The 57,201-nt window shown below is 56.5% G+C and carries 53 protein-coding genes (1 of these 53 only partly in view); 21 read left to right on the top strand and 32 right to left on the bottom strand.

Annotation, left to right across the window (positions count from 1 at the left end; all coding sequences use genetic code 11):
• From WEB64_RS03880 to WEB64_RS03855, 6 genes are all read left to right on the top strand, one after another.
• On the top strand, positions 1 to 1,082 hold the 3' portion of the coding sequence (locus WEB64_RS03880) for an ABC transporter ATP-binding protein (RefSeq protein ID WP_368061731.1). It extends 703 nt beyond the left edge of the window; the window shows 1,082 of its 1,785 coding nt (coding positions 704–1,785); its start codon lies off the left edge, out of view; its stop codon occupies positions 1,080 to 1,082.
• 186 nt (positions 1,083 to 1,268) lie between these two features.
• Positions 1,269 to 4,031, top strand: a complete 2,763-nt coding sequence (gene acnA, locus WEB64_RS03875; protein WP_368061672.1) for an aconitate hydratase AcnA — start codon at positions 1,269 to 1,271, stop codon at positions 4,029 to 4,031.
• A 75-nt stretch (positions 4,032 to 4,106) separates the two neighbouring features.
• The gene (locus WEB64_RS03870) at positions 4,107 to 4,646 is read left to right on the top strand and encodes a bacterioferritin (RefSeq protein WP_368061673.1); all 540 of its coding nucleotides are present in this window, start codon (positions 4,107 to 4,109) and stop codon (positions 4,644 to 4,646) included.
• A gap of 117 nt (positions 4,647 to 4,763) precedes the next feature.
• Complete coding sequence (locus WEB64_RS03865) at positions 4,764 to 5,084, top strand: DUF2288 domain-containing protein (protein WP_368061674.1); 321 nt, start codon at positions 4,764 to 4,766, stop codon at positions 5,082 to 5,084.
• Between the two features lie 21 nt (positions 5,085 to 5,105).
• The gene (locus WEB64_RS03860; protein ID WP_368061675.1) at positions 5,106 to 5,477 is read left to right on the top strand and encodes a hypothetical protein; all 372 of its coding nucleotides are present in this window, start codon (positions 5,106 to 5,108) and stop codon (positions 5,475 to 5,477) included.
• 42 nt (positions 5,478 to 5,519) lie between these two features.
• Positions 5,520 to 6,428 carry a lysine exporter LysO family protein gene (locus tag WEB64_RS03855; RefSeq protein WP_368061676.1) on the top strand — a complete coding sequence of 303 codons (909 nt, stop codon included), beginning with the start codon at positions 5,520 to 5,522 and terminating at the stop codon, positions 6,426 to 6,428.
• Between the two features lie 98 nt (positions 6,429 to 6,526).
• Here WEB64_RS03855 and nfsA read toward each other — a convergent pair whose 3' ends face one another.
• Complete coding sequence (gene nfsA / locus WEB64_RS03850) at positions 6,527 to 7,264, bottom strand: oxygen-insensitive NADPH nitroreductase (RefSeq protein ID WP_368061677.1); 738 nt, start codon at positions 7,262 to 7,264, stop codon at positions 6,527 to 6,529.
• 355 nt (positions 7,265 to 7,619) lie between these two features.
• On the opposite strand from nfsA, the gene WEB64_RS03845 reads away from it, so the two are divergent.
• Both WEB64_RS03845 and WEB64_RS03840 read left to right on the top strand, forming a co-directional pair.
• Complete coding sequence (locus WEB64_RS03845; protein ID WP_368061678.1) at positions 7,620 to 7,976, top strand: hypothetical protein; 357 nt, start codon at positions 7,620 to 7,622, stop codon at positions 7,974 to 7,976.
• Positions 7,977 to 7,996: 20 nt separating this feature from the next.
• On the top strand, positions 7,997 to 9,412 hold the full coding sequence (locus tag WEB64_RS03840) for an amidohydrolase family protein (protein WP_368061679.1): 1,416 nt from the start codon (positions 7,997 to 7,999) through the stop codon (positions 9,410 to 9,412).
• Here the strand turns inward: WEB64_RS03840 and WEB64_RS03835 are convergent.
• Positions 9,384 to 9,653 (bottom strand): hypothetical protein, encoded by a 270-nt coding sequence (locus tag WEB64_RS03835; RefSeq protein ID WP_368061680.1) that lies wholly within the window; start codon positions 9,651 to 9,653, stop codon positions 9,384 to 9,386. The genes WEB64_RS03840 and WEB64_RS03835 overlap by 29 nt on opposite strands.
• Before the next feature lie 164 nt (positions 9,654 to 9,817).
• Here WEB64_RS03835 and WEB64_RS03830 point away from each other — a divergent pair, with 164 nt between their 5' ends.
• The gene (locus tag WEB64_RS03830) at positions 9,818 to 10,378 is read left to right on the top strand and encodes a TIGR00730 family Rossman fold protein (RefSeq protein ID WP_368061681.1); all 561 of its coding nucleotides are present in this window, start codon (positions 9,818 to 9,820) and stop codon (positions 10,376 to 10,378) included.
• On the opposite strand, the gene WEB64_RS03825 is transcribed toward WEB64_RS03830, so the two are convergent.
• Entirely contained in the window at positions 10,375 to 11,088 is a 714-nt protein-coding gene (locus tag WEB64_RS03825) for a dienelactone hydrolase family protein (protein WP_368061682.1), read from the bottom strand. The two genes, WEB64_RS03830 and WEB64_RS03825, sit on opposite strands and share 4 nt — an antisense overlap.
• Before the next feature lie 275 nt (positions 11,089 to 11,363).
• Here WEB64_RS03825 and WEB64_RS03820 point away from each other — a divergent pair, with 275 nt between their 5' ends.
• Together WEB64_RS03820 and WEB64_RS03815 are read left to right on the top strand one after the other, a co-directional pair.
• Complete coding sequence (locus tag WEB64_RS03820) at positions 11,364 to 11,570, top strand: cold-shock protein (protein WP_027831301.1); 207 nt, start codon at positions 11,364 to 11,366, stop codon at positions 11,568 to 11,570.
• 175 nt (positions 11,571 to 11,745) lie between these two features.
• Positions 11,746 to 12,441, top strand: coding sequence for a hypothetical protein (locus WEB64_RS03815; RefSeq protein ID WP_368061683.1), 696 nt, complete (start codon positions 11,746 to 11,748; stop codon positions 12,439 to 12,441).
• Between the two features lie 29 nt (positions 12,442 to 12,470).
• On the opposite strand, the gene WEB64_RS03810 is transcribed toward WEB64_RS03815, so the two are convergent.
• The 8 genes from WEB64_RS03810 to WEB64_RS03775 all read right to left on the bottom strand — a co-directional run bounded on the left by WEB64_RS03810 (position 12,471) and on the right by WEB64_RS03775 (position 20,544).
• Positions 12,471 to 13,514 carry a cyclase family protein gene (locus WEB64_RS03810; RefSeq protein ID WP_368061684.1) on the bottom strand — a complete coding sequence of 348 codons (1,044 nt, stop codon included), beginning with the start codon at positions 13,512 to 13,514 and terminating at the stop codon, positions 12,471 to 12,473.
• Between the two features lie 92 nt (positions 13,515 to 13,606).
• A complete protein-coding gene (locus WEB64_RS03805; protein WP_368061685.1) occupies positions 13,607 to 14,737 on the bottom strand; it encodes a zinc-dependent alcohol dehydrogenase family protein in 1,131 nt (376 codons plus the stop codon).
• Positions 14,738 to 14,758: 21 nt separating this feature from the next.
• Positions 14,759 to 15,451 (bottom strand): ATP-binding cassette domain-containing protein, encoded by a 693-nt coding sequence (locus tag WEB64_RS03800; RefSeq protein ID WP_368061686.1) that lies wholly within the window; start codon positions 15,449 to 15,451, stop codon positions 14,759 to 14,761.
• Position 15,452: 1 nt separating this feature from the next.
• Positions 15,453 to 16,244 carry an ABC transporter ATP-binding protein gene (locus WEB64_RS03795; protein WP_368061687.1) on the bottom strand — a complete coding sequence of 264 codons (792 nt, stop codon included), beginning with the start codon at positions 16,242 to 16,244 and terminating at the stop codon, positions 15,453 to 15,455.
• Positions 16,241 to 17,182 (bottom strand): branched-chain amino acid ABC transporter permease, encoded by a 942-nt coding sequence (locus tag WEB64_RS03790; RefSeq protein ID WP_368061688.1) that lies wholly within the window; start codon positions 17,180 to 17,182, stop codon positions 16,241 to 16,243. The genes WEB64_RS03795 and WEB64_RS03790 overlap by 4 nt, the downstream gene beginning before the upstream one ends.
• On the bottom strand, positions 17,182 to 18,081 hold the full coding sequence (locus tag WEB64_RS03785; RefSeq protein ID WP_368061689.1) for a branched-chain amino acid ABC transporter permease: 900 nt from the start codon (positions 18,079 to 18,081) through the stop codon (positions 17,182 to 17,184). Before WEB64_RS03785 ends, WEB64_RS03790 begins: the two co-directional genes overlap by 1 nt.
• Positions 18,082 to 18,144: 63 nt before the next feature.
• Complete coding sequence (locus WEB64_RS03780; RefSeq protein WP_368061690.1) at positions 18,145 to 19,467, bottom strand: ABC transporter substrate-binding protein; 1,323 nt, start codon at positions 19,465 to 19,467, stop codon at positions 18,145 to 18,147.
• A 264-nt stretch (positions 19,468 to 19,731) separates the two neighbouring features.
• Positions 19,732 to 20,544, bottom strand: coding sequence for a gamma-glutamyl-gamma-aminobutyrate hydrolase family protein (locus WEB64_RS03775; RefSeq protein WP_368061691.1), 813 nt, complete (start codon positions 20,542 to 20,544; stop codon positions 19,732 to 19,734).
• Positions 20,545 to 20,806: 262 nt separating this feature from the next.
• Between WEB64_RS03775 and WEB64_RS03770 the strand changes: the two genes are divergently transcribed.
• On the top strand, positions 20,807 to 22,171 hold the full coding sequence (locus WEB64_RS03770; RefSeq protein WP_368061692.1) for a glutamine synthetase family protein: 1,365 nt from the start codon (positions 20,807 to 20,809) through the stop codon (positions 22,169 to 22,171).
• A 21-nt stretch (positions 22,172 to 22,192) separates the two neighbouring features.
• Entirely contained in the window at positions 22,193 to 23,476 is a 1,284-nt protein-coding gene (locus WEB64_RS03765) for an NAD(P)/FAD-dependent oxidoreductase (protein WP_368061693.1), read from the top strand.
• 11 nt (positions 23,477 to 23,487) lie between these two features.
• On the opposite strand, the gene WEB64_RS03760 is transcribed toward WEB64_RS03765, so the two are convergent.
• Positions 23,488 to 23,892, bottom strand: coding sequence for a DUF2721 domain-containing protein (locus WEB64_RS03760; protein WP_368061694.1), 405 nt, complete (start codon positions 23,890 to 23,892; stop codon positions 23,488 to 23,490).
• Between the two features lie 99 nt (positions 23,893 to 23,991).
• A complete protein-coding gene (locus WEB64_RS03755; protein ID WP_368061695.1) occupies positions 23,992 to 24,807 on the bottom strand; it encodes a TatD family hydrolase in 816 nt (271 codons plus the stop codon).
• A 260-nt stretch (positions 24,808 to 25,067) separates the two neighbouring features.
• Between WEB64_RS03755 and WEB64_RS03750 the strand changes: the two genes are divergently transcribed.
• Complete coding sequence (locus WEB64_RS03750) at positions 25,068 to 27,386, top strand: methyl-accepting chemotaxis protein (protein WP_368061696.1); 2,319 nt, start codon at positions 25,068 to 25,070, stop codon at positions 27,384 to 27,386.
• Between the two features lie 8 nt (positions 27,387 to 27,394).
• Here WEB64_RS03750 and WEB64_RS03745 read toward each other — a convergent pair whose 3' ends face one another.
• The 13 genes from WEB64_RS03745 to WEB64_RS03685 form a co-directional block, all read right to left on the bottom strand.
• The gene (locus tag WEB64_RS03745) at positions 27,395 to 28,039 is read right to left on the bottom strand and encodes a TetR/AcrR family transcriptional regulator (RefSeq protein WP_368061697.1); all 645 of its coding nucleotides are present in this window, start codon (positions 28,037 to 28,039) and stop codon (positions 27,395 to 27,397) included.
• 80 nt (positions 28,040 to 28,119) lie between these two features.
• The gene (locus tag WEB64_RS03740; RefSeq protein WP_368061698.1) at positions 28,120 to 28,473 is read right to left on the bottom strand and encodes a hypothetical protein; all 354 of its coding nucleotides are present in this window, start codon (positions 28,471 to 28,473) and stop codon (positions 28,120 to 28,122) included.
• 35 nt (positions 28,474 to 28,508) lie between these two features.
• Positions 28,509 to 29,852: an acyclic terpene utilization AtuA family protein gene (locus WEB64_RS03735; protein ID WP_368061699.1), complete on the bottom strand. Its 1,344-nt coding sequence runs from the start codon at positions 29,850 to 29,852 to the stop codon at positions 28,509 to 28,511.
• Positions 29,853 to 29,900: 48 nt separating this feature from the next.
• Positions 29,901 to 30,605, bottom strand: coding sequence for an ABC transporter ATP-binding protein (locus WEB64_RS03730; RefSeq protein ID WP_368061700.1), 705 nt, complete (start codon positions 30,603 to 30,605; stop codon positions 29,901 to 29,903).
• Positions 30,602 to 31,384: an ABC transporter ATP-binding protein gene (locus tag WEB64_RS03725; protein ID WP_368061701.1), complete on the bottom strand. Its 783-nt coding sequence runs from the start codon at positions 31,382 to 31,384 to the stop codon at positions 30,602 to 30,604. The genes WEB64_RS03730 and WEB64_RS03725 overlap by 4 nt, the downstream gene beginning before the upstream one ends.
• Positions 31,381 to 32,325, bottom strand: a complete 945-nt coding sequence (locus WEB64_RS03720; protein ID WP_368061702.1) for a branched-chain amino acid ABC transporter permease — start codon at positions 32,323 to 32,325, stop codon at positions 31,381 to 31,383. The genes WEB64_RS03725 and WEB64_RS03720 overlap by 4 nt, the downstream gene beginning before the upstream one ends.
• Entirely contained in the window at positions 32,322 to 33,194 is an 873-nt protein-coding gene (locus WEB64_RS03715; RefSeq protein WP_368061703.1) for a branched-chain amino acid ABC transporter permease, read from the bottom strand. The genes WEB64_RS03720 and WEB64_RS03715 overlap by 4 nt, the downstream gene beginning before the upstream one ends.
• Positions 33,195 to 33,276: 82 nt before the next feature.
• Complete coding sequence (locus WEB64_RS03710) at positions 33,277 to 34,506, bottom strand: ABC transporter substrate-binding protein (protein WP_368061704.1); 1,230 nt, start codon at positions 34,504 to 34,506, stop codon at positions 33,277 to 33,279.
• Between the two features lie 72 nt (positions 34,507 to 34,578).
• A complete protein-coding gene (locus WEB64_RS03705; RefSeq protein WP_368061705.1) occupies positions 34,579 to 36,228 on the bottom strand; it encodes an AMP-binding protein in 1,650 nt (549 codons plus the stop codon).
• 49 nt (positions 36,229 to 36,277) lie between these two features.
• Positions 36,278 to 36,646 (bottom strand): DUF6285 domain-containing protein, encoded by a 369-nt coding sequence (locus WEB64_RS03700; protein ID WP_368061706.1) that lies wholly within the window; start codon positions 36,644 to 36,646, stop codon positions 36,278 to 36,280.
• Positions 36,643 to 37,689: a phosphotransferase family protein gene (locus WEB64_RS03695; RefSeq protein WP_368061707.1), complete on the bottom strand. Its 1,047-nt coding sequence runs from the start codon at positions 37,687 to 37,689 to the stop codon at positions 36,643 to 36,645. The genes WEB64_RS03700 and WEB64_RS03695 overlap by 4 nt, the downstream gene beginning before the upstream one ends.
• Before the next feature lie 3 nt (positions 37,690 to 37,692).
• On the bottom strand, positions 37,693 to 38,889 hold the full coding sequence (locus WEB64_RS03690) for an acyl-CoA dehydrogenase family protein (protein WP_368061708.1): 1,197 nt from the start codon (positions 38,887 to 38,889) through the stop codon (positions 37,693 to 37,695).
• A 13-nt stretch (positions 38,890 to 38,902) separates the two neighbouring features.
• Complete coding sequence (locus WEB64_RS03685) at positions 38,903 to 39,682, bottom strand: SDR family NAD(P)-dependent oxidoreductase (RefSeq protein ID WP_368061709.1); 780 nt, start codon at positions 39,680 to 39,682, stop codon at positions 38,903 to 38,905.
• 193 nt (positions 39,683 to 39,875) lie between these two features.
• Between WEB64_RS03685 and WEB64_RS03680 the strand changes: the two genes are divergently transcribed.
• From WEB64_RS03680 to WEB64_RS03665, 4 genes are all read left to right on the top strand, one after another.
• Entirely contained in the window at positions 39,876 to 40,910 is a 1,035-nt protein-coding gene (locus WEB64_RS03680) for a DUF2235 domain-containing protein (RefSeq protein ID WP_368061710.1), read from the top strand.
• 74 nt (positions 40,911 to 40,984) lie between these two features.
• Entirely contained in the window at positions 40,985 to 42,721 is a 1,737-nt protein-coding gene (locus tag WEB64_RS03675) for a PAS domain-containing sensor histidine kinase (RefSeq protein ID WP_368061711.1), read from the top strand.
• Positions 42,696 to 44,042, top strand: coding sequence for a sigma-54-dependent transcriptional regulator (locus WEB64_RS03670; protein WP_368061712.1), 1,347 nt, complete (start codon positions 42,696 to 42,698; stop codon positions 44,040 to 44,042). Before WEB64_RS03675 ends, WEB64_RS03670 begins: the two co-directional genes overlap by 26 nt.
• On the top strand, positions 44,039 to 45,337 hold the full coding sequence (locus WEB64_RS03665) for an ABC transporter substrate-binding protein (protein ID WP_368061713.1): 1,299 nt from the start codon (positions 44,039 to 44,041) through the stop codon (positions 45,335 to 45,337). The genes WEB64_RS03670 and WEB64_RS03665 overlap by 4 nt, the downstream gene beginning before the upstream one ends.
• A 26-nt stretch (positions 45,338 to 45,363) precedes the next feature.
• Here WEB64_RS03665 and WEB64_RS03660 read toward each other — a convergent pair whose 3' ends face one another.
• A complete protein-coding gene (locus tag WEB64_RS03660; RefSeq protein WP_368061714.1) occupies positions 45,364 to 45,798 on the bottom strand; it encodes an acyl-CoA thioesterase in 435 nt (144 codons plus the stop codon).
• A gap of 185 nt (positions 45,799 to 45,983) precedes the next feature.
• Between WEB64_RS03660 and WEB64_RS03655 the strand changes: the two genes are divergently transcribed.
• On the top strand, positions 45,984 to 47,255 hold the full coding sequence (locus WEB64_RS03655; protein ID WP_368061715.1) for a D-amino acid dehydrogenase: 1,272 nt from the start codon (positions 45,984 to 45,986) through the stop codon (positions 47,253 to 47,255).
• Positions 47,256 to 47,264: 9 nt separating this feature from the next.
• Here the strand turns inward: WEB64_RS03655 and WEB64_RS03650 are convergent, their stop codons facing one another.
• The 4 genes from WEB64_RS03650 to WEB64_RS03635 form a co-directional block, all read right to left on the bottom strand.
• Positions 47,265 to 48,755, bottom strand: coding sequence for a flavin-containing monooxygenase (locus tag WEB64_RS03650; protein WP_368061716.1), 1,491 nt, complete (start codon positions 48,753 to 48,755; stop codon positions 47,265 to 47,267).
• Positions 48,756 to 48,918: 163 nt separating this feature from the next.
• Entirely contained in the window at positions 48,919 to 49,368 is a 450-nt protein-coding gene (gene bamE / locus WEB64_RS03645) for an outer membrane protein assembly factor BamE (protein WP_368061717.1), read from the bottom strand.
• 143 nt (positions 49,369 to 49,511) lie between these two features.
• The gene (locus WEB64_RS03640) at positions 49,512 to 50,711 is read right to left on the bottom strand and encodes an OmpA family protein (RefSeq protein WP_368061718.1); all 1,200 of its coding nucleotides are present in this window, start codon (positions 50,709 to 50,711) and stop codon (positions 49,512 to 49,514) included.
• A gap of 169 nt (positions 50,712 to 50,880) precedes the next feature.
• Positions 50,881 to 53,154 (bottom strand): ATP-dependent helicase, encoded by a 2,274-nt coding sequence (locus WEB64_RS03635; RefSeq protein ID WP_368061719.1) that lies wholly within the window; start codon positions 53,152 to 53,154, stop codon positions 50,881 to 50,883.
• Positions 53,155 to 53,251: 97 nt separating this feature from the next.
• Here WEB64_RS03635 and WEB64_RS03630 point away from each other — a divergent pair, with 97 nt between their 5' ends.
• Together WEB64_RS03630 and WEB64_RS03625 are read left to right on the top strand one after the other, a co-directional pair.
• Entirely contained in the window at positions 53,252 to 53,635 is a 384-nt protein-coding gene (locus WEB64_RS03630) for a DUF2237 family protein (RefSeq protein WP_368061720.1), read from the top strand.
• Positions 53,636 to 53,640: 5 nt separating this feature from the next.
• Positions 53,641 to 55,773 (top strand): tRNA(Met) cytidine acetyltransferase TmcA, encoded by a 2,133-nt coding sequence (locus WEB64_RS03625; RefSeq protein ID WP_368061721.1) that lies wholly within the window; start codon positions 53,641 to 53,643, stop codon positions 55,771 to 55,773.
• A 25-nt stretch (positions 55,774 to 55,798) separates the two neighbouring features.
• On the opposite strand, the gene WEB64_RS03620 is transcribed toward WEB64_RS03625, so the two are convergent.
• Positions 55,799 to 56,902: an enoyl-CoA hydratase/isomerase family protein gene (locus tag WEB64_RS03620; RefSeq protein ID WP_368061722.1), complete on the bottom strand. Its 1,104-nt coding sequence runs from the start codon at positions 56,900 to 56,902 to the stop codon at positions 55,799 to 55,801.
• Positions 56,903 to 57,201: the final 299 nt, after the last annotated feature.

Here is a 57,201-nt window from a genome sequence, read left to right as displayed (position 1 = left end):
GGGAGGGGCATTATCTGCAGCATCTGATTGGCCGGGCACGGAACGTAAGGGACCACGCGGTGCAATTTGAATGGCGCAGCGATGCCGCCACTCGGGCGAGTTTCTCTTTGTTCCAGTTTGGCGTCGACGCTTTCCGGGCGGCTGCCATGGTGGCGGTGTTGATGAGTGATCTTAGCATCGGGATGATGTTTGCGGTATTTGGTTATCTCTGGTTCATGCTGACCCCGGTCCAGGAAATGCTCAACATGCAGTATGCATTTTACGCAGCCAATGCCGCACTGGCGCGAATCAACCGATTACTGGCGCTCAAACAGGAGCCCCGTTACCCGGCCATGGAAAATCCGTTTCGGGATCACCATACCGTCAGCGTCACCTTGAGGGACATCCATTTCCGGTACAGTGAAGATGAAGACATCCTGCGGGGTATCAACCTGCACATAGAACCGGGGGAAAAAGTCGCCGTGGTCGGTGCCAGTGGTGGTGGTAAATCGACTCTGGTGCAGGTGCTCCTAGGTATGTACACCCCGGATCGGGGCGACATTCTGATTGCCGGCGTGCCGGTACAGCGCATCGGCTTGCCGTGCTTGCGGGAGCATATCGCCACCGTTCTGCAACATCCGGCATTGTTCAACGACACGCTACGTCAGAACCTCACCCTTGGCCGGGAGGTGTCCGAGGCCAGCATGTGGGAAGCATTGCAAATTGCGCAGCTGGACCAGACGGTGGCTGCGATGCCTGATGGCCTGGATACCATGGTTGGCCGGCAGGGTGTGAGACTGTCCGGGGGGCAACGCCAGCGTCTAGCCATTGCCCGAATGGTGCTTTCGGACCCCTCGGTAGTGATCCTGGATGAGGCCACATCGGCGTTGGATGCGGAGACGGAATTCCAGCTTCATAAGGCGATGGAGGCATTTCTGGAAAAACGGACCACCCTGATTATTGCTCACCGACTCAGCGCCGTTAAACGGGCCGACAGGGCGGTGGTGTTTGAGGATGGCCGTATTATCGAAGAGGGCCATCACGATGAATTACTGGCCAAGGCAGGGCTTTATGCCCAGCTCTACGGGGACCGTCAAAGCTAGTCTCCCGCCTGGCTCATTCATGCAATCAATAAAGAACATTCATCGAGCAACGGTTGAAGTCCTGTGAATAGGTGCGATAGTTAAGACAGGCTTCACATCAGGGAACCTCTCAACCCGTCTGTCTCCATTACTGGCATCCGGCAATGCCCTGAGATTCCCATGAATCACATGACACAGGAGGCGAATATGCCTAATGACACGCTCAGCAACGATAGCTACAAGACGCTGAAAACCCTGGATGTAAACGGCAAGACCTTCCATTACTACAGTCTGCCGGAGTCCGCAAAGCACCTGGGTAACATTGACAAGCTGCCGTTTTCCCTCAAGGTCCTGCTGGAAAACCTGCTACGCAATGAAGATGGTACTACCGTTGATGAGTCTCATCTGAAAGCGATGGAGCAGTGGCTGGAAAAACGGCACTCCGATACCGAGATTCAGTACCGTCCGGCCCGGGTGCTGATGCAGGATTTCACCGGGGTGCCGGGTGTGGTGGATCTGGCTGCGATGCGGAATGCCATGAAGGAAGCTGGCAAAGACCCGGCCCTGATCAAGCCTTTGACAGCGGTGGATCTGGTGATTGACCACTCGGTCATGGTGGATCATTTTGGCGATGCGTCAGCGTTCAGGGACAACGTCGTAATTGAGATGGAGCGTAACCAGGAGCGGTACGAATTTCTCCGTTGGGGCCAGCAGGCTTTTGACAACTTCCGTGTAGTCCCGCCGGGCACGGGTATCTGCCACCAGGTCAATCTGGAGTACCTGGGCCAGACGGTCTGGACCAAGGAGCAGCAAGGTAAGACCTTTGCGTTCCCGGACACTCTGGTAGGCACCGATTCTCACACCACCATGATCAACGGCCTGGGCATTCTTGGCTGGGGTGTCGGGGGTATAGAAGCGGAAGCCGCGATGCTGGGGCAGCCGGTCTCGATGCTGATCCCGGAAGTCGTGGGTTTCAAGATTAGCGGCAAACTCCGTGAAGGCATTACCGCCACCGACCTGGTGCTTACCGTCACCGAAATGTTGCGCAAGAAGGGCGTGGTCGGCAAATTCGTCGAATTTTACGGTGACGGCCTGAAAGATATGCCGGTAGCCGACCGGGCAACCATCGCCAATATGGCACCGGAATACGGGGCCACTTGTGGCTTCTTCCCGGTTGACGAGCAGACCCTCAGTTACCTGCGTCTGACGGGTCGGAAGGATGAGCAGATTGCCTTGGTCGAAGCTTATGCCAAGGCTCAGGGCCTGTGGCGGGAGCCTGGTCAGGAGCCCTCCTATACTGAGACGCTGTCGTTGGATATGGGCGAGGTGGAGGCCAGCCTGGCGGGTCCCAAGCGCCCCCAGGACCGGGTGGCACTCAAGAACATGAAATCTACCTTCGAGCTGTTGATGAGTCAGACGGACCAGCAGCCAAATCCTGAGCGGGACGCCAATATGGTGGCAGAAGGCGGCCAGGCGGCAGTGGGTATATCGGAAAGCTATGAGCACCACACGAGCCAGGATATTGAACTGGAGGGCAACAAGCTGCGCCTGAATCCCGGCGCTGTGGTTATCGCGGCGATCACCTCCTGTACCAATACCTCCAACCCCAGCGTCATGATGGCCGCCGGTCTGGTGGCCCGCAAGGCGTTGGAGAAAGGGCTCGATGTCAAACCATGGGTGAAGACTTCGCTGGCGCCGGGCTCGAAAGTGGTGACGGAATATCTCAAGGCCGGTGGCTTCCAGGAGGATCTGGATAAACTGGGCTTCAACCTCGTAGGCTACGGCTGCACCACCTGTATCGGTAACTCCGGGCCTTTGGCCGACCCGATCGAGAAAGCCATTAACGAGGGCGATCTGGCCGTTGCGTCGGTGTTGTCCGGTAACCGGAATTTTGAGGGCCGCGTACATCCACTGGTCAAGACCAACTGGTTGGCGTCGCCTCCGCTGGTGGTGGCCTACGCGCTGGCGGGTAATGTGCGTCTTGATCTGAGCAACGAACCCTTGGGTGAGGGCAAGGATGGCAAGCCGGTCTATCTCAAGGATATCTGGCCTTCTCAGCAGGAAATCGCAGAGGCGGTTGAAAAAGTCAAAACTGATATGTTCCGCACCGAATATGCCGCGGTGTTTGACGGTGATGAAACTTGGCAAGCGATTAAGGTGCCCGAGAGCAAAGTGTACGAATGGTCCAAGACCTCCACTTATATCCAGCATCCACCGTTCTTTGAAGGTATGGGAGCCGAGCCTGAGCCAGTAGAGGACGTCAAGGATGCGCACATTCTGGCTATGCTGGGTGATTCCGTGACCACAGACCACATTTCACCAGCAGGTTCGATCAAAGCCGACAGCCCAGCGGGCAAGTATCTGCAGGAGCACGGGGTCGAGCCGAAGGACTTCAACTCCTACGGCTCACGCCGGGGCAACCACGAAGTGATGATGCGTGGCACTTTCGCCAACGTGCGTATCCGGAACGAAATGCTGGATGGCGTGGAGGGTGGTTTTACCAAATTCGTGCCTACCGGCGAGCAGATGGCAATTTATGACGCCGCCATGAAGTATCAGGAACAGGGCACACCGCTGGTGATTATTGCGGGCAAGGAATACGGCACCGGCTCCAGCCGCGACTGGGCTGCCAAGGGCACCCGTCTTTTAGGCGTGAGAGCAGTGGTAGCCGAGTCCTACGAGCGGATTCACCGCTCCAACCTGATCGGTATGGGTGTGATGCCGCTGCAATTCCCGGAAGGTACGGACCGCAAGAGCCTGAAGCTGAACGGAGAGCAAACCGTCAGCATCGAAGGACTTTCCGGCGAGATCAAACCGGGCCAGACCCTGACCATGACAGTGAAATACAAAGACGGCTCCACTGAAAGCTGTGAGCTGAAATCTCGCATCGACACGGCTAACGAGGCGGTCTACTTCAAGCATGGCGGTATCCTGCACTATGTAGTGAGGGAAATGATCCGGACGGCCTGAGCGAGGGTTAAATGCAAAGGCCTGCAATATACAAAGCGTAGCAGCGCTGAATTCAAAAAATTAAAGAGAGAGACTATGACCGATCAACCGTTTCTGACAGACGTAAAAACCCTCCGCGAGAGGGCACGCAAACACATTGAACAAGGTGCCGTCACTGAGGGTTACGGTGCTAACCGGGACAACGTGATTAAAATCCTCAACGAAGCTCTGGCGACAGAGATTGTCTGTACATTGCGCTACAAAAGCCATTATTTCCGGGCCGAAGGCATCAACGCCAATGTCGCTGCCAAAGAGTTTCTGGAGCACGCGGATCAGGAACAGCAGCACGCCGATTGGCTTGCCGAGCGTATCGTCCAGTTGGGAGGCAAACCCAACTTTTCACCGGAAGGCCTCCTGACGCGATCTCATGCCGAGTTTGTCGAGGGTGATACCCTCCGGGAAATGGTGGTGGAAGATCTGGTGGCGGAACGCATCGCCATTGACAGCTACCGGGAAATTGCTCGCTATCTGGGCGATCAGGATCCGACCTCACGACGCATTATCGAGGACATTCTGGCTCAGGAAGAAGAGCATGCTGACGATATGGCTGGTCTGCTGGAAGGGTTGGACGCCTGACCTAGCGGCCACTGGTATTCATGACGGCCAAAGTGCAAACTGAAGAAGTAGCGTTCTACTCGACCCCATGACGCTGGCGGATCAGATACATAAAATATGGTTGTCTAAGGTTTGAATATGCCTACTCGCGAATCACCGGAAGAACTCAAGAAAAAACTGAATCTGGAAACCTCTAGCATCTGTTGGCGGGATCTACAGACTTATTATGCACGTGGCCATGTGGTACGGGTGTCGCCGGAACTCGATTTGCTGGATGTTGCGCTGGAGCTCACCGCTGACAACAAAGGTCAGTTTGAGCAGTGGATGGCCGGTGACCAGGTCGGGGATGTATCACCCCCGCTGGCGCAGGCCTGGTACGATCGCAATACTGAGCTCTGGGCAGTGGTCGTTGCCCCCTGGGTGTTGGTTCAGGACAGAACCAGCGCCGCCTTGCACTAATCCCGAACCCAAGAAGTCCTGATGAAGCTGCATTATTTTCACGGGCGTGGCCCGCTACGAGAATTGGTATTGACCCGGCGGGACCGGCGGGTAGAACTGCACATAAAAAACGTGGGTGATGAGATCTGGGCGTTGGTCGCCATGAGCGGCTCAGATGAGCACCAGCCTGAGCATCATCGTTGTCAGGGCCCCTATCACAGTGCTGGCCAGGCCGAGGCCGCGTTGCGCGGTGTGGCTGGCGCATTGCTGGGCCAGAGCTACGAAGCGCAGCCCGGCGAGCATGCGGTTTGGTCGGTCGCAGCCCAGCGTCTTGCCCGAACCATACGGAAAGACCGGGATGCCAACGCCGGCGATTACGAGTTTGACCCGGACCAGCACGAGCCCATCGGTTAAGCGTTCTCCCTTTCAGACACCTACTATTAATCCGAGGTTTTAATGCTGACCGGTGCCTTGCTGATTCTTGTGCCTTTGTTTGTGGGCTTTGCTATCGCCCTTGAGAACCGCAAGACCATGACCGTGATACATCATAGTGTGGACGGCCTGGTCTACTTCATCCTCGGCCTGCTCGGCCTCGGGCTCGGCCAGATGGAGGGGTTATGGCAGCAGCTCGGTGGTATGGCGGTACAGGTGTTGGTACTGACCTCCGGCTTGCTGGCAGCGAATATGGCGGGGCTCTGGCTCTGGCACCGCTGGCAACCGATGGCCGTGGAACAGCCGGACGTCACAGGCAAGGCCAGCTATCACCGCCTGTTTCTCGCAGCATTGAAGCCTCTGGCCGCAGTAGTGGTTGGCTTATTGTTGGGGTACTTTCTGTTGCCTGAACTGCCCTTGGTAGACGAGGTGGCTACTTGGGCGCTGATGTTGCTGCTGTTCCTGATTGGTCTCCAGTTGCGTAATGCTGGCCTATCATTGCGACACCTGCTGCTGAACCGCCAAGGTATGGGGATTGCTTTGAGCATGGCGCTCAGTTCCCTTGTAGGTGGGGTGCTGGTCATGCCGCTGTTGGCATTGCCTTGGCACGACACTCTTGCGCTTGCCTCGGGGTTTGGCTGGTATTCGTTATCCGGAATTGTGGTCGGTGACGCTTTGGGGCCAACCTGGGGTGGGGTCGCCTTTTTGAATGATATGTTACGCGAAATTATCGCACTGGCGATTATCCCCCTGATCATCAGTCAGCGACCCGCTATGGCGATAGGCTATGGCGGCGCCACTGCAATGGATTTCACCTTGCCGATCATCCGCAGCAGCGGCGGGCTTACCTGTGTGCCAGTCGCCATCGCCTCGGGTTTCGTGCTGTCGTTTATCTCGCCGGTGTTGATGGGGCTGTTTCTGTCTCTTGGCTAGAAGGCCTTGTACGGAGCCTTCAGGCGCCAGTCGATTAGTGGCCTGGCTCAATTTCAGTTCGGGGCAAGCTTGCCCCGAAAACCCCGACTTCCGGTGTCTCATTTCATCTTGAAACCCTTGCCCTCCAGAAACGCCTTCATATGAGGGCGCAGTTTGGTGGTGAACAGGGGCTTCAGCTGTTCTGACCAGTTGGTTTCCTTGTTGCCGCCCGTGCGCGCCAGGTAGTAGCTGCGCATGGTGTCGTCGAACTCGGCGACCAGCGCTTCGTCCTCGTCGGCCTGGTAGACGTCTTCCTTGAGAATGGACGCCAGCGGGAGCCGCGGTTTGACTTCCGGATTCTGGTCGGGGTAGCCGAGACACATACCAAACACCGGGTATACATGCTCCGGTAGCTTGAGAACCTCACTGACCTCAGCGGGGTTGTTACGAATGCCGCCGATATAACACAATCCCAAGCCTTCAGATTCCGCTGCTATGGCAATATTCTGGGCCAGCAGAGCCGTGTCTACGCTCGCCACCAGCAGGTGCTCTGTCATGCCATGCACTACGTCTGCGCCAGCTCTCTCAGCAGCCTCTGTGGAGCGCTTCATGTCGGCGCAGAACACCAGAAAGTCAGAACTCTCGGCAATATATGGCTGTCCCCCAGCGAGCTCTGCCAGCTTGGCCCGGTTTTCCGGGTTAACGACATGAATGATCGAATAGGCCTGAACGTGACTTGATGTGGCCGCGCCCTGGCCAGCGCGGATCAGTTCCTCGAACAGCTCGCGAGGAATTTTCTGGTCAGTGAATTTCCGGATCGAGCGGTGGGATTTGAGTAATTCGATAGTCGGATTCATGGTGCCTCTTAATGTCGTGTAGAAGTGCAGTCATTCTGCCCGTTTGTAAGACCGCGAGCGAGTTCTTGATTGCCGGTTGAGCGCGCGCGAAAAAGTGCAAATATGAACTATAATAGAAATTCCCATTCTCCAAGATACTTTTACGGAACCCACGAACTAACAGGTTAAGACGATGAAAAAGTCTGGATGTCGAGTCTTTGTTCTTGGTTGTGTCGCAGCAATGGGCGCCGGATGTTCGAGTTTTTCGGGTACGCCATCGATTGTAAATGATCCCTGTACCGCGCTCTCGGATGTAATAGCGGATTACCCATCGGGATTCGAAAGTATACGGGGCAGCCGAAGTGATTTCAGTTCAATGTCCTTATATCGCGCCAAAAAGGACCTCATTAAAGGCCATTGTGAGATTTGGGAGTGGGCGGCCGGGGAGACCGCGTATGTCTGCTCTGTGAATGCCCCAAACCAACAGATTGCTGAGCATCGCTATGAAAAAGCGGTTGATGATATTTCTGGCTGTCTTGGTTCCTCCTGGGCGGGTGAAGAAAGCGAGCGCGTGAGGGACGGTTCGCCCGCTGGAGTGGTGACCCGTTTCCGGAACTCGGATCAGACCGGGCTCGTTATTTCCATTCACAACGTGGCCATTGCCGGCGGTAAGGGGTCAGCGCGCTCCAATTATTTGTTCATCGGTGGTGTCGGTAAAGCTAACGAACTTTAACCTTAGGGCAGGTATCAGCAATGTTTGGAATTACGAGGCTTTTCCGCTTCGGGGTTACCCGCTTTTCAGTCACTCTGATCTTGGCCTGTTCCGGCGTTGCTGCCTTCTTTCCCGCTAGCGCCCACGCAGACGACCGGGCTGTTGTTCCAGTCACCCTTTTCGAGAATGTCAGGGTATTCGACGGTGTCAGTGATGGGCTGTCTCAAACGAGTTATGTGCTTGTTCGTGGCAATATAATTGAAGAGATATCTGAGCGCCCGATCCCATTGACCGATAACCCAAGCATAACAATTATACCAGGTGAAGGCAGGGTGCTGATGCCCGGTCTGATCGATGCGCATTGGCACACCATGATGGTTGCGGTGTCGATGAATACTCTGCTGACTGCCGACATTGGCTATCTTGTCCTGATCGCAGGTGCCGAAGCTGAACGTACGCTCATGCGGGGATTCACCAGTGTGAGAGATCTTGCGGGCCCGAGTTTCGCCCTCAAACGAGCCATTGATGAGGGCGTCGTTGTTGGGCCCCGTATATGGCCTTCAGGCGCTATGATCTCGCAAACCAGTGGTCATGGCGACTTCCGGATGCGTTACGAAATTCCAAGAGGACCCGATGCCGAGCTGAGTCGCGGCGAGATTGTCGGTGGTGGGGCAATTGCCGATGGTGTCGATGAAGTTTTGCGCAGAACGCGTGAGCAACTGATGTTGGGTGCTTCCCAGATTAAACTGGCGGCTGGGGGCGGGGTATCGTCGATGTACGATCCACTGGATGTCAGCCAGTATACCGCGGAAGAGTTTAAAGCCGCCGTTGAAGCGGCGGACAACTGGGGTACTTACGTAACGATTCACGCATACACGCCCAAGGCGATTCAAACAGCGATTCAGGCGGGTGTGAAAGTGGTCGATCACGGCCAGTTGATTGATGAAGAAACGGCCATAATGATGTCGGAAAACGGTACCTGGCTCAGTATCCAGCCGTTTCTGGACGACGAAGACTCGACGCCTTTTCCGGAGGGTTCCTACAATCGGGCCAAACAGCTTCAGGTAGCCAAGGGAACCGAGCGGGCAATTGAGCTTGGAATAAAGTATAAGCTGAACATCGCCTGGGGCACCGACACACTGTTTGATGCGGCTCGGGCCACTCGTCAGGGTGCGCAACTGGCAAAGATGGTGCGGTGGTTCAGCCCGGGAGACGTTTTAAAGATGGCGACCGCCAAGAACGCAGAGCTCCTGGCACTCTCAGGACTACGTTCGCCATACCAGGGCAAACTGGGTGTGGTCGAGAAAGGCGCCATGGCGGACTTGCTGCTGGTTAACGGCAATCCTCTGGATAACATCGGTCTGTTGGCAGATCCTCAGCGCAACTTGACCGTCATTATGAAAAACGGCGTTATTTATAAGAATCTGGTCACTGTTGCTTCTTCAGCCACAGAATAATGGCCGCGGGAATATGTACTACGCCAAACGCGTAGAGAAAGATAAACCAGGCGCCTCCCTCCTCGTTTTCGGTATACACCGAACCCATTGCCCAGCCGAATGCGATAGCGACGGTCAGCAATAAGGCATGCAACAACAGGCGCTGGCTATTCTTGGCGATCTGCAGGTGAATCCGCCAATGCGCAAAGCCAGTGATCAGAAGTAGCGCAAGGATCATCAGCACTCCCAAAAGGAATTTCACTGTTGGCTCCTTTTATACGTCATTTCGGTGTGTGAAATCGTCGACACGCTGGTAGAAGTTTACGCGATGTTGCGAAGATCGTCTTTTATTCGTTGGGCTTTCGAGACAACGGAGGGCTCTCCTGGTTTATTATGGTGTGATATTTATTGAATCGAGGGGCGTGGATGAAAGTCGCCATTTTTTGTGGTTCCAGATCCGGTAACGATCCAATGTTTGCGAAGCAGGCACGGGAGCTCGGGGAGTTTCTGGGTCAGCACCAGGTGGACGTGGTTTTCGGTGGTGGTCATGTCGGCCTGATGGGCGTAGTGGCCGATTCGGTGCTGGCTAGCGGCGGAAAAGTGTACGGAATCATCCCGGAACACCTGCGGGACCGGGAGCTGGCCCATCCAGGGTTGACGAAACTGTACGTGGTCAAGAACATGCACGAACGCAAAGCCAAAATGGCAGAGTTGGCAGATGCCTTCGTGGCTCTGCCCGGTGGTATTGGCACCCTGGAGGAAATCTTTGAAGTCTGGACCTGGGCGCAGCTTGGTTTTCACCAAAAGCCCTGCGCGTTCTATAACGTCGCGGGCTTTTTTGACCACTTGCTCACTATGGTGAAAACCATGCAGGGCGAGGGCTTCCTGAGCCAGGAATACGTCGACATGCTGGTAGTCGAAAATACCCCTGACGAGTTATTGGACGGCCTGAAAAGGTATCGGCCACCTCAGGAAAAATGGCGTTAACTGATGCTTTTTTCGAGAAAGTTCAATACCCGCCCGTGAGATAATGCGGCAGCGTGGCGCTGGTAACTGCCGCGAGCCCAGCAGTTGAAGCCGTGGTCGGCGCCCTCGTAGGTGTGAATGATAACGTCTTCGCGTCCGGTAAATGCCTCCCGGGTCTGCTCGACGTGATCAGCGGTGATGTGTTTGTCGTCATCAGCAAAATGAAATTGTACCGGCACCTGCAAGTGCTCGGCCTTGTCGAGATGCCCTGCGATACCCCCCGGATAGAAACAGGCGGCGCGGTCAACGCCCGCCTCTAATGCAGACAGATAGGCGAGAATGCCTCCCATACAGTATCCGATGGCGGCGATTTCCCCGTCACATTCAGGGCGCTGGCGCAGCGTTTTGGTAGCACTGGTCAAGTCTCTGGTGGCCACCTGGAAGTCAATCTCATTGACCAATCGAAAAGCCTTCTGCATGTCCTCGCCGTCATACGCCAGTTCTACCCCTGGCTCCTGACGCCAGAAAACATCCGGTGCCAATACCACATAACCATCCATCGCATACTGTTCCGCCACCGTGCGAATATGATGATTGACGCCGAAGATCTCCTGAATCAGGAGGATTCCCGGGCCCTTACCGGCCGGGGGCAGAGCGAGGTAGCCATTGAAAGTTTCGCCGCTATTGCTTGTGATATCGACCCGTTGGGTGGTAACAGGCGGTTGGAACATAGGAATCTCCTTGTCAGAAGTCAGCATTACTGGCCCGGATAATACGAGGTTTTTGTAAATAAGCCTTGGCATTCATCGGTGGTTGACGTAGTGTGACCGCCGTAGGAAAGATTTAGCAAAGCATTTCACGAATAAGACGCTTCTCTGTTGTTGTTTGATAGTAGTGCACCGTCCTGTTTTTGATTCCGCGTGTTTTTTGTTTCCGCACAACGCTGATCAGGCATCGTTTCGATGGTCTGGCGGCACATTAAATAATCGATTTCAGGATTTTAATTATGTCTACTACTACCGGTACTGTTAAGTTCTTCAACGAAGCAAAAGGCTTTGGCTTTATCACTCGTGAAAGCGGCCCTGACGTTTTTGTTCACTACAGCGCTATTCAAGGTGGCGGTTTCAAGACTCTGGCTGAAGGCCAGCAAGTCGACTTCACCGTTACCGAAGGCCAGAAAGGCCCTCAGGCAGAAAATGTTGTTGCTGTTTAAATAGCACGCAACACGCTTAAAAAAGACAGCTTCGGCTGTCTTTTTTTGTGGGCGTTTGTCAGACCCCCGGGCAGCGGCCTTGCTCCGCACTTTGTTACTCTGACGTTCCCGGATACGGTGCAATTGAAGCAGGGTCCGTTTATGATTCGGGGTTTATTCATTAACAGGTTTTGCCATGCTTGGTAAGTCGTTGTCGGACAGTTGGGCGTTTTTCAGAACCCATGGTGTTGCGCTTGCCATGATTGTGCTGCCCATCGTGGCGCCAATCGAGATACTGATCTCGCTGTATCAGAGCTTTATGGTAAGTAATGAGTTTGTTCTTGCGGAACAGGCCATCCCGATGATCGCCAGCTTTATGGTGTATCCGGTGTATTCTGTGGCGGTGGTGTACTACATTGCCTCGATTATTTCCGGTCGCCCCCGCAATACCCGCGAACTTTGGTCCCTGGGTCTCCGTTACTGGCAGCCGTTTATTATCCTCAGCCTGTTGGTGACTGTTGCGGTGATGTTTGGCTTGTTCCTGTTGATCCTGCCAGGGGTGATCATTGCGGTGCGAGTCGCTTTCGCCGAGTTCGAGCTGCTGCTGAATGATCGGAAGCCGATGGAGGCAATCAAGATCGGCTGGGCGGGTACCAGGGAATACATGTGGGTGATCCTGGGCGGCTATGCCGTTATTACCGCGAGCATCTATATTCCGCTGTATTTTCTGGGGGCTGCGTTTGATGAGACCAGCGGTATTCATGGGCTCATGACGACGGTGATCAATATTGCTTATCAGTTTCTGGCGGTGTTCTACACCATATTTGCCTTTCGGGTGTATGACATTGCCCGTACGGAAGTCAATCGCCCGACAGGTCCCGATACGCCTTAAGCGGCGCACCGGGTTCTGGAGGGTCCTTATTACTTGATAGCGACCGGATTGACAGGTGAACCGGTGCCTTCCTCCATCTTCAGGGGCGCCGCTACCAGCATGAAGGTGTACTGGCCGTCTTCGACACTGTCGGCGGCGAGGTCATCCAGCCACCAGATCTCACTCAGTACTACGCCCATATCCCGCATCAGTGCGCCGTGCAGAGGAATGATCATCTGCTCGCCGTCGACTTCCTGGGCGACCTTTTCAATGGCGATGTTGTCAGCAGCAATCATCGGAATTTCCATTTCGTCGATCCAGTCCAGCAGTTCATGGCTGTAACACAGGCCTGGCTCGGTCATGGCGCTCCACTCGGCATCCGGTTCATCTTCATAGAAGCGGGCGATTGAACCGGTGCGAAGCACCAGGATATCGCGTTTCCTGATCTCGACATTCTGGGCTTCGGCCGTGGCCTTCAAATCCTCCAGGTTGACGCAGGTATTCGGTGCCAGGCGGTGCTTGTCGCCGCCACCCATATGACGGCCAACATCCAGCAAGACTCCGCGTCCGGTGATGCCTTTTTTGCCAATAGCCGCCACATCACCGTGAGCATGGCCATGTACGGTGCTGTCAGCGCTCTTGCCCCCATAGACCTGATCGCCATACCAGGCGTGGGCGAGGCCATCCACGTGGGTGGTGCCCTGCAGGTACATGAACGCCACATCATCCGAGAATTTGACGCCGCCAGCCAGTGCCTCGGATTTGCCAGATGAGTAAATGCTCTCGTCCTGTGCCATGAAGTGCATGGTAGGAACCCGGCCCGGGAATACCGGACCCTTGCCGTGAGTCATGGGGATTTGCAGGGTAAAGGTTTTGCCGCTCTGGATTGCTTTGGCAGCCTGCAGAACCTGCTCATTCCCCAACAGATTCAGGGCTCCGACTTCATCATTCTCGCCCCACTTACCCCAGTTGTTGGGGGCGTTTTTCTGCACCCGTTCCATACCGGTTTCAGCCAGTGCCGGAGCCGAGGCCAGCAGGGCTGATCCGGCGATCAGTGCCGGAATAATGCGTTTACAGCTGGTGTTAAGGACCATAAGTTTTCTCCTGTCGTCATTGTCGTTGTTGGTACAGGTCCGCACTCCGTGCGGGGATGGTGCCCTTATGTCTCTGAATAGCTCCTGAATCCTCAGTTGAATTCAATCACCTGACGCACCGCTTCGCCAGCGGCCAGGCGCTCAAAACCCTCGTTGATCTGGTCCAGGGTCAGGGTGTGGGTCAGCAGTTTGTCTACCGGTAATTTGCCCTGCTGGAACAGCGATACATAACGGGCGACATCGCGTACCGGCACACAACTGCCGACATAGCTGCCTTTGAGCGTGCGCTCCTCGGCGACCAGGCTGACTTGCTGAATGGCCACTTTCTTTTCCGGGTGAGCAAGCCCACCGGTCACCGTTGTACCGCCGCGACGAGTGATCAGATAGGCAAATTCCAAGGCCTTTTCCGAGCCCGCCATCTCGATGGCGCAGTCAACTCCCCCATTGGTGAGGGCTTTGATCTTCTCGACGCAGTCCGGGTCTTTACTGTTGAAGGCATGGGAAGCGCCCAACTCCGTTGCGAGCGCGAGCTTACCGTCATCCAGATCGATGGCGATAACTTCGCTGGCGCCAGCGACCATGGCGCCAAGTACGCTGTTCAGACCCACGCCCCCGAGTCCAATAACCGCGACTGTCTGGCCGGCCTTGATATTGGCGGAATTAATCACCGCACCCACGCCAGTCAGTACCGCACAACCAAACAGGGCGGCATGATGGAAAGGCAGCGCCGAATCAATCTTAACCAGGGAGTCTCGGGAAACCACGGCATGATCGGCGAATGCCGAGACCCCGAGATGATGGTTTACTGCCGTACCGTCGGCGCGATGCAGGCGATGTTCGCCACTCACCAGGGTGCCAGCATTATTGGTCTTGGCCGCTGGCTCACACAGCGCAGGCCGACCCTCGGCGCAGGGCGAGCAATGTCCACAGCTGGGCACGAAAACCGCCACCACATGATCACCTTCCTTGAGATCACGAACGCCGCTACCGACTGCTTTGACGATGCCTGCCGCTTCGTGTCCCAGAGCCATCGGCACCGGCCGGGGTCGATTGCCATCAATCACGGAAAGGTCCGAATGACAAAGCCCGGCGGCTTTGATCTGGACAAGTACTTCGTTGTCGCCAGGCGGGTCCAGTTCCAACTCTTCAATAATAAGAGGGCGAGTATCCTGGAAAGGCCGCTCTGCCCCGATTGACTGTAAAACCGCTGCACGAATCTTCATTATGATTCTCCTGTTTTAAGGTCAGACGGGGTGGGCGTCTTGAACGGTTTCTGACGAGCCCTTGTGATGGCCAGCGGTTATCTCACCGCGTTCGATACGCCAGGTATTGTCTATCAGTTCCGACGAATGGGTATCATCGGACTCGGCGATAAGAACGGTCAGGCCCTCGCCCCTGAGATCGCCGATGACCGAAGACAACCGCTGGGCCAGCACCGGTGCCACCCCCTCGAAGGGCTCGTCGAGCAAGATCAGTTGCCGCCCCGGAATCAATGCCCGGCCCAGAGCCACCAGTTTTTGCTGGCCGCCAGACAGCTGCAAGGCTTTGCGCTCGCCGAAGTCAGCAATTTCCGGCATCAGGGAATAGATCCATTGCAGGCGTTTGTCGCCATCCTTGATGCCGTTGGCCCAAGCCGGCATTAGCATGTTTTCGGTCACTGTCAGCTCGGGAATGAGCCGGCGATCTTCCGGCATATAGCTGATGCCCAGTTTTGCCCGATGATGCGATGGCTTTTTGGTCAGGTCCTCACCTTTGAACTCAATAGAGCCAGAGCTCGCTGGGAGAAGGCCCATAATGGCCCGGATAAGCGTGGTTTTTCCAGCGCCGTTATGGCCAATCAGACCGGCCATTTTGCCGGTCGCGATGTCCATATTCACCTGCCGCAGTATACCGATGCGCTCGATCGAGACGTCCAGATTAGCAATCTTAAGGCTCATATCAGGCGCCCCCTTCGTGGGTTTCGGTATTTTTTCCGCGACTTCCGCGCCGTTTGCCGGTCACCAGTTCCTGCACTTTCTCATCGGCGAGTACTTCCTCCACCGGCCCGTCCTTAATGACGATGCCGCTGGCGAAGGCCATTACCCGGGTAACGTATTTCTGCACAATCTCCATGTCGTGTTCCACAAACAATACCGTCAGGCCACGTCGCTTTACCACCTCCATCACGGTATCCATGAGGGTGTGTTTTTCATCGGTGCTGACGCCACTGGTGGGTTCGTCCAGTAACAGCATGCGCGGGTTGGCCAACATGGCAATGGCAATGTCCAGGAGTTTACGGGCGCCCTGGGGCATGGCGGTAACCATCTCGTCCCGGTACTGGGTGATGCCCATTTGAGTCAGGATTTCATCTGCCGCCGCGATCCGCTCCGGTGTGCGCACCGGTCGTAACATCTCCAGGTGGCGGGACTCCGAGGCCGACAACGCCATCGACAGGTTGTCCAGTACCGACAAATCCAGGAACAGTTGCGGAATCTGGAACGAGCGCGATAGCCCCTTGCGCATCAGTTTGCGTGGCCCCAGACCTTTGATCGAGCTGCCATCAAAGGCTATGGTGCCAGCCGATGGCGGCAGGTAGCCGGTCACCATGTTGATGAAGGTGGTTTTGCCCGCCCCGTTAGAGCCAATGACGCCGACGATTTCCCCTTCGGTAATCGTCACATTGATATCTTCCGCCGCAACCACCGCACCAAAATATCTGGATAAACCCTCCGTTTTAAGAATCTCGGTCATGATGCGACCCTCCGCTTACGGGTGAACAGGCTCCAGATGCCCTTGGGCAGGAACAGTATGATAAGCAGCAACACAATGCCGAGGATCATCTGCCAGGAATTGGGAAACAGCTCGACCGCGTAAGTCCTCACCATAATAAAGATCATCGCTGCGATGAATGCCGCCGCCACATGACCGGTGCCGCCTAACAGGGCGATAAAGATAAACTCTCCAGAGATCGTCCAGTACGCCATGGTGGGGTCAACATGGCCAGCGGCCAGGGAGGTCAGGGAACCACCAATGGAGCCTATAGCCGCGGCAATGATGTAGTTAATGTAGAGGATCTGGCGCCGGGACATGCCCATGTATTCCACCCGAACCTCGTTCTCTCGAATCGCTTCGCAGGCCAGGCCAATGGCCGAACCGAAATAACGATTGAGAAACAGCGCCACCGCAAGCCCTACCGCGGTGGCCAGCCACAGCACCGTCTTGCTACCTTTGCCACCTTCGGGATCAAACCATAGCAGGGTCCAGTTACCGACACCGAAGCCATCGGTGCTGCCCAGGTTGTGGCTTTTGACCAGAACGCCGTAAAGAATCATCGAAAAAGCCAAAGTCAGCATGGCAAAGAAGATTTCCCGGTAGCGGGTCAGCAGCAAGCCCAGTAGCATAGCCAGCGCGACCGTTGCAACGACCCCCATACCAATCAGTAATAGAGCGTCGGTGACGCCAAGAAAACGGCCACCCATACCCACAGCATAACCACCGATGCAGTAGTACAGGCCCTGGCCAAATGACACCAGCCCCGCCCGCATCAGCATCACGACACCCAGCACTACCATTGCGCTGGCAATGGCGAGCGTGGTGGTGAAAGCCAGCCAATCCGGAATGACAAACGACAAAAGCCCGATCGCAGCGGCTGCGACGACCAACATGATTTCTGATTTTTGCAGACCCATCAGATTTTCCTCGCTACGGCCTGGCCGAACAGTCCATGGGGCCGGAAGATCAGCACGGCGGCCATCACGGCATAGACAATGAACAGTTCCAGTTCGGGCATGGTGTGGATAGATACTGCGCGCGCGAGGCCAACAATGAGCGCACCAACGGCTGCACCGGTAATGCTCCCCAGGCCACCGGTTACCACCACCGCAAAGGCCACGACAATGACTTCAACGCCGACGCCGGGAACCACAGAAATGATGGGCGCTGTAACGCCGCCAGCAATGGCTCCCAGGACGGCACCGATCATAAAGGTGATGGTAAACATCCGCTTGACATTGACGCCCATGGCTTCAGACACTTCGCGGTCATGGATGATGGAGCGCAGAATCTTGCCAATTTTGGTACGCTCTAGCCAAAACCATAGCGCCAGACCCACCGCAATCGATATGCCAACCACCATCAGTTGATAGCCGGATACTGTAAGTACACCGATATTGAAACGTCCCATCGCCGCATAAGGCTGGTAGGCAAAGTAGGGCGTGGTGCCCCAGATAATCTTCATCACATCTTCGAGGATTAATAGCATGGCAAAGGTGACGATCACCATCAGGACTTCGTCCCGACCGTACATCAGCCGTAACACACCGCGCTCCATGATCAGCCCGGCCAGAGCACCGATCGCAATCGCGCAGGCTGCGATCATGGCCAGGGCAATCCAGAGCTGATCACCGCCACCGTTGTAATACCAGCCAATCGCAGAGGCGGCTGCATAGGCGCCCAGGGCATATAGGCTGCCATGGGCCATATTCAGAATTCGCATTACGCCATATATGACGGTCAACCCCGCGGCTACCAGAAACAACCACGAGGCGTAGATAAGTCCGTCAATAAGAATCGCCCAGACGGTTAACATCTGTGTGTACTCCTGTCATCGGTAATACCGGCAACCCGAAGGTTGCCGGACCGGTTTAACGGATCAGTTGCAATCGGCTCCGGGGAACCCTGCCTTGATCCATTCCTGAGCGTTCTGACCGTCAGGTGGAGAGACACATGCGCCTTTGTAGGACCGGACATTTCGCAGTTCCGGGCCGGTGTCAGCGGAGTAGTGGTACTCGCCGTAGAGCATTGGCTGCAGGGCCTGGTGGCCGCCTGCCAGACCCATATCAACGGTCCCGCTGACGGATTCAAAGGAGGCACCTTTCAGAGCGGCGGCGAGTTGCTCGCTGGTGGGAAGGCCTTCGGCGCCGGAATTGTCAGCGGCGTATTTCAGCCCCAGCAGAGCCTGGGCCATTTTTGATGCCGGGTAGCTCGGCGGGGTGCCGTGTTCGGCTTCATAGGCTTTGGAGAACCATTCGCTCAGATCGTTCTCGGGCATGAACCCACCGAAGGGGCCACGACCACCCAGGATGGTGCCATTAGGCGCCTGATCCTTGAATCGATGAAGGCCGGACTCGCCGGTGGTCAGAATCGCCGTTCCCTGTTCGAGCAAACCACGCACGCTGGCCTGAGCTACAAACGCCTCCATATCACCCCCCCACATACTGGAATGAATGATGTCTGGCCGTTTGGTTTGTAGCGCCGAAATTTCGGTGCCGTAACTGCCCTGGAAAATCTGCGGTGTCTGGTTATCAACGATTTCGACATCCGGCATCAGCTGTTCCATGGACAGCGTGAAGTCGAGCCAGGAATCCTGACCCCAGGCATAGTTCTGTTGAATGCCTGCCAGCCGTTTGGCGTCGGATTGGGCATCGTTGAGGTAGTGGGCGGCGCCGACGTTGTCAGCGACTGCATCCAGCCCGGTACGGAACAGATACGTGGGGTTCTCCACCTCGTCAAACAGTCGCGGGGTACCGCAGTCGAAGGCGATGGTGAACGTCTTCATCTCTTCCGCGACCGGGCCGACCGCAAGGCAATCACCGCTTGAGATATAGCCGATGACAGCATTGACGTTCTGGCGTTGGACCAGGTTGCGGTATTCCTCCACCTGTTTGGTGGGGCCGCCGGCCTCATCGATCACCACCGATTCGAGTTGCAATCCGTTGACCCCGGCGCTGTCATAAGGGGCGGGCAACTCACCGGCGTTAATGGCCTTGATGACCGTCTCAGCAGCCTGTGCAGCGGGTACGCCGAACGGTCCTGAAGCGCCACCGGACAGGAAAGTAACCAGACCGACCTTGAAGGTCTCCTCGGCATTTGCCGCCTGGCTGATGCCCATGATACCGGCAGAGACCAGTGCGACAGAGGTAGCAGTACTGAGCAGCGTTCGCCGCACACCTGCCTGCGATGTGGGATGTCCCATTGTGTTCTCCTTAATTGTTGTTGTGCAAAATGGCTGGCGGAGCGCTCAACCATCGGATTCACCGCGTCGCTTCTCGACGAGAGCGGATGACGGTTTTGGAATTCAATGAGGTAACAGAGCAAAGCAAATGCGGGGCCAGCTCAGGAATCGCGCTAATAAGGGGTTGAGAAGCGGTATTACCGACATGATGAGCGGAAACCGCTCAGAATTGATCGGGGTATGAGCGGAAACCGCTCACGGGGAGGCTCCTCGCAGTATTACGAGTCAATCAGGATCGGTCCGCCCCGTTCGGCGCGCCAGGCAGGCTTCGCCGAAGGATTTCAGGAGCGCGCGGTAAAAGGGGAATGCTCCGGCGGGTACGCCCGGTTGCCACTGCCATTCCGGGTGCCATTGCACCGCCAGGGCGAAGCTCCGGGCGTTGGAGATGGAGAAGGCTTCGATTAGGCCATCTTCCGCAGTGGCCTCAACAATCGAGCCCGGTGCAAGATCCTTGATGCCCTGTTCGTGGAGAGAGTTCACCGGCACGGTTGTCGATCCAGGCCATATGGTCGCCAATACGCCGCCGCGGGCAATCCGGATAACGTGGCCACGGCTGTACTGCTCATCCAGCGGCAGCTCCTTGTCTTCCCGGTGCTCCTGATATTGTCGGGTTTCATGGAGTTTTTGATGCAAGGTGCCACCGAAAGCCACGTTCATTTCCTGAAAGCCGCGACATAGTCCCAATATGGGAACGCCTGCCGCAATCGCCGCCCGGATCAGCGGCAGAGTGGTGGCATCCCGTTGGGGGTCCTGCAGGGTGCCCGGGTCACTGGGCTGGCCCTGATAATGATAAGGCTCGATATTGGAAGGGGAGCCGGTTAACAGAATGCCGTCGAGGGCACCCACTAACTGGTCAGGGGGAAGCGCCTCGCCCAGGGCGGGAATTATCAGTGGAATACCGCCTGCGCCTTCAGCCACTGCACGAACGTATTTTTCGCCAACAGAAAACCCTGGATGACGGCCCGGTAGTTGTTGACTACAGGCACTGACGCCAATCAGTGGCCGCTTGGAACTGGCAGGATCAAGGGCTTGGGGCATACCAAATAATAACTCCAGAAAAGCATGGTGGTCCGGAAAACCCGAAATAAAGTTTTGCTACTATTACTGATGTCGTCCCCGTCGAAAACAAGCAATATTTAGCATCATGTTTCGCGCCACGCTAGAGGTTTTTTAGCGCTGGATCCGGTGGCTGTAGGTTTTAGTTGCAAAGGCCGTTTGAAAGCCGGATAAAGAGCGATCTCTGCGTGACCCTGTGGGTGTTTTCTACACAGGAATTTAGTGACGGTATAAGGTTTCTGTTATGAGCTCCGGTTCTGCGAACGCCAAAGCGTTTCTCCAGGCACACCCCGAGTTGCAGTTTGTCGACTTGTTGATCCCCGATATGAACGGCATTGTCCGGGGCAAACGCGTTGACCCCTCCGCTCTGCTGAAAGTATTCGACCGTGGCATCGCACTGCCTGCGTCCATTTTCGGCATGAACATTCAGGGCACCACCGTGGAGGAAACCGGGTTAGGCCTGGATATTGGCGAAGCCGACCGTGTCTGCCTGCCCATTGCCGACTCTCTCACCATGGAGCCCTGGCAGAAACGGCCCACCGGACAGTTGTTGCTGACTATGTACGAACTCGATCGCAAGACGCCTTTTTTTGCCGATCCCCGAGTCGTGCTGCAGAACATCGTCAAGCGTTTTGCCGAGCTTGATCTGACGCCGGTATCAGCGTTCGAACTGGAATTTTACCTGATTGATCAGGAAAACCTGTCCGGCCGACCACAGCCTCCGAAATCGCCCATGTCGGGCAAGCGCCCGGCCGGTGTGCAGGCCTATTCCATCGATGATCTGGATGAGTACGCCGAGTTTCTGGCTGATGTGCTGGATGCTGCCCGTGAACAGGACCTCCCCGCAGATGCGCTGGTAGCTGAATCCGCGCCCGGCCAGTTCGAGGTCAACCTGCATTATGTCGATGACGCCGTGCAGTCCTGTGACCATGCCACCTTGCTCAAGCGCCTGATCAAGAACATGGCCTACGACCATGAAATGGACACCACATTCATGGCCAAGCCCTATCACAACCAGGCGGGCAGTGGCATGCATTTGCATGTCAGCCTGATCGACGCCGACGGCAAGAATGTCTTTGCAGGGGATGCCAACGCGCCCAATGACCTGCTGCGCTGGGCTGTGGGTGGACTGACGGAAACCATGAATGACGCGATGGCGATGTTATGCCCCAACATCAATTCCTATCGACGTTTCAGCCCGGAATACTATGTCTCCAGTGCGCCTACCTGGGGTGTGGACAATCGCACAGCCGCGCTGCGGTTACCGGGTGGAGACCCCGAGGCCCTACGTATCGAGCACCGTGTAGCGGGTGCCGATGCCAACCCCTATCTGGTGATGGCAGCGGTGCTGGCAGGTATCCATTATGGTATCTCCAACCGTATTGAGCCGACGCCGATGACGGTCGGCAATGCCCATGAGCAGCACGAGGCAATCCTGGTGAATAATTTGCGGGATGCGTTGCGCGGATTGACCCAGTCACCGGTAATGAACGATTACCTGGGCACCCGGTTCCTGGATGTGTTCGCCGCCTGTAAGGAGCATGAACTTACCGAGTTCGAGATGACTATCTCCGACCTGGAATATCTCTGGTATCTGCATACGGTCTGAAGCCGCCATAGGATGACCACCATGACCCAGACTTCACCGATCCCCTCATTTTATGCCGCGTCCGCAAACTCCGCGCCAGAGCGTCCGTCTTTGCAGGGATCTGCGGAAGCGGATGTCTGCGTGATCGGCGCTGGTTTTACCGGGCTGTCCACGGCCTTGTTTCTGGCAGAGGCGGGGTTCAGGGTCATCGTTCTGGAAGCGGTAACCGTGGGTTGGGGAGCGTCTGGTCGCAACGGCGGGCAAATCGTCAACAGCTACAGCCGTGACCTCGATGCTATAGAAAAGCAGACCAGCTCCGGCCACCTCAAACTGCTGACGGATATGGCGTTTGAAGGCGGCCAGATTATACGTCAGCGGGTGGCACAGTATGGAATCCAATGTGATCTTAAAGACGGAGGTATTTTCGCTGCGATAACCCAGAGGCAGTTGGGCCATCTGGAGGCTCAGGGTAAGCTCTGGCGTCGCTTCGGCTATGACCAGCTGGAGCTGCTGGACAACGAGGCCATCCGTCGGCGTGTCGGCACAGATCGTTATGTCGGCGGCGCCCTGGATCAGACCGGGGGTCATATCCACCCTCTGAATCTGGCGTTGGGAGAAGCTGCAGCCGTCGAATCCCTGGGCGGTGTCATTCATGAATATTCCCCGGTCACAGCCGTCAACCCCGGCGAACCTGCGGAGGTTGTGACCGATCAAGGTCGGGTGAAAGCGAGATTTGTGGTGGTGGCGGGTAATGCCTACCTGGGAGAGCTGATCCCGGAATTGGGGGCCAAGTCGATGCCCTGTGGCTCACAGATTATTGCTACCGAGCCGTTGGACGCTGAGCTGGCAACGCGTCTGTTGCCGCAGGACGACTGCGTGGAGGACTGCAATTACCTGCTGGATTACTACCGATTGTCGGGCGACAAGCGGCTCATTTATGGCGGCGGAGTCGTTTACGGCGCCCGTGATCCGGCCAATATTGAGCGGCTGATTCGCCCCAACATGCTGAAAACCTTCCCGGAGCTGGCCGGTGTGAAAATCGACTATAGCTGGACCGGGAATTTTCTGCTCACCCTATCCCGGCTGCCGCAATTGGGCCGCCTGGCGAACAATATTTTCTACTCCCAGGGCTGTTCTGGCCACGGTGTTACCTTCACCCACGTGGCGGGCAAATCCCTGGCGCTCGCCATTCAGGGCCAGACCGACCGCTTCGACGCCTTTGCCAGCCTGCCGCATTATCCGTTCCCGGGCGGCCGCCTGTTCCGGGTTCCCTTTACCGCTATGGGTGCCTGGTATTACGGAATGCGGGATCGCTTGGGGATTTAATCAATCAGTCTTCACAAGGTCACATCCCGGTGCTTGGCTTCAAAGTCCTCAAGCTCCAGGTTAATGGCGTTGGTGGAGAGAACCACTTCGTACAATGAGTACACCAGAGAGATAGAGAGCAGTACAAGACTGGCGCCGAACAGCACGACGCCGAGCATTTGCCCACCCAGAAACACGGCAAACATCGACAGGGTGCAGACCAGAAAGCTCAGTACGCCGAAGGCCTGCATGCCCCGTGTCAGGAGTATCCGCTTGCGTAACATGCCAAGCTGCCGGGCAATGAGTTGCTCATTCTGTTCACCTTCCATTTGCTTGAGCTGTCGGATCAGCTGGGCCAGTACCAGAAATCGATTGGTGTACGCCAACAGCAACAAAGAGATGGCCGGGAACAGCAAGGCAGGGGTGGTCAGCGTCATCGGAAATGTCCTTTTCGATCAAATCCCATTCAAATCGAGGGCTCTATTTGAGAGTTCTAATCCAAAGCCTGCTTAAAGCTCCCGAAAGTCCTGACCCGGTCACGACGCCTGGCCGTTGAAAAACACCCTCAAGCTGTTTTGATAGGTGGTTCTGACCACGTCATCAAGCGGAAGGTCCTTTACCTCGGCAACTTTTTCCGCCACAAACGGAATATAGAACGGCGCGTTTTCCTTGCCCCGGTAAGGTACCGGAGTCAGGAACGGGGAGTCGGTTTCCAGCAGCAGTTGCTCAATGGGGGTCATGCGGATGATGTCCCGCACATTCTCCGCTTTATTGAACGTGGAGATGCCATTGAATCCAAGACACCAACCCTGGCTGAGAGCGTAACGTGCAAGACCTGGGCCGGAAGTGAAACTGTGTATCACGCCCCGGCGTTTCAGGGTGGTCTCAAATTCACTGAGGATGTCGATGGTGTCGTCGTCGGCATCGCGGCTGTGGATCACCACCGGACGGTCGGTGTCGCAGGCGATTTGAAGCTGACGCCGGAACACGTCCCGCTGCACGTTACGGTCGGCATTGTCGTAAAAATAATCCAGGCCGATTTCACCGACGGCTACCATCTTCTCATGACTTACATGGGCGCGAATTTCGGCTTCGGCTTCGTCGGTGTAACTCTCGGCATCGTGGGGGTGGACACCTTGCGTGCCATAAACCCAGGGAGCGGCCTGCGCCAGTTCACGTACGGTAGCCAGATTCTGCGGTGACACCGCAATGGTAATAATGCGCTCGATGTTCACCCGCTGGGCTTCGGCCAGAGTTTCCTCAAGGGGGCGATCCTTCAGGTAGTCAAGATGACAATGGGTTTCGATGATCGGATGCTCGAATACCGGAATCTCGCGTCGTTTTTTGCTCATGGCCAACCGTTCTGTCGCTTATGTAGTGATGATGAATTCATTGGTTGTAGTCTACAGTCTCTGTAGGGATACCCCAATGCTTTACGGCGGGGTGGTCACCTCGGATTTGAGCAGCAGGAAAGCCAAATGACTGCCCATTTTTTTTCCGCAGCACTCAGATATAGATGATTTCCTCATATATTTGTAAGGATTTGTTTTGGTCGTTAACTGCTTTTGGGAGCGTAGCTATACTTGATCAATTGTCGATCAAGGGACGCATAATGAATATAAAAACCAAGATTATCGTCGGCGGCTTGGCATTGGTGATGGTGAGCATCGGCGCCATCAGTCTGGCATTGGGTTTAAACGCCGTCGATAGCAGTAAACGTGTATTGGAAGAAGAAGCTAAAACCCAGTTGGAGATAGCGCGTAACAGCGCTGCCCTGAGGCTTGAAGCGTATCTGTCCACGATCAAACAACAGGTTATAGCGATGTCCTCCAATGCCATGACCCAAGTGGCACTCGCAGATTTTTCGTCTGCATTTCAGCAGAACGATCCACAACTGTCGAGCGCCGATAATGAGGGACTTCGCGCATTTTATTCCGGCCCTTTCAGTGACCGTTATCAAAGCAGTAATCAAGGTAGGATGCCCGATGTAGACGTTTTGCTTGAAAGTCTTCCTGGCAATGCCCGCGCGCTGCAAACCACCTATCTGTCGGGGAATCCCGCGCCTTTGGGAAGTAAAGGCCGCCTTGTTTCCTCCGACGATGGTTCTGCCTACGACGCTGTTCACACGCAATACCACCCCAGTTTTAACAAGTTTCAGGAAACCTTCGGATTCTATGACGTGTTTCTGGTGGATGGCGATTCTGGAGCCATCGTTTATTCAGTTTTCAAGGAGATCGACTTCGCCACTTCCCTGAAAACTGGCCCCTTTGCCCAGTCCGGCATTGGGGAAGCTTTTCGGCGGGCCATGAGTGAAGTATCAGAGGATGCTGTAGTTATCACGGACTTCGCCGACTACAAACCATCGTTCGAGAGCCCCGCCTCCTTCATGGCATCTCCGATTTATGTAGATGGCCACAAAGCGGGCGTACTGATTTTTCAGATGCCTCTGGATCGTATCAACAACATTATGACGCTTAACAGGGAGTGGGACGTCTTCGGTTTGGGACAGACGGGTGAAACATACTTGGTGGGGCCCGATAACCGATTACGCAGCGAGAGTCGGTTTTACCTCGAAGCTCCGCAGCAGTTTCTTGAGATGATTGAAAACACCGGTGTGGCTGCGTCTATTACGTCGGCCATTCGGGACGATGATACGACCATCGGTCGCTTCTCGGTGGAGTCCCCTGCAGTGACAGCGGCACTGTCGGGTGAGGAGGGCTTTGGCATCATCACTGACTACCGTGGGGAATCGGTATTTTCCTCTTACGCGCCCTTTAATTTCGGCGCAATCAACTGGGCGCTCATCAGCGAAATAGATCAGGCAGAAGCACTGCAAGCCGCCTCTGAATTGAGTCAGGAAATCATTACAGACGCCTTGATCTGGAGCGCTGTGCTGAGTGCAATGAGCGCGATTTGCGTATTTGTCTTTGGCACTGCAATCACCCAGCCCCTGAATCGCATCAATGTTGCCTTGAAAAACATTGCGGAGGGCGAAGGCGATGTCACTCAGCGTCTGGACGATAAACGCAGCGATGAACTTGGTGATCTGGCTGGAAGTTTCAACCGGTTTGCGACCAAACTCCAGGCCAACCTGCAGATGCTCCATCAACAGGTGCTGGTATTGGCGTCGTCGTCCGAGGAACTAAGCGCTGTCTCCAAACAGAACCGGGCTTCATCAGTTGAGCAACTGGAGAAGATCGAGTCCGTAGCTACAGCGTCTACTGAAATGACGTCGTCATTTGCCGAGGTGGCCGAAACGGCTCAGCAAACGGCTCAGGAAACACAGGAAGCCGGAATCACATGTGGTGCAGGCAAAACCCAGATGGCGGGCTTGAGTAAAACCATGTCGGGGCTTGCCGACGAGGTACTGAAAGCCTCCAAAGCCATCGCCTCGGTAAATGACAGGAATGCTCAAATCACTAACATTCTCGACGTCATCACTGGTATCGCTGAGCAGACTAATCTGCTGGCCCTGAATGCCGCAATCGAAGCTGCACGGGCAGGTGAACAGGGACGGGGATTCGCGGTTGTAGCTGACGAGGTCCGTAATTTGTCGCAACGCACTTATCAGTCGACACTGGATATCAAGGATGTCATTGAGAGTCTGCTGCCTGAGACGCGGCAGGCGGCTGAGATAATGAAACAGAATGAGACAGGTATTCGGCACGGTTGTGAGGCCAGTGAGCAAGCCGAACAGGTTTTTAGCGAGATCAGCGACCGGGTCAGGCGAATCAGTGATATGAATATGCAGGTTGCCAGTGCCACGGAAGAACAGGGTCAAGTTGTGAGGGAGACAGACGAAAATCTCCACGGCGTAAAAGAACACAGCCAAAGTCTGTTTGAGGGGAGTGAGGAAGTTGAACGCACCAGCGGCGACCTTAATCAAGTCGCCGAGCGAATACAAACGGTTCTGCGGAACTTCAGGTTTTAGCCGGGGTTTCAGGCCAGGTAACGTTCCAGCAAATCGCGCACGGTGTCGGCGTATTGCTCCACGCTGATATCGTTGTCCCGGTATTTTCGTCGTTTTAGATACCAGTCCTGCAACAGGGCTTTGATCATGGCCGATAATACACGGGTTTCAATGGAACGAAATTTGCCATTCTTGACGCCATTTTCCAGTATTTCATGAAATATACCGTCTATTTCCCGCTCTATTGCAACAGCGTCTTTTTTCTCGCTGGCGGGCAGGCTCTTGGCTTCCATGAACGAGAAGTAGAACCAGGCTCGCATCAGTTCACTCAGGTACAGGTGCGCTTTGACCGCTGCAAACAGACGTTTGTGATCGTCCGTTTCCGGTGCGATAAAGTCGAGCAGGGTGCGGCGGGTGAGAATGAAGCCGTGGCTCTGGATGAGGTGAATCAGGTCATCCTTGTTTTTGATGTAGGCGTACAGGCCTCCCATGCTGAGGCCGGAATCCGCGCACAGATCCCTCAATGTCATGGCCCTGAAGCCTTTGGAATTGGCAAGCTTCAGGGTCGAGTCGATGATCCGTGTGAGGTTTTTGACGGCGGTCGCTTCTTTCTTGATGCTGATGCGGTCGGTGTTTTCCCGATACAACTCACGAATCACATCCTCTTTGGACATGGACAACTCAGATCGGAAAATTTCATAGTTGGTGAGCATGACAGTGATATTTAAATCCTTTTATAGACGAAGCGCCCGGCCTACGCCGAAACCTGCCCTTTCATCAATCCAAACAATGCTTCAGGAACATCAATCTCGATATTGAGCATGGCCGAGGCCAGCGTTTTTCCGTAGTTATCGAGACAAAGATTACGGGAAACACCGCCCCCCAAAGCCTCCTCACAGACAAAATTCAATACTCCCAGGTTGTCCACCTCATAGCGGTGCACATGACCATGTATTACCCCGTGGTAGTGCTTTTTAACACGATCAGGCGTTAGCTGGTCGCAGATATAGGGGTAGAGCCGGGGATGGTAGGCGATCACTGTGATGTTTGACGTATTGCCCTTGTCTCCAGATCGGGAATGGGCCAGATGTCTTAGTAGTACTTTCATAATTCCTTTCCTCATCCCTTTTCTCATCCTTTTTTTCAAAAATAGGTCACGCAGCCGACGACCCGTTCCTTGGGTACCAGCGTTGACCAGATACCGACCACCTCTCGAACCCGCTCCTGAAAAGGAACGCGTTTGCCTGTGGAGGCGATGCCGGATACCGCCATGCCATCGACTTCGCGTCCGACTTTCAGTGCTTCTGACTTGCTGCGGCAGCGGGCCGCTATGCGCACGGCCACTTCATAGGGATCGCACTGTGGCTGCGGGGAAGCTGCACCGTGGATGGCGTCCACACCGAGTATGTCCATTCGAATGTCTTCTGCTATCAGTCCGACGATTTTGAACCGTTCCCGAATGATCTGCTTGGCCAGTTTAGCCTTCTGCAGGGCACCGGGGCCGGCATAGAAAAACATATCTTCACCGATGAAGCCCTCTTGGACCCCGATAGAGACCTTGTAGGTATCCGTTGGCGGTTTGCCAGAAATGTTCGAGACCCGAATGGTGTCTTTGCCGCACTCCTCAATAACCGCAGTCGTGAAGTCTACGACGACATCCGGTGTTATGTAATTGGCAGGGTCGTGCACCTCGTAGAACATCTGTTCCAGAACAGTCTGGCGATTCAACAGGCCGCCTGTACCGTCAACCTTGGTAAAAGTCGCGTTGCCGTCTGAATCCACTTCAGCAATAGGGAATCCGAGGTTCCACGGGTCAGGCACGTCCTTGAAACCTGGATCTACAAAATAGCCGCCGGTCAGTTGGGCCCCGCACTCCAGGAGGTGGCCAATCGCCGATCCACGGGCCAGCAGGGTATGGTCCTCAACCGGCCAGTCGAAAGAATATACCATGGCAGAAAGGAACAGGGAGGGATCGGCCACACGACCGGTAATGACGATATCGGCGCCGTTTCGGAGTGCCTCCACAATAGCGTTGATGCCCAGGTAGGCTTCGGCAGAGATAATGTCCTGATTAAGCGACGATAAAGGTTCCCCGGTTTCCAGGATAGTGGTGCCTAACTGCTGGATATCCGATGTAATGACCGAGCCTGTCACTGCCGCGACTTTCCAGTCATGAGCGCCAAGCTCATCCAGCATTTCCCGCACCTTCCGGGCAGCTCCTTCAGGGTTGATCCATCCCTGATTCGAAATAATCCTGGTCCCGTGTTTGATGCAATGAGGGAGCACGGCTGTCATCCGGTCCTCGAGATAGGTGTCGTACCCTGGAAAAGAGCTGTCTTGTCGCGCCCGTACCTGAGCTGTCGAGATCGTTGCCTCCGCCATTGTTTCGAAGCAGAGAAAATCCAACGCGCCTTCACGGGCACTTAATTCAGCCGGTGTTATCCGATCACCCCACCAACCAGAACCACTTCCAATTCGAATTGTCATAGGTGTCTCTTTTGATCGTTAATTCGGTAAAGTTCCTGTTAATCCCGCTCAGGCGACCGACAGGAACCGGTTCTGGGTGGCTTCGTCGTGGCGAAGTTCGTCGGTGGTTGCTTCGTGAACCACCTGGCCTTTCTCGAGGATATACGCGCGTTGGGCGTGTTTCAGCGCAAAGTGGACGCTCTGATCGGTAAACAGGATGGTGGTGGATTTGGACAGCTCATCGATCAGCGCCCCGATCTGTTTCACGATGACCGGAGCCAGGCCTTCGTTGGGTTCGTCAAGCAGCATCAGTCGTGGTTCGATCATCAGCGAGCGCGCCACTGAGAGCATCTGTTGCTGACCCCCGGACAAGGTGCTGCCATCCTGATCTGCCAACTCCGCCAGCATGGGATACTCATCGAAGATGCGCTCCACGGTCCAGTTGGACTGGCCATCGGAGTTCTTGCGATCGGCGACCTCCAGATTTTCCCTGACCGACAGGCCCGGAAAAATACGGCGGTCTTCGGGCACGTACCCTATGCCCATGCGGGCGATCTTGTGGGCTGGCAGGCCACTGATGGTATTGCCTTGAAAGGTAACCCGGCCCTTGCGGGGTGGCGTCAGGCCAATGATACTTTTCAGGGTGGTACTCTTACCGGCGCCGTTCCGTCCCAGCAAGCATACGGTTTCGCCCTGGTTCAGTGATAAGGTGATGCCCTGCAGCGCGAGACTCTCGCCGTAATACGTGTGCACATCCTCCATTTGCAGAATCATACCGCCGCCTCCTGTTCGTCTTCATCATCATCTTCGCCAAGGTAGGCCTTTTTGACTTCCGGATCATTTTTGACCTCGTCGACGGTGCCTACGACCAGGGACTCGCCACGATGCATGACCAGTATCCGGTCGGCCAGATCGAACACCACACCCATGTCGTGCTCGGTGATCAGAAAGGTGTAGTCGCCGCTGTCAGCAAGAGAGCGGATCAGTTTAGTCACCCGCCGGGTTTCTTCCGGCGTCATACCTGCGGTAGGTTCATCCAGCAACACCAGCTTGGGCCGGGTTGCCAGGACCACCGCAATTTCGAGCAGGCGCTTGTCGCCATAGCTGATAATGCCGGCCCGCTGGCTCGAGAGCTCGCCGATGGATAACCGGTTCAGCAGTTCGTCTGCTTCCTCCTGCACCTTGCGATTGCCGGAGGCAATATTAAACAGCTTTCGGCTATAGCCGTGAAAAGCGGATAGCGCTACCTCCACGTTCTGACGCACGGTCATTTCCGGGAAAATGTTATTGATCTGGAACGACCGGGACACGCCCATACGGCTGATCTTATGGGGTTTCAGTCCGGTAATATCCCGGCCGTTGAGCTCGATGCTGCCTTCCGTTGGCACCATACGGCCGGACACCATGTTGTAGAAAGTGGTTTTACCGGCACCGTTCGGGCCGATGATGGCGAGGGTTTCCCGGGGCGCCACCTCCAGATTGATGCCGGAAACGGCAGTATTGCCACCGAAGCGTTTGGTCAGGTTATGGATTTTCAGTATAGGGTTGCTCATTTTTTATCCAGCCACCAGTCAAGAAAGGTTCCCAGAATGCCGCGACGGAAGAACATTACCATCAGCGCCAGTACAATGCCGAGAAACAGCATCCAAGCCTGGGTCACACTGGTTATCCAGGTCTCCAGCAACACAAACAGCGCCGAGCCGACAAAGGGGCCAAGGAAATAGCCCGTGCCGCCGAGAATGGACATCAGGACCGGTTCTGCCGAGGTTGCCCAGTGCATCATCTCCGGGCTTGCCACCCGCAGGAACGGAGCCATCATGCCGCCAGCCAGGCCAGCGAAGGCACCGGAAATGGTAAAGGCCGCGAGCCGGTAGCTGCGGATGTTGAGCCCGCAGAAGGATACCCGTTCGGCATTCTGACGGATGGCCTGCAGGGTGAGGCCGAACGACGAACGGCAGATCAGATAGAGCACCAGCGAGGCCACAATCACAATGGCCAGCACCACGTGGTAATAAACCGCTGGATTGCCCAGGGTGAGGTCAATGCCGAGGCCGAAGGCCCCCAACGTGAAACCGGCTATGCCGTCGCTGCCGTTAGTTACGGAGCGCCACATATGGGCGATCGAGAACACCATCATGCCAAAGGCCAGAGTCAGCATGGCGAAATAGACTTCGTTCAGACGCACACTTAGAAAGCCGATGACCAGCGCGAGCACCGCACCCACGCCCATGGATACCAGCAAGCAAGCCAGCAAGGGCCATTGCAGGTGAAGCAATAACATGGCAGTGGCGTATGTGCCGATGCCGAAGAAGGCTGCGTGGCCGAAACTCAGCATACCAGTGTAGCCGAACACCAGATTAAAGCTGGCGGCGAACAGACCCATGATCAGTATTTCGGTGCCGATAAAGATGTAGAAGTAGGGCACAACCCAGGGCAGGGCAATCAGCAGAATGATCGTCAGTGCCAGGGCACCCAGAAGGATGGCAGATTTCATGCGTTCGCTCCCTTGCCCATCAGGCCGTTTGGCTTGAACAACAACACCAGAGCCATGCCTACAAAAGGCAGCAACAGATTAATTTCTGGCAGGTAGCGACCACCGAGCCCGTGAATCAGGCCCAGTACCATGGCTCCGGCCAGAGCACCAGGAAAGCTGCCAAGGCCTCCGATTACCACCACGATGAAGGATTCGATGATGATCTTGTCGCCCATGCCCGGATCAACCGCACGCATGGGGGCTGCGACCACACCGCCAAGCGCGGCTAGCCAGGCACCGAAAGCAAACACCCCGGTCACCACCAGTTTGGTGTTAATGCACAGGGCCTCCGCCATATCGCGGTCAAGCGCCGCAGCCCGCATGATTTTGCCCGCACGGGTGCGGTTGAAGATAAACCAGAGCGCAGCCACCAGCACCAGCCCCACGACAATGACAAACAGGCTGTAAACCGGATAGAGCGTGTCACCAAAAATACCAACGGAACCGCGCAGTAGCTCCGGCGGTTGAACGGTGTGGATGCCGGACCCCCAGATCATCCGTACAGATTCATTAATGATTAGAAGCAGGGCAAAGGTCAGAAGCAGGCTGTCGGCGACATCCCGCTCGTAAATAAACCGCAGCACCAGACGGTCGATAAGGACCGCGATGACCGCGACAGCGAGTGGCGCGACAATCAGCGCGACAATGAATGACAACCCCAGCAGATTCATCAGCGTGAAAGCCAGATAGGCCCCCAGCATATAGAGCGCCCCATGGGCGAAGTTAATGACGTTAAGCACACCAAAGACAATATTGAGCCCTACTGCAATAACAAACAGCAGTAGCCCGATATCCAGGCTGTTCAGCAAAGCAGCGCCGAGACCGGACATAAACACCCCCGAGAGGTCACCAGATCAGGAAGCCGACCGACCCTGAATCAGGGTCGGTCGGGTTATTGGACAACCAGGTCGATTACAGGGTGCAGCCGGTTTCAGCGACGGTCCGGGATACCTTTTCGGCATCAAACACACGCAGGTCTTCCAGGGTGCGAATGTTGTGTTCCGGGTGCATCGGGCCTGAGAGTCCCCAGTTGGGGCTGACCATGGCCTGATGATCGCCGGTGCGGAAAGTCACGTTGCCATTGGGGGCGTCAAAGCTCATACCTTTCAGCGTCTTTGCCAGCGCCGGTCCATCGGTGTTGCCAGTGGTTTCCATGGCTTTTTTATAGGCATAAACAGCCGCGTAGGCACCTTCGGCGTTGTAGCTTGGCGGGTTGCCGTAGGCATCGATATAGGCCTTAACAAATTTCTGGTTGATCTCGTTGTCGTAGGCGTCATACCAGTAACGGGTGGCCAGCCAGACGCCTTCGGGCATGCGATCTTCCAGTGCCGTCAGCACTTCGGTGGCGGCACCTACCGTGAACATCAGTTCCAGGTCCTTCTCGAAGAAGCCGAGGTTGGTGGCCTGTCGCACAAAGTTCACCAGATCCCCGCCCCACAGTGAAATCAGCACACCTTCGGCCTCGGAATCCATCACGCCGTTGATGAAGGGGGTAAAGTCTTCAGCGCCGAAGCGCGGAAAAGCGGTGTCATCCATCAGTTCGACATCGGGCTTGATGTCTTTCAGGGCGTTACCGAAAAACTCCCACGACTGATGGCCGAAGGCATAGTCCGGGCCGATCGTCGTCCACCGGTTGGCGTCGGACTCAGCAGCAATCTCGGCCGCCGCGTTCATGTTCTGGGCGACGTTGGTGCTGATGCGAAAGGTGAAGGCGTTACAGAGTTTGCCGGTGACATCCGGAGTTGCCGCATGGGTAATAATAAGTGGTTTCTGAAGTTCGGGAATGGTCGGTACCAGGCCCTGGGCAACGCCGGAGCTGTCCAGCCCCATCAGCACGTCGACCTGGTCCTCGTAGGCCAGTTTTCGGGCTGCCTGGATTGCGACGGCGGCCTTGCCCTGGCTGTCTTCGATTACCAGCTCGAGGTCACGACCGAGGACGCCACCATCTTCGTTTATTTCACTAATGGCGAGGTCGATCCCGCGTTGGGCAAATTGTCCGTAGGTGGCAGCACTGCCTGAGAGAATGTAAATAGCACCCAGCTTGATCGGATGCTCGTCTGCGTGTACCTGGATAGCCCCTGCGCTGAGCAGCGTTGCTGCTGCCAGGGAGGTAAAGAGTTTTCCGGGCTTGAATTTCGTCATGGTTGAGCTCCTGTTCTTGCACTGTTGTTGTCGTTTTGGCTTTTGTTGTCATTCTGACAAGGTCGAGCTTTTTCATTCGTCCCTGAACTGGTCCCGCAACACATTCTTGCGAATCTTGCCCGTTGCGGTTTTGGGCAATTCTCCAAAGATCACTTTCTTGGGTATCTTGAACCGGGCCATGCGTTCTTTGCAGAACGCGATCACATCGGCCTCGGTCGGGGGCTTCTGGCTGGGCTCCTCCTGGTTAGACTCCTGATTAGTAACCAGGTGAATGAAAGCACAGGGTACTTCGCCCCATTTGTCGTCTGAAATGGCCACCACGGCAGCCTCGGCTACGGCCGGGTGCTGGTATAGAATTTCTTCCACCTCCAGGCTGGAAATATTCTCACCCCCGGAAATAATGATGTCCTTGGAGCGGTCCTTGATTTCAACGTAGTGGTCCGGGTGCATGACGGCCAGGTCACCAGTACTGAACCAGCCGTCGGCAAAGGCCCTGGCGGTGGTTTCCGGATTCTTCAGGTAGCCCTTCATCAGGGTGTTGCCGCGTAGCTGTATCTCACCCAGGCTTTTGCCATCAGCGGCGATGGCTTTACCGGTCGCCGGATCAACGATCCGCACTTCGTCGATGGCCAGGGTGCCGACGCCCTGTCTCGCCATCTTGGCGGCCAGATCCTCCACACCGAGCTCTGACCATTCCGGTTGCGGCACGCACAGGGTAGCCGGGCCGTAGCTTTCGGTCAGGCCGTAAAGATGGGTGATCTCAAAACCAATGGCCTGGGCCTTGCGGATGACGGAGCTGGGCGGAGCCGCGCCCCCCAGTGCAAACTGAACGCTCCGGCTCAGGGTTTTACCTTGCTGGCCGAGTTCGTGGAGCAGCATGTTCATCACGATGGGCGCGCCGCACATGTGGGTGACGCCGTAACGTTCGATGCGGTCATGGATCACCTGGGTATCGATACTGCGCAGGCAGACATGGGTGCCGCCGATGGCAGTAATCGCCCAGGTATAGGCCCAGCCGTTGCAGTGGAACATCGGCAGGGTCCAGAGGTAGACAGTATCAGCCGACATATTGAACGCCATGGCATCACTCATGGCCGCCAGAAAGGCACCACGGTGGTGGTATACCACGCCTTTCGGGTTACCGGTGGTGCCTGAGGTATAGTTGAGGGAGATGGCATCCCACTCATCGGCAGGGCGCTGCCAGTCGGTGGTGGGCGCTACGCTCGCAAGCAGGCTTTCGTAGTCATAGCGGGCCAGGCCTTCAGAGGCTCCGCCATCACGTTCGATACTGACCAGCACCGGTGGCGCCTCCAGCCCGGCAACAGCGGCTTTGACCAGGGCTTCGAATTCAGTGTCATAGAACAGCACCCGCGCTTCGCCGTGGTCGAGTATGAACTCGAGGCTGGCGGCGTCGAGTCGAAAATTCAACGTATTGAGCACTGCGCCGCACATGGGTACCGAGTAGTGGGACTCCAGCACCTCGTGGCTGTTGGGGCATAGCAATGCGACGGTGTCACCCGCCATGACACCGAGGGATTTAAGCGCGCTGGCCATCTGACAACAGCGGCCGAACAACGTCTCATAGCTGAGAGACATGTCGTCGTCGATCACCGCCGTTTTGCGGGGGAACACGGTGGCCGAGCGCTGCAAAAAGCTCAAAGGCGTGAGCGCCGAATGATTGGCCGGGTTCTTATCGAGTCCGTTATTGTATTTGTGGGTCATAGCCTGACTCCGGACTGTTATCACCTGTGCTCGTACACAGCGATTTTTGTTAGTGATCTTTCAGATATTTCGGATTGCTGATCAGCAACTTGCTCCGGGTGATACCCAATAGCAGGTCGTATAGCTGTTCATGGTCGTTTGCCAGCTTGCGATGGCGAATATCGTCTGCCAGTGTGTGTTCGTCAGCGTTGTTCGCACTTTCGGGTAACAAATCAGCGTATAAGGTACGAATGCTGGCCAGGCTTTGCTTTTCAGTCGATTCCCCGGCGTCGATTTCCCGCCCGGCAATCTTCATCGCGTTGGCGGTCATCAGCACCTGATATTTCAAAGCCCCCGACACTTCAGGTAGTAGGGTGTCGAGCAATTCCTGCCGGGCGATAGCGAGCAGATCTCCGGCTTCCGGACGGGCTGTTTTCATGATGAGAGTCCCCCTTTCTCCGCAACGGACAGCTCCCGGATCTGCTGCAACAGGTCGTATTCCATCTGTGGCAGCATGCGCCCGGTTAATGCCAGCTCCAGCGACGACTGTTCGCCGGACAGGTGACGATCGGCCTGTTGCAGGGCAATCACTGCCCAGCGCACCAGCGCCATGACTTCCCAATAGGCGACCCGATCAGGGTCGGGGGTTTCGCCGGTTATCTCAGCATAGCCTGCAAACAGGTCAGGTTTGTGTCCGATGCCGCCGACTTCCCGCTCATCAGCGCCAAAGCGCCAGCTGCGGGAACAGAGCCAGCCGAGATCTTCGGCCGGGTCGCTCCAGGTAGCGAACTCCCAGTCCAGCACCGCGGTCAGGCGGCCCTGATCGACCATGTAGTTACCGGTGCGGAAATCGCAGTGGCATAGCACCGGCGCGCCGGGGGCTGGCGGATTATCCTCCAGCCAGTTCAGTGCCCACTCCAGCACCGGATGAGGCTCGGGAATGGCAGCGAGGTAATTCCGGTAAAGGTCTACGCGGGCCTGGGCGGCGGATTCGGCTGGCGAAGGTAGGAAGTCCAGAGAGTCCAATGGAGGCTTAATCCGGTGCAGACGTCCAAGCTCCCGACCAAACTGACGGGTCAATTCGGAACGTTGCGTCTCGATCATGTCTCCGCCCACCAGTTTTTGCGGGGAGGCCGTACCCATGGCCCGGCTCATGACGTAGAACGACTGCCCGATAACGCTTTGGTTGTCACACAGCCAGAAAGGCTCTGGCACCGTGACGCCAGCTTCGAAAGCTTTCTTCAGAACGGCAAATTCCTGCGGCCGGGTCAGGCTGGCGGAAACGCCGGAGGGGGCGTCACAGCGCACAACGTAGTCCTGCCGTCCCGGCTGATAACCGCCCTCAAGCAACACCGACAAAGCATAATTGTCCTGGATTGCGCCGCCGGACAGTTTGCTGAAGTTTTCCACCTGAACGTGAGGCGCACCGGTTTGAGCCGCTATATAGTCAGCCAGTGCGGCTGCGAGCTCGGAGTGATCCATACCCTAACCCCAGGCCCAGAAATCTGCGCCGTCGGCGAGCAGGTTCTTTGAGAACACCATCTTGTGAACTTCTGAAGCGCCGTCTACCAGCCTGGCCTGGCGGGCATAGCGGTAAATCCACTCTAGTGGGGTGTCTTTTGAGTAGCCCCGGGCGCCGCAAAGCTGGATCGCGGTATCCACCGCCTTATGGAGGGTATCGGCGACGGCCACTTTGGCCATGGAGACTTCCTTCTTCGCAAAGCTTCCCTGATCCAGCTTCCAGGCAGCGTGCATGGTCAGTAATCGGCCAATCTGGATATCCATGGCAGCTTCACCGAGCAACCACTGCACGCCTTCGCGATCTGCCAAACGCACTCCGAAAGATTCGCGCTCGGCCACATAGGCGGTGGCAATTTCCATCGATCGTTTGGCCAGGCCGAGCCAGCGCATGCAGTGGGTGAGACGGGCAGTGCCGAGTCGAATCTGGGTCACTTTCAGACCATCGCCCACGTTCATCAGGCGGTTTTCATCAGGAATCACCAGCCCGTCAAACTTCAGCTCACAGTGACCGCCATGTTCCTCCGGGCCCATGATCGGTATGCGTCGGATAATCTCCCAGCCCGGATCGTCCTTGTGGAACAGAAACGCTGTCAGCCCCTTGCGGGTGTCTTCCGACGTCCGCGCCATCAGGATGAAATGACTGGCGACGCCTGCGCCGGTGATGTAGTGCTTGTGACCGTGGATGACCCAGTTGTCCCCGTCCCGGGTAGCGGTGGTCTGGGTCATGGAGGGGTCAGAACCACAGCCGGGAGCCGGCTCGGTCATGACGAATGAAGATTTCACGTCACCATCGATAATTGGTTGCAGCCATCGGGCTTTCTGCTGCTCGGTACCGACCTTGTAAAGCACCATCATGTTGCCATCGTCGGGCGCGGCGCTGTTGAATACCACCGGGCCGAAAATGGAGCGGTTCATCTCTTCGTAACAGGCCGCCATACCGACAATGTTAAGGCCCTGGCCGCCGACATCCTGTGGCATCTGCAATGCCCACAAACCCTCTTTTTTAGCCTTTTCCTGGGTGGTTTTCAGCAACGCGGGCTCAATGTTCTCATGCTCGTCGTAGGATGCCGGGTCCTGCTCCAGCGGAATCAACTCCTGCTCCACGAAGCGTTTGATCCGCTGTCGAAAGTCTTCTGATCTCGCGTCCAGTGAAAAGTCCATTACAAGGTAATCCTCACAAAGTCGATTGAAGGTGGCCGCCATCGGCAACCAGGGTGCTGCCGGTCATGTAGGCCGACAGATCAGAGGCCAGTAGCAGCAGCGGGCCGGTCAGATCGCCCGGTTGGCCCAGGCGGCGCTGGGGAATCCGTTTGATCATGGCTTTGCCCGGCTCGGTGGCGAAAAAATCCCGGTTCAGATCGGTTTCGATATAGCCCGGCGCCAGGGCATTTACCCGAATGTTGTGGCGTGCCCATTCCAGCGCCAAGGCCCGGGTCAGCTGCTCCAACGCAGCCTTAGAAGTGGTGTAGGGCACCACATTGCTGGCGACGCGATGGCTTAGAATGGAGGTTATGTTGATGATGCTGCCGGGTCTTTCGGCGGCAATCAGCCGCTTGGCAGCTTCGTTGGCGACCAGCCAACACCCCTTGAGATTGGTGTCCAGCACCTTGTCCCAGTCCTCCTCGCGAGTATCGAGAGACTTGGACCCGGTAGCGACGCCGGCATTGCAAACCACGATGTCTGCCAGCCAGCCTTCAGACTGAATCAGGTCAAAAGTCTCGGAAACGCCGGTGGAACTGGTCACGTCCAGACTGACTGTAAGTGCCTCGCCCCCCTCGCTGGAGATGCGTTTGGCGAGCTTTGCCAGGGGTTCTGCCCGTCGACCGGCGAGAATAACTTTCGCGCCTGCAGCAGCCAGAATCGAGGCAAAGTGTTCTCCGAGGCCTCCGCTGGCCCCGGTGACAAGTGCCGTTTTTCCGTTCAGTTCAAGTTGGGATGTGTTTGTTATAGTCATACCTGACAAAATAGAGCGAGCGCTCGAAATATACAAATAAAAATTCGAACTATTAAAAGGATTGGCGATAACCAGAACTCATAGACCCGGCGTCGGCGGCTTGCAGATAATGTGCTAATTTGAATATATCGGAAAAGTAATGAGTAGCAGTCAGCAGTTGCTTTTCCAATGTTTCAGAGGGAGTCATGAGGACATGAAGCGCATCGCAATATTCAGTGACGGCACCTGGAACGACCCCGAAAATAACAATCCCACGAACGTGATTCACATGGCCAGGGCAGTGAAGCCGATAGCCGCCGATGGTATTGAGCAGGTGGTGTTCTATGACTGGGGGGTGGGCACGGACCGCAAGAAAATTGCAGGCGGCATCAGCGGTGCCGGTATCGACAAGAATATTATGGATTGTTACCGCTTCCTGGTGCATAACTATGAACCTAAGGATCAGTTGTTCTTTTTCGGTTTCAGCCGGGGCGCCTACACAGTGCGGTCACTGGCAGGTTTTATCCGTAATTGCGGGCTGGTAAAGCGGGAACATGGCGCCCGAATTCCCGAAGCGTTTCTGTTGTATCGCAGACGCAGCCGAGCCAGCAGTCCGGATGAGGCGGGTCCAACACTGTTTCGCAGCCGCTATGCCGTTGCGGACATCACGCCGATCGAGTTTGTCGGGGTCTGGGATACCGTGGGAGCCCTCGGTATTCCGGTGCCTTTCTGGGGCAACCTGGGAGAGCGGGAGTTTTTGTTTCACGATACCGAACCCAGTAAAATTGTTCGCCACGCCCGCCACGCAGTATCCATTGATGAGAACCGCAAGGACTTCGAGCCCACGCTTTGGAGCGCTAAGCCGGAACTGGATCTCGAACAGGTGTGGTTTGCCGGTGTGCATTCTGACGTTGGCGGTGGTTACGATGAGAACGGGTTGAGCTCCCTGGCGCTGGACTGGATGATGCGTGAGGCGCATGACGTCGGGCTTCAGTTTGAGTCTCACCTCCTGAAAGCCGTCAAGACACGGCTGACGAAGCAGCCTGAAGCCGACAAACTTCACAATGAGCGCCGGGGCATCTACCTTGCTCGCCCTGAATCTATCCGTATGATAACCGGCCCGTTGCATCGCTCGGTCAGGGAGCGCTGGGAGCAGGGCGCCGATGGCTACCGAAAAAAGAGCAAAGCGCTGGTGCAACTGCTGGCCTCTGTAGGCGACGACTGGTCAGAACTGGAGGTCGTGGACTGAGGGTGTGTATTCACCTGTGATCAACCTGGGCTATGCTGCCTCTGAGCTAACCTCTCTGTGCTAAAGGCAACGCTATGAAGTCCAAACTCAGTCTGGTGGGTCGCTACACCCTGCTTTCGCTGGCGTTGATCATCGGCTCGGTGACGGCGCTCAGCATACTTCATATGACCGTGGCGGAGTCCATCACCGAACGCCTCGCGGGGCAGCACCTTGAAGCCCAGATGTCTGCCACGGCCAACCGCCTCAGTGCGTTTCTGGACAACCGCATCTACCAGCTCGAGACGCTCTCACGCCACCCTGCCGTACCGTTGTACCTCGCCTACACCGAGGCGGTGCCGGAGGGTGTACACGAACTGGTCCGGGTAGAGGCTGACTCTCCCGATCTCTACGGCATTCTGTTTTTCGACGCTACCGACCGGCTGGTCCAGGTGGTCGCGGGCCAGGCTGCATCCGGCCCGCCTTACTGGAGCAAAGAGAACTGGTCACTGGCTAACTTGCCGAGGGTAAAAAAGAACAATACCGAATTGATCGGCCCGGCTCTGCCCGAGGAAGGACAGCCCGGGTGGCTACTGATTCGACAGCCCTTGCGTTATCTCTTCGATGAAGGCACTGAGGGCGCGGTGGGCCTGCATGTGCGACTAGCTTCGCTCACCGAACAGATCCGGACAGAAAACCTGGCGGGTGTTGTCAAACCTTTCCTACGTGCCCCGGGCGGTGTGTTGCTGGACCCAACAGGTATCCCGGTGGCGGGTGAACCTCCGGGCCTGGTCCGTGGGCCAGAGGTGTTTCCAGGTTGGCACATTGACTATGTGATCACCGCCGCGGATATTCTGAGCCCGTTACGAAATGCCCAGCTTGGCATGTATGGTCTGGCTTGCCTTATGGCATTGGGGACAGTGCTGTTGTTCTGGGCGTTGGCTCGCAGCCTGCGCCGCCGGATCGACCGCCTGGTTCGGGGGGCCGAAGCCTTCTCCTCCGGTGACCTGCACTTTCAGCTCGACGTTCCCGGCCCGCGCAAGGACGAAATTGATCAGGTAGCCTATGCTTTCAACGCGATGGCGCAACGGTTACGCGAAATGATCCAGCGCACGATTCAGGTTGAGAAGATGGCGGTATTGGGGGAGTTCGCTACCGGAGTGGCCCATGAGGTGAGGAACCCCCTGGCGACTATCAAACTGACAGTTCAGGCCCTCGAACGGAGGGAAGCGGATATTCGACGCCGAGGGTTGCTGCACGATGTGGAAGGTGAAATTGACCGTCTTAACCGGGTGGTGGGCGATTTGCTGGATTATGGCCGACCAGTATCCGCCGAACCTGAGCACTTTGAAGTCCGGCGAGCGTTTCGACAGGCGGTGGCGATGACCGCAAGCCGCGCCAGCGAACTGAATATCGTGGTCACGGCCAGTGGCGACTCGAGGCTGGTGCTATACGCCAACCCCGATCAGGTTTCCCAGTGTCTGGTCAATCTGGTGTCTAACGCCATTGACGCCTGCGCCGGAGTCGCTGATCGTTCGGTCAGGCTGCGAGCCCACCGGGAGGGCGCCCGCATCCGGATCGATGTCACCGATAATGGCATAGGAGTAGCGCCAGAGGTGCTGCCCCGAGTTACCGAACCGTTTTTTACCACTCGCGCTAAGGGAACTGGCCTGGGGCTCAGTATCACACGACAGCTGGTTCTGCTGAACGGTGGTGATATGAGCATTGAAAGTGAACCGGGCCAGGGCACCACCGTGACCTTGCTACTGCCTGCGTCAGACCATGTTAACAATTTACAAAAACACTACCATGCCGACTCGAATACTGATTATTGATGACGAGCAGAGTTTTGTCCGTTCGCTGATGTTTGCCCTCGAAGAGACAGATATCGAAGCTGTTTGCGCTTATTCCGGCGAGGATGGTCTTGCCATGGTGGCTCGGGAGCGACCGGATATCGTGCTGCTGGACCTGCGCCTGCCGGGCATCGGCGGAATGGAAGTTCTGGAGGCGCTGGCCCATGAGTATCCTGGTTTGCCGGTGGTGATGATTTCTGCCCATGGCGATACCCGGGCCGCTGTTCAGGCGGCCAAAGCGGGAGCGGCCGATTATCTCACCAAACCGTTCGCCCTCGACGAATTGCTGCATCTGATCGGTAACACCATCGAACGTATCCGGATGCGCAGCGAGCTGGACTACCACCGTGACCGGGCAGCGTCTGCCTCTGGCCTGGTGGGGGAAAGCGAGACTATGGGACAGCTCTGGCAGACCATTCAACGGGTCTCCGTCAGCAGTGCTGGGCGTATTCTGCTGCAAGGGGAATCTGGTACCGGTAAGGCGGTAGTGGCCCGGGCGATTCATTCCAGTAGCCCCCGGACTGCAGAGGCGTTTGTGGAGATCAACTGCGCGGCCTTGCCGGAACAGTTGATTGAAGCCGAGCTGTTTGGTGCGGAAAAAGGTGCCTACACGGGCGCTCATCAAACCCGCATTGGATTAGTGGCTCTGGCAGACGGGGGCACCCTGTTTCTCGACGAAGTGGGCGAATTGCCGCTGACTTTACAGGCAAAACTCCTGCACTTTCTGGAAGACGGCACATACAGGCCGGTGGGCTCCAACCGTCCGCGCACCGCCAACGCCCGGGTCATCGCCGCTACCAACCGGCCGCTGGAAACCGAAGTGCGGGAAGGCCGCTTTCGGGAGGACCTGTTTTTCAGGCTTAATGTGATTGAATTACTGATACCGCCACTACGTGATCGTGGCAACGATATCGGCCTTATGCTGGAGCAGTTTGCCGACATCCAGGCCCGGGAAGAACGCTGCCAACCCATTCATTACGCCCTGGAAACCCTGGAACATCTGCGGCATTACGCCTGGCCCGGCAACGTCCGGGAGCTCAAAAATCTGGTGGAGCGACTCACTATTCTCCACCCGGGGCAGTTGATCGAACCCTCACATTTGCCCGTTGAGATGCAGAGAGACGATCTGCACCCGGATTATCTTGGCGAGCGCATGAAACGAACCGAGCGTCAGATCGTGATGGAAGCGTTAGCGGAAACTGGTGGGCACAAGGGTAAGGCGGCAGAGTTCCTAGGATTATCGCGCCACGCGTTCAAGCGTCGTTTACAACGTCTCGGGCTGGACCAGGAGAAACCGACATGACCCTATGGGGCTATCTGGCGGGCATATTATGGTTCGCTATCAGCCCGCTGGTGACTGCCGAAAGCGGCACCGTTGCTGAACCGGTGGGACGGGTTGAACTTGGGGCCTCAGCCGCCGAAGCCGACGTAACAGTGGCGTGCATGTATCCGATGACTGGCCGTCCCGCCAGCTACGGCCGTGACAGTATTACGGGAATTCGGGTGGCGTTGGCGGAACTGGCACAACAGCCGGATGCCCCCAGACTTCGGGTGATTGTCGATGATTCCCGATCCAAAGCTTCATTTGCTGTGCGAATGGCAGAGGATTTTATCGAGGCCGATCAGGCCGATATTCTCTGCGGCATGGTCAGCTCCGGGGTTGGGCTTGCGGTCAGTCGGGTCGCCCGGGAGCGCCGTATCATCATGATCGGAACCGACCATGCCAGCTCTCGCAGTGTGCTGGAGGAGGGCCATCGTTACTATTTCCGCGTCTCCAGCGATACCTGGTACTCCCACGCCGCAGGGGCCCGCTACCTCAAAGCACTTCAGGCCAGGACCGGCTGGCGGAAGCTGGCTTTTCTGGGGCCTGATTATGAATATGGACGAGTAGCCTGGCGGGACCTGCGGCAAGCGCTGGATATGCTCGGGGTGGAGTATCAGGTTGCAGGTCAATACTGGCCGAAACTATACGAACCGGATTACACCCTCTATATCCAGTCATTGCTGGAATCGCCGCCGGATATTCTCGTAACAGCGCTTTGGGGCGGCGATTTCAATGCCTTTATTGAACAGGCGCGTACTACTGGGCTGTTCGACCAAATGCCGGTCGCGAACTTCGATACCGGTGGTAACTACGATACCCTGGTCGCGTTAGGCGAAAATCCTCCGCCGGGTTTGATTCTGTCGGCCCGCCATCATCTTAACTGGCCCGATACCGAACGAAATCGGCGGTTCGTGCAAGCGTTTTACGACCTGTCTGGTCGCTATCCAAGTTACTCGGCGCAGGGAGCCTATGCTGGCATACTGGTTATCGCAAAAGCGGTTGGTATGGTTGGGGACGTTTCGAATACCGATGCTATGATTGCGACACTCGAAGGCCTCCACATCGAGCTTCCCAAGGACCCTGAAGGTTTTACCTCGTATATTGATGCCGATACTCACCAGATTGTTCAGGCCCAGGCCATCGGTCGGCCTGTTGCTAACGATCAGTATCCACCCACCCGAGTCATGCTGGGGGACTGGGTGGTTTATGAAGCCGAATTGCTGAAGCCATCGCCTGAGCTGGTACAGCGCCGTCGCGGGAGCCGCAACCCCTGACCGCTTGCTCACGCCCGGATTAATAATTAAATCACCAGCCTCTCCAGGGCCTGACGAAGTGGTTCCGGAATCGCGACAGAGCGCTGGCTGGCCTGATCCACGAAGACATGGACCAGTTTGCCCTGGGCGCAGGCAGTATCTTCATCAGCCCGGAAAATTCCGATCTCCCAACTGATAGAACTGCGCCCGAGGTGCGTAACCCTCAATGCGGCTTCGATCCGTTCGGGATAGGCCACCGGTTGAAAGTAATCACACTGGGAACTCACCACATAGGCCACCACCGGGCTGTTGTGAATGTCCAGCCCCCCGGTCTCGATGAGGTAGCGGTTGGCCGCCGTATCAAACCAGGCGTAGTAGGTCACGTTATTGACGTGGCCATAGACGTCGTTGTCCGCCCAGCGGGTGGTTATTGGTTGAAAATCCACAAAGTTTTCACGAGTTAACGGGGTTTTCCGGGACATCCAATAGCCTCTGTTGGTCGCATTTCGGTCTGTGAAGCGTAGAAGATCAAAGTAGCGATAATACCGGCTTTCGGCAATTACCCACACAGCTCACCTTGACCTATCGAGTCGGGACCTCTCTTATAAAGGATGAACTCTGACGTTTAGCGACTATTCTTTTCAGAGAGAGGCAAAAGGGAGATGCCATGCATATTGTCGTAATAGGTGCCGGGGTGGTCGGCGTAACTACAGCCTATGCCCTTCACCGTCGTGGGCACCAGGTCACAGTGATCGAGCGCCATCCCGGTGCCGGGCTCGAGACCAGCAAAGCCAATGCGGGACAGCGCTCCTACGGGGTGGTTTATCCCTGGGCGTCGGCCGCGATGGTCAGAAAGGCTCTGCCCTGGCTGCTACAACGGGACGGCCCCCTGAAATTACAGGTACCGCCTTCGCTCGAGGCTTTGCGGTTTATGATCGCGACGCTCCGGTTCGCTTATGCGCCCGGCGTATTCGGCCTCAACAAGCGCGCCATGTTACGCCTCGGGATACACAGCCGTACCTGTTTTGACGACATTGAGCGTGAACTGGCGCTGGATTTTGACGGCGACCACGCTGGCTTGCTGCATCTGGCGAGCACGCCAGCAGCGATGGCTGAGTATGGGGGCGCCGCCAAAGTCCTCCGGGAACTCGGGATACCCTATCAGCTTCTGACCCCGGACCAGGTGCGCGAGTCAGAACCCGGCATGACCGGCACAGGGCCTTTGTATGGCGCTTTGAAATATGACGCTGACGGCACCGGTGACTGTCATCTGTTTTCACAGGCATTGGCCGTGGCGTGTGAAAAGCGAGGCGTGGAATTCCGCTATAGCACCACGGTGGAGCGTCTGACCGTTGACCATCACCGTGTCCACGGCGTCGATGTCCGTTCCGGAGCCGCGGGGCAGGAGCGCCTGGAAGCAGACGCCTTTGTACTCTGCGCCGGTTGCGATTCACCAGTGTTAACCCGGGCACTTGGGTTGCGCTTGCCCATTTACCCGATCAAAGGCTATTCCCTGACGGCGCCCCTGACAGACCCTTCCCGGGCACCGGTCTCCACCATTCATGATGATCATTTCAAGGTCGTCTCAACCCGGCTGGGTGATCGCATTCGCGCTACTGGCTTTGTGGAGCTTGCGGGGTTTGATCGCCAGATTCACGAAAGCCGACTGGAGGTGATTCGCCGTTCTGTGGAATCGCGGTTTCCCGGTGCAGCGGATATGACGGCGGGCATTGCCTGGACTGGTTTTCGTCCGATGACTCCAGATGGGCCGCCTATTATCGGCCAGGGCCCGCGCGACAATCTTTATTTGAATACTGGCCACGGTACATTTGGGTGGACGCTTTCCGCCGCCAGCGCCGACCTGATCGCGGAAGTGATTGATGGTCAAAAACCTGCGCTGTCACTGGATGCGTTCCGGCCGGGTCGGTTCAGCGAATAGCGGTGTTCTTCAGGCGGGCGCATCCTGGGCTGCTTTGGGGCTCTCGACCACACGGCTGAAGGTCATCACGCGGTCGGTGACCGGGCCGTACCGGAGTTTGAGCAAATCAAGCAGGTAGTTCTGGTAAAGCTTCCAGGGTGCCCGGTCACCCTGTTTGGGGAGATGGTCCAGCGCACGCTGGACATAACCCGAATTAAGGTCCAGAAATGGCGCATTCTGCACCGTTGGATCGGCCTTCGGGGTGCAGTAGTCATAGTCGTGCTGATCCATAAAGTTGATCAGCCGGCATAGGTATTCGGCGGTCAGGTCGGCTTTCAGGGTCCAGGAGGCATTGGTGTAACCCACCACCAGCGCAAGGTTGGGCACGTCGCTGAGCATCATGCCTTTGTAGCTCATGGTATTGGGTAACTCCCGCTTCTCACCATCCACCACCAGTTCCGCACCGCCCAGGGCGACCAAATTGAGCCCGGTCGCCGTCACTATGACATCGGCCTCCAGCTCCCGCCCGGAGGCAAGACGAATGCCGGTCTCGGTAAACCCCTCGATATGGTCCGTAATCACGGAGGCGTGCCCGCGACGCAGTGAACGGAAGAGATCGCCGTTAGGCACCAGGCAAAGCCTCTGATCCCACGGGTTGTAGCTGGGGTTGAAGTGAGTATCAACGTCGATACCAGGCCCGAGCTGAGATTTAAGGTGCTTGCGCAACAGGTTTCGAATCAGCGCCGGATAGCGGCGGCAAATCTGATAGAACAGTGTCTGCAGGGAGGCGTTTTTCCACCGCGTAAGCCGGTAGGCGAGCTTAGCAGGCAACAGGCGATTCAGCGTTTGCGCGATGGGGTCGACATCAGGCAGGGCGACAATATAGCTGGGTGACCGCTGAAGCATGGTGACATGGGCGGCGGTTTTAGCCATCGCGGGCACGAGCGTCACCGCCGTAGCACCACTGCCGATCACCACCACACGTTTGCCTGCATAATCCAGATCCTCCGGCCAGTGTTGCGGATGGATGATCGCGCCGCGAAAGGTCTCACGCCTTTTGAACTCCGGGGTATAACCAGCGTCGTAGCGATAATAGCCAGTGCAATTGAGCAAAAAATTGCAGGTGAATGGCTCAGTGACGCCGTTGGCAGTATTGTCGGTTTCCACTGTCCAGCAGGCATCGCGACTGGACCAGCTGTAGCGGGAGGCGCGATGATTGAAGTGGATTTTCTGCTCCAGATGGTATTCCTGCGCGGTGGCCCTTACGTAATCCAGGATAGCGGGGCCGTCGGCGATGGCTTTGCCTTCTCGCCAGGGCTTGAAGGCGTAACCCAGGGTATACATGTCGGAGTCAGAGCGAATGCCGGGGTAGCGAAACAGGTCCCAGGTGCCACCAATGGCGCCGCGACCCTCAAGAATGGCGAAGGACTTGGTAGGACAATGTTTTTGCAGGTGATAACCGGCACCAATGCCCGATAAGCCAGCGCCAATGATAAGGACGTCATAATGGTTTGCTGACATAACCTGCCTTCTCCAGAGGGCCTGCGATCGCATCATTTATCCCCGGCGGCAGGGATGTACTGTGCTATATAAAGCAGATGCTTTAAGCTATTAAAACCCTGAACGGCGTACCGGTGCAAGGTCTCGGGAGGCAAGGATTATTAGGTGGGAAGCGGGGTACCAGTCAGGGTTTTCGATATTCAACGCTTTCCACGCAGCCGTCCCGGAAGTACACGTAGGTAAGCTCGTAGAGTTTGCCGTAGTAATCGGTCTGATAAACCCAGGTTTCCTGTGGCACAGGATAGGTTTCCGGTGGACGGCCAAAGGCCTTTAGAACCTGCTCTGTGGTCATACCTTTGACCACCTGATCCCTGGCAAGATACGTGCGCAACTCGGTGGAGTTAATAAAGCGGCACGTCTCTACAGGCTTTGCTTTGGACTGATTTTCCGGGTCATCGGATGTTTCAGGAGCGGGTGTAGGGAGATTATCACCGAAGCTGCCACCGATGTGATTGTCCCGAATGGTCAGGCGCTCCGCGTTGTCCCCACAGGGTTGGTCAGAGAACGTCACGCCGTCGGCAGTCTCACAGCGATAGACGGCGGATACCGGGAAAGACATCGAGAATAAAATCATAAAAAAAACAAGGATGAACATCCAAGCTGGTAACCACCATAGCTTGATCATCTTTATCTCCAATCCATGCAAACAATACCTGTAAAAAGGCCTGCAAAAAAAAGGCGCCCGAAGGCGCCTTCTATTTCACCTTGCACTCAGAATCAGCGGCGAACCTGAATGCGAGCTTCAACTCGGCGGTTCTGGGCACGGCCTGCATCTGTTTCGTTGCTGGCCATCGGCTCTGATTCACCATAGCCCACAGCGCGAACGCGGTCACTGTCAATGCCAAGCGCATCAACCAGACGGTCAGCTACGGCCCGGGCGCGCTCCTGGGAAAGCTTCTGGTTGTACTCTGCTTTACCCGTGGAGTCACTATGACCGGCAATTTCAACAGAGGTTTCGGGATATTCGTTCATGAAGTCAGCAACCTGGCGGATTTCCTCGTCGTAGGTATTGCCAATGACGGCACTTTCGAGCGGAAATTTGACAGACAGCTCGATGGTTTCGACGGTTTCTTCAATGCCTTCACAGCCTTCGTCATCCACTTCGACACCGGCAGCGGTGTTCGGACAGCGGTCTTTGCTGTTCACGACGCCGTCTTTATCACTGTCGAGTTCACAGCCGCGGCTGTTCACCTCAGCGCCAGCCGGGGTGTCCGGGCATTGATCACGGCTATCGGCTACGCCGTCATTGTCGCCATCCAGCTCGCAGCCGTTGGAGTCTACTGAAACGCCAGCTGCGGTGCCTGGGCACTGGTCGCGGTTATCGGGCACGCCGTCGTCATCACTGTCTTCTGGCGCAGGTGGCGTAGTAGAGTGTCCGAAGCCGATGCTGAAGCCCAGTGAGGCAACCGTATCGAAGGTGCTTTCGTCAATGCCATGGAATTCGCGAATATCTGCTCGCAGGGAGATGTTGTCACTGACGTTATAGCGCACCCCGCCACCTACGTTGACGCGGGTTTCATCGTGGTCGGTGCCAGACGTCTGCGGATCGGGAATGGATCCGCCGAAGTCAGCATGGCCCGCGCCAGCTGCCAGGTATGGGTTCCAGGCTTCGTTGAAGTCACCGAAGTAGTAGAGGCCATCCAGGCGGATCTCGTCAAAGTCGCTGGAGCCGGGATTGTTCTTACGGTCAGCATCCGCTCGGGAATAGACCAATTCAGCGGCCCAGTTGGGCTGGAAGCGATATTCCAGGCCGCCACCGAAGGTTCCGGTTTCGCTGAGTTCACGCTTGTGGTCGAACAACTGGTAAGCCACAAACGGATTGAGATAAAGTTTCTGGTCAGTGCTTTCCTGGGCCAGGGCGGGGGATGCTATCGCAGCGCTCAGAGTGGCTACGGCTAGTGGGCGCATGATGCTCATGCAGAACCTCCTGTTTGTTCGTCGTTTTTGGGGGTCATTATGATTTTATTGAAACGCTTCGCTTAGAAGACTCATCATCTACGGGGAATCTAAGCCAACGGATGCGGACCGTACAGGGTTTCCTTGGTTATCAGAGCAATAATTACCAAAGTTTCATGCCGTTAAGCGGTTATTCCGACGGACTGAAGTAAAGATGGGCACTTTTTTTGCTGAAATTCAGCGTTCGCCCGGAGTCAAAACTGACCTCAAAAGCGCTTTCATCTTCACCAACGACTGCGCCGTTGCCAAAAATTGGATGGCTGAGACGAGGCTGAGCCCAGAGCGGTGCACCACCTGTAGCAGTCTTTCCGGCATATTCCGATTGCAACTGGAGGCCCTCGCGCGCGGCATAGCGAAGGCTGACCGGAGAGAGCGCGCAATCCAGAGACAATGCTCTCGGTTCGTCGTGGGGTTGATTGCTATTGCCCTCGCTGTGCTCATCAAGATAGCGCCCCAGAGTCTCGGACAGCGTAACGCAGAGTTCGCCGATGAACCGGCTGGGCGCCTGGTCGGCATCCATCGGAGGACGGGAACTCCCTGGACGGGTGAGCAAATGCAGCTGGTGCCGGGTACGGGTCATGGCGACATATAACAGACGGCGCTCGCTTTCGATGAAGGCACGGTGATCCTCCGCCTGTCGCGGACTGTAGGGCAGATATTTCTCCTGCAGTCCGGGCAAGATCACGACCGGCCACTCCAGGCCTTTGGTGCGGTGGATGGTGGAAAGTAAAACACCTTCATCACGGCTGTTCCGGGCCTGATTTTTCAGAGTCCGCAGGTGGGCCAGGGCGTCTTCAGCACCGACATTGAGGCTGTCCAGATAATACTGAAATCCGATAATGGTATCGATGCGCTCGTCAGCGGTTTCGTGGGTCAGAGCAAGGCTGCGAATACCGTCGAACAGTTCGGTTTTATCCGCGTATTGCCGGATCAGCTCTGACACCTTGCCCTGGAAATGACTGAGTGCAGTGAGAGTCTCGCCCAGTTTTCTGAGCTTGCGGCCCGCCATGGGCGAGAGTGCGTCGAAATCCATCGCCAGCAAGCGCGCGCCCCAACCCTCCCCAAAACCGGACAGGAACTGGGCAAGATGGTTAAGTTCCGGCTCTTTCAAACCTACATGGGGGAAACGCAGTAACTGGCGGGCAATGGTCTGTCGGTCGGCCTCCGGTGTCTGTCCGAGCGTACCCGTTACCACCTGGAGCAGACCGGTTATGGCGTCGACTTCCCGACTGAACAGCGCGCCTTTGCCCGCATCGATACGATAGGGAATCTGCCGGGCGAGCAGGCGCAGTTCGATAGGAACACTCTGGCTCCAGACCCGGAACAGGATTGCAGTATCCGCAAGCGCGCCTGGTGGTGAATGCTCCAGCAGGTTGATCACCGCGTCGCTGTCGTTAGCGCATTCGTGAAGCTGCACCTCAGTGGCGGGTGTGCTCGGGTGTGAGTGGCAAAGTACATCCTTACGGCCGGTATTATGGCTGATCAGGTGATTGGCCAGCAGGGCGACCCGATGGCCGTAGCGGAAGGTGAAGCTCAGGGTCTGTTCAAGGGGGCTTTCGAACTCGTCGCTGAAACGGTTGAGGATGAACTCCGGCTTGGCACCCCGGAACTCGTAAATGGTCTGATCCGGGTCACCGACCACCGTTACCCGGGCGCGGTCACCGGCCACATACCGCAGAAGCAAATGCTGTATTTCATTGGTGTCCTGATATTCATCCACCAGGATCAGATCCATTTTATTGCCCACCAGGCGCTGGAGTGGCGGGTTCTGATGTATTGCCATCACAGGCTCATAGAGCATGTCCGAAAAACTGATGCGGCTTTCCGATTTACGCCATTGCTCAAAGCTGTGGAACAGATCGACCAGGTATCGATGGCGCTCGTTAAAGCCCTGCTCCTCAAACACGATTTCAGCGGGGGACAGCGTTGTTTTTACCCGATCAATAAAATTCGCCGCCGTCTCCACAAAATCTTTCTTGCTGCGTTTGATCTCGTCCTGCAGGTCTTCCGGGGCCAGCCGCCGGGTCAGCATCCAGACCTGAAAGTTGATTTCCTGTTCAGTCAGGATGGTCTCGGAAAAGGCCGGTAGGTAACCCTCTTTGATAAAGCGGCGATAAAGTCGCAGTCCCATGGCGTGATAGGTGCGTATTTCCGGCAGTGCGAGGCCGGTATCCCGGCTGACGCTCCTTAGCTTGAATTCGAAATCCTTACGGGCACTGCGGTTGAACATCAGCACCAGCATGCGAGCCGGATCATGGCCCTGCTCCAGCAGATACCGGATACGCCAGGCCAGGGTGGACGTCTTGCCGCTGCCTGCGACAGCCGTAATCACAGCATGCTCGTAGCCGGCGGTAATGATGGCGTGCTGTTCGTCGGTGAGAAAGTCGGGCAGGTCTGTGGGCATGGCGATATTGTAATGGGCAATTGGCGTCTCCGTAACCCGTCGACCATAATGGGCCGGAATTCAAACCCTCGAATCTATCCTCTTCAGGAGAATACCCATGGCAAACCCACAAGCCGAAGCCGTTAATGTGTTGGGCGAGAGACTCGAGTCCTGCGGCTCCGAGCCCAGGACCGGGTTCTATCGCGATGGCTGCTGCAACACTGGCCCGGACGATCCGGGCCTGCACGTGGTCTGCTCGGTGGTCACAAATCGCTTTCTCGCTTTTTCCAAAGCCCAGGGCAATGATCTGAGCACCCCGCGGCCGGAATTTGGTTTTCCCGGCTTGAAGGATGGTGATTCATGGTGCCTGTGTGCTGCGCGCTGGCAGGAAGCCAATGAGGCTGACAGTGCGCCCAAGGTCAAGCTTCGGTCCACTCATCTCAAAGCCCTCAAACATTGCGCGCTGGATGAGCTCAAGCGCCATGCTATCGACTTGAGCTGATACCGGTGTCAGAGCCATCACAACCGCTGGATTGGGCAAGGTTGCAGGCGTCTTTGCAACAGGCAGGCCACCGGCAACTTGTGGTGCTGGAGGGCAACCGGGTTTCTTCTCTCGCCTGGTTGGGGCGGAACCTGCCAGCGTTGTCCTGGTCCACGGGTGTCTGGAGCGGACCCGGTGAGGATCGACCGCAACCCTCTTTGATCGATATGAAGCCACAGAACGGGCGTCAGTGGCTGGGCCGGGAAATCGATCTGCTGGTATGGGATGGCTGGCAGGGGAACCCGCCGGATAGCCTGGCGGCAATAACAGGCTCCCTGACGGCGGGCGGATTATGGTTCTGGCTGATGCCACCACTGACAAAATGGCATCGCTTTGACGATCCGGATTATGCCCGGACAGCGCTGACCGATGCGAAAACCCATGCCTTCGCCAGGCGGATGGCCGGGATAATAACCTCAGACCCGGATGTGATTCGCGTTAATACCGTGACCGGTCAACATTCCGTCCGGAAGCCAAAGGAAACCACTTGCCGCAGGTTTCAGATCGCCGAGACTCCGGACCAGAGCCGAGCTATCGAGCAGATCGTATCGTGTGGCCAGGGTCGACGCCGCAGGCCGATGGTCATAACCGCCGATCGGGGCCGGGGGAAATCAGCCGCATTGGGTATCGCCGCGATTACGCTATTGAACGCCGGTCGCCAACACATTGCTGTGACCGCACCATCGGCGGAGGCTGTTCTTACCCTGTTTCGACATGCCCGTCAGTCAGCCGGGCCGGATCAGCTTGTCATAGATTCCGACCACGAAATTCGCCTCGCTGGTGGTGGTAGTTTGAGATTTTACCCCGTGGATGAGCTACTGCGGATTCAACCACCGGCAGAACTGGTACTGGTGGATGAAGCTGCCGCCATTCCCGCCCCGTTATTGAAGAACGTGCTTTTGGGCTGGCCCCGGGTAGTGTTTGCTTCAACGGTTCACGGCTACGAGGGTTCGGGTCGGGGCTTTACCATACGTTTTCGGCAGGTGCTGGACGAACAAACCCCCCATTGGAAGTCCTTGCGGCTTGAGCAGCCCATTCGCTGGGCGGTCGATGATCCGCTGGAACGTCTGGTAAGCCGCCTGTACTTGTTGCATGCCGGGCGCTCCGAACCGGATGCAAGTAACGCCGATTGCAGGATTGAACCATGGAACCCAGTTGATGGGTCCGAAGCGGACCTGGATGCTGCGTTCGGACTATTGGTTGACGCCCATTACCGCACCACGCCGGGTGATCTGCGCCAGTGGATGGATGATCCCCAAGCCAGGGCCTGGCTGGCACGGCGTGGCAATCAGGTTGTCGGTGTGCTCTGGATGACCCGGGAGGGCGGTTTTACCAAGGCACTCGCTGAGCAGGTAATGAAGGGCAAGCGCCGGGTGCGAGGACATCTGCTGCCGCAGTCCCTGGCGAACCACAGCGGCTTTGCGGCGGCGGCATCATTGTCGATTGGGCGGATTGTGCGTATAGCGGTCAGCGACCACGAACGCCGACGTGGGGTGGGGCGGCAACTGGTTGACCGTGCCCATAGCCACGCGAAAAGCGTTGGCCTTGACGCCGTTGGCACCAGCTTTGGTGCGAGCCCCGATTTATTGGCGTTCTGGCAGCAATGCGGGTTATCCGTTATGCGTCTGGGGCTGCAGCGGGAAGCCAGTAGTGGCGAATTTGCAGTGCAGATGCTCAGTGGCGTAAGCAATGCGGGCATTGGTCTGGCAGGACAGATTCAGGCCCGCCTGGGTGAGCACTGGCAAACGCTGGTGCCCCGGGTATGGCGTTCCCTGGCGCCAGAGTTATTGCTAGAGCTGACCGCCCGGTTGCCGGAGCCCCCCCCTTTGACACCAGAGGATATCGGGGAGCTTGAGGGTTTTACTGAGGGTGCTCGGGGCTTTGAACTCACGCTCATGCCGCTGCAAAGGCTAACACGGCAAACCGGCGCGGTGGCGGCTCTGCGCGGGCGCGCTGATGCACTGCTTTGGTGCCGGGCTGTGTTGCAAACCTGGAACTGGACGGAGCTGCAGGCGGCCGGTTATAGCGCTGGCCGTCGCGAGGCGGAGGATCGCCTCCGATACCTTGCTGCTGACCTGCTTAAGACAGTAATGAAATAATAGAGCTACGTGAGGTTCAGGGGCCTCATAAATTGGCCAGGGGATCGTTCTCCTCACTCCACGGCGGCACAAAGTAGAGTTCCACATGTTCCCGAGACACCTCCCGGATATGCTGGTAAGACCATTTGGGAGCCTGGTCCCGGTCAATCAGCCGGGCGCGGATACCTTCGGCAAGATCCGGTTGTCCGGCGCACCGGGTCGCCATCACCAGCTCCATTCGGAAAATGTCTTTCATCGACATCTGGCGGCCCCGCTTCAACTGCTCATGCAGCAGCCAGGCTGAAACCGGATTGCCTCCAGCGAGGAACTGCATACAGGTGCGCCACCATTCCGAGTTAACCGCCTCCGCCTGCAGACGGTCAACCATGGCGATCAAGTCACCTTCGCCACATAGTCGGCTGATGGTCTGTTCGTGCTGCATCAACTGACTTGGCGGCAGAGTTTCGTGAGGTGGTGAGCTGAGCCGGTTGAGTAACCGGAAGAGGCGATTGTCATCGGTGGCGACCTCGCCACTCCAGCGCTGTGACTGCAAGGTTTCCAGCAAGGTCTCCTGCTGGTTGGCATACACAGCTATGTCTGCCAATCCGATCCGTAGAGCATCAGTGGCATTCAGGCGGGCCCCCGTCAGGCCCAGAAAAAGTCCCAGGCCTTCCGGTAGCCGGTTCAGAAACCAACTGGCCCCGACGTCAGGAAACAGCCCTATACCCACTTCCGGCATAGCCATGATCAGGTCCGGGGTGACCAGGCGGTAGCGGCAGGCGGCAAGAATGCCCATACCGCCACCCATCACTACCCGCCGAGCCCAACCGATAACCGGTTTCGGGAAACGATGAAGGGTATAATCGAGGTGATACTCCTTGCCGAAGAATCGGGCCGCCGTGCGTTCCGCTTCCGGGCCATTCAAGGCCTGATATAACTGCCGTATATCACCGCCTGCGCAAAACGCCTTTTCACCTGCCCCCTGGATCAGAATTAGGCAAATGCGATCATCGTCTTCCCATTGGTCCAACTGGGCCTGCATCGCGTCGATCATCTGCTCGGACAGCGCATTCATTGTGGCTGGCGCATCCAGGGTAATGACGCCAATAACCCCATCCAGGCATTGACGTTCTTCGCTGTGTATCGGCATGTCAGGTGTGGCCTCCCAATGAATCAATGCGAGCGATACTTTCGATTGGATTACCCGCCGAGGAAACAGGACAAACGTCGTAAACCTTCGTAGAACTCACCATAGTGTTGATTGACCTTTGTTATTTGAGCCTGCGGTTGCCTGTGTTATAAACCGGGCAGGCAAAAATGTTAGGGAGCCTCTGATTAACTCCTGGATCGTCTCTGGCTTTCAGAGCGATTCACAATCAAGGCGCGACTTTGCGGTAATGTCTGGACCTTGCAAGAAGTCGCAACGCGGAGTGTGAATCGCTCTGAAAG

It is taken from the genome of Marinobacter sp. (genome assembly GCF_040882185.1).
Taxonomy (GTDB): Bacteria; Pseudomonadota; Gammaproteobacteria; order Pseudomonadales; family Oleiphilaceae; genus Marinobacter.
Note: the sequence above shows the minus strand (reverse complement) of the source record. Positions and strands in the feature narration are given on the sequence as shown.

Bases quoted from the DNA above. Each gene is read 5' to 3' on its own strand.
- WEB64_RS03855 (WP_368061676.1), top strand. From the start codon at position 5,520: ATGCTGACCGGTGCCTTGCTGATTCTTGTGCCTTTGTTTGTGGGCTTT.
- WEB64_RS03820 (WP_027831301.1), top strand. From the start codon at position 11,364: ATGTCTACTACTACCGGTACTGTTAAGTTCTTCAACGAAGCAAAAGGC.
- WEB64_RS03635 (WP_368061719.1), bottom strand. From the start codon at position 53,154: ATGCCCACAGACCTGCCCGACTTTCTCACCGACGAACAGCACGCCATC.
- WEB64_RS03630 (WP_368061720.1), top strand. From the start codon at position 53,252: ATGGCAAACCCACAAGCCGAAGCCGTTAATGTGTTGGGCGAGAGACTC.
- WEB64_RS03760 (WP_368061694.1), bottom strand. From the start codon at position 23,892: ATGACGCTGACCACCCCTGCCTTGCTGTTCCCGGCCATCTCTTTGTTG.
- WEB64_RS03825 (WP_368061682.1), bottom strand. From the start codon at position 11,088: ATGTTCCAACCGCCTGTTACCACCCAACGGGTCGATATCACAAGCAAT.
- WEB64_RS03715 (WP_368061703.1), bottom strand. From the start codon at position 33,194: ATGTCCGGTCTCGGCGCTGCTTTGCTGAACAGCCTGGATATCGGGCTA.
- WEB64_RS03620 (WP_368061722.1), bottom strand. From the start codon at position 56,902: ATGCCGATACACAGCGAAGAACGTCAATGCCTGGATGGGGTTATTGGC.
- WEB64_RS03675 (WP_368061711.1), top strand. From the start codon at position 40,985: ATGAAGTCCAAACTCAGTCTGGTGGGTCGCTACACCCTGCTTTCGCTG.
- bamE (WP_368061717.1), bottom strand. From the start codon at position 49,368: ATGATTTTATTCTCGATGTCTTTCCCGGTATCCGCCGTCTATCGCTGT.
- WEB64_RS03750 (WP_368061696.1), top strand. From the start codon at position 25,068: ATGAATATAAAAACCAAGATTATCGTCGGCGGCTTGGCATTGGTGATG.
- WEB64_RS03700 (WP_368061706.1), bottom strand. From the start codon at position 36,646: ATGAAAACAGCCCGTCCGGAAGCCGGAGATCTGCTCGCTATCGCCCGG.
- WEB64_RS03840 (WP_368061679.1), top strand. From the start codon at position 7,997: ATGTTTGGAATTACGAGGCTTTTCCGCTTCGGGGTTACCCGCTTTTCA.
- WEB64_RS03690 (WP_368061708.1), bottom strand. From the start codon at position 38,889: ATGGACTTTTCACTGGACGCGAGATCAGAAGACTTTCGACAGCGGATC.
- WEB64_RS03790 (WP_368061688.1), bottom strand. From the start codon at position 17,182: ATGGGTCTGCAAAAATCAGAAATCATGTTGGTCGTCGCAGCCGCTGCG.
- WEB64_RS03755 (WP_368061695.1), bottom strand. From the start codon at position 24,807: ATGAGCAAAAAACGACGCGAGATTCCGGTATTCGAGCATCCGATCATC.
- WEB64_RS03705 (WP_368061705.1), bottom strand. From the start codon at position 36,228: ATGACCCACAAATACAATAACGGACTCGATAAGAACCCGGCCAATCAT.
- WEB64_RS03810 (WP_368061684.1), bottom strand. From the start codon at position 13,514: ATGGTCCTTAACACCAGCTGTAAACGCATTATTCCGGCACTGATCGCC.
- WEB64_RS03655 (WP_368061715.1), top strand. From the start codon at position 45,984: ATGCATATTGTCGTAATAGGTGCCGGGGTGGTCGGCGTAACTACAGCC.
- WEB64_RS03870 (WP_368061673.1), top strand. From the start codon at position 4,107: ATGACCGATCAACCGTTTCTGACAGACGTAAAAACCCTCCGCGAGAGG.
- WEB64_RS03845 (WP_368061678.1), top strand. From the start codon at position 7,620: ATGTCCTTATATCGCGCCAAAAAGGACCTCATTAAAGGCCATTGTGAG.
- WEB64_RS03800 (WP_368061686.1), bottom strand. From the start codon at position 15,451: ATGAGCCTTAAGATTGCTAATCTGGACGTCTCGATCGAGCGCATCGGT.
- WEB64_RS03670 (WP_368061712.1), top strand. From the start codon at position 42,696: ATGCCGACTCGAATACTGATTATTGATGACGAGCAGAGTTTTGTCCGT.
- WEB64_RS03830 (WP_368061681.1), top strand. From the start codon at position 9,818: ATGAAAGTCGCCATTTTTTGTGGTTCCAGATCCGGTAACGATCCAATG.
- WEB64_RS03720 (WP_368061702.1), bottom strand. From the start codon at position 32,325: ATGAAATCTGCCATCCTTCTGGGTGCCCTGGCACTGACGATCATTCTG.
- WEB64_RS03785 (WP_368061689.1), bottom strand. From the start codon at position 18,081: ATGTTAACCGTCTGGGCGATTCTTATTGACGGACTTATCTACGCCTCG.
- WEB64_RS03795 (WP_368061687.1), bottom strand. From the start codon at position 16,244: ATGACCGAGATTCTTAAAACGGAGGGTTTATCCAGATATTTTGGTGCG.
- WEB64_RS03775 (WP_368061691.1), bottom strand. From the start codon at position 20,544: ATGCCCCAAGCCCTTGATCCTGCCAGTTCCAAGCGGCCACTGATTGGC.
- WEB64_RS03665 (WP_368061713.1), top strand. From the start codon at position 44,039: ATGACCCTATGGGGCTATCTGGCGGGCATATTATGGTTCGCTATCAGC.
- WEB64_RS03640 (WP_368061718.1), bottom strand. From the start codon at position 50,711: ATGAGCATCATGCGCCCACTAGCCGTAGCCACTCTGAGCGCTGCGATA.
- WEB64_RS03745 (WP_368061697.1), bottom strand. From the start codon at position 28,039: ATGTCCAAAGAGGATGTGATTCGTGAGTTGTATCGGGAAAACACCGAC.
- WEB64_RS03680 (WP_368061710.1), top strand. From the start codon at position 39,876: ATGAAGCGCATCGCAATATTCAGTGACGGCACCTGGAACGACCCCGAA.
- nfsA (WP_368061677.1), bottom strand. From the start codon at position 7,264: ATGAATCCGACTATCGAATTACTCAAATCCCACCGCTCGATCCGGAAA.
- WEB64_RS03650 (WP_368061716.1), bottom strand. From the start codon at position 48,755: ATGTCAGCAAACCATTATGACGTCCTTATCATTGGCGCTGGCTTATCG.
- WEB64_RS03805 (WP_368061685.1), bottom strand. From the start codon at position 14,737: ATGAAGATTCGTGCAGCGGTTTTACAGTCAATCGGGGCAGAGCGGCCT.
- WEB64_RS03660 (WP_368061714.1), bottom strand. From the start codon at position 45,798: ATGTCCCGGAAAACCCCGTTAACTCGTGAAAACTTTGTGGATTTTCAA.
- acnA (WP_368061672.1), top strand. From the start codon at position 1,269: ATGCCTAATGACACGCTCAGCAACGATAGCTACAAGACGCTGAAAACC.
- WEB64_RS03735 (WP_368061699.1), bottom strand. From the start codon at position 29,852: ATGACAATTCGAATTGGAAGTGGTTCTGGTTGGTGGGGTGATCGGATA.
- WEB64_RS03770 (WP_368061692.1), top strand. From the start codon at position 20,807: ATGAGCTCCGGTTCTGCGAACGCCAAAGCGTTTCTCCAGGCACACCCC.
- WEB64_RS03815 (WP_368061683.1), top strand. From the start codon at position 11,746: ATGCTTGGTAAGTCGTTGTCGGACAGTTGGGCGTTTTTCAGAACCCAT.
- WEB64_RS03710 (WP_368061704.1), bottom strand. From the start codon at position 34,506: ATGACGAAATTCAAGCCCGGAAAACTCTTTACCTCCCTGGCAGCAGCA.
- WEB64_RS03730 (WP_368061700.1), bottom strand. From the start codon at position 30,605: ATGATTCTGCAAATGGAGGATGTGCACACGTATTACGGCGAGAGTCTC.
- WEB64_RS03765 (WP_368061693.1), top strand. From the start codon at position 22,193: ATGACCCAGACTTCACCGATCCCCTCATTTTATGCCGCGTCCGCAAAC.
- WEB64_RS03780 (WP_368061690.1), bottom strand. From the start codon at position 19,467: ATGGGACATCCCACATCGCAGGCAGGTGTGCGGCGAACGCTGCTCAGT.
- WEB64_RS03860 (WP_368061675.1), top strand. From the start codon at position 5,106: ATGAAGCTGCATTATTTTCACGGGCGTGGCCCGCTACGAGAATTGGTA.
- WEB64_RS03740 (WP_368061698.1), bottom strand. From the start codon at position 28,473: ATGAAAGTACTACTAAGACATCTGGCCCATTCCCGATCTGGAGACAAG.
- WEB64_RS03695 (WP_368061707.1), bottom strand. From the start codon at position 37,689: ATGGATCACTCCGAGCTCGCAGCCGCACTGGCTGACTATATAGCGGCT.
- WEB64_RS03865 (WP_368061674.1), top strand. From the start codon at position 4,764: ATGCCTACTCGCGAATCACCGGAAGAACTCAAGAAAAAACTGAATCTG.
- WEB64_RS03685 (WP_368061709.1), bottom strand. From the start codon at position 39,682: ATGACTATAACAAACACATCCCAACTTGAACTGAACGGAAAAACGGCA.
- WEB64_RS03725 (WP_368061701.1), bottom strand. From the start codon at position 31,384: ATGAGCAACCCTATACTGAAAATCCATAACCTGACCAAACGCTTCGGT.